We start from the raw sequence: 57,102 nt of genomic DNA on the forward strand, positions 1-57,102 counted from the left end.
GATGGCCGACGCGGATGATCCGGCCTAGACGGCAGCGGTCTGCCGGAGAAGAGTCTCCGGTGTCGCTTCACTCAACCACAGCGGATGGCGCCAAGAGCTGCGTCTACCGGAATGGGACCAACGCGGGTATCGCGGTGCGGCCACCACTCCAGCGCCCGCAAGCGGGCTCCTACGCGATCGAGCCCGCCACCCAGCCAGCGAACACCCCGGTCCTGTAGGAGCCCGCTTGCGGGCGAATCTGATGGCCGACGCGGATGATCCGGCCTAGACGGCAGCGGTCTGCCGGAGAAGAGTCTCCGGTGTCGCTTCACTCAACCACAGCGGATGGCGCCAAGAGCTGCGTCTACCGGAATGGGACCAACGCGGGTATCGCGGTGCGGCCACCACTCCAGCGCCCGCAAGCGGGCTCCTACGCGATCGAGCCCGCCACCCAGCCAGCGAACACCCCGGTTCTGTAGGAGCCCGCTTGCGGGCGAATCGGATGGTCGACGCGGATGATCCGGCCCGGAGGAGTCGCAGATAAAAAAACGCCCCGAACCAGTCGGGGCGTTTTCGTTTGTTGCGCTAGCTCAGTGGATCACGCGGGCAATACCGGCAGCTGGCTTTGCGCCAGATCGCTCAGTTCACGATTGGCCACGGCGTACATGGCGTAATCGCTCCCGGAGGCAGAGCGCAGCTCGGCCAGCATGGCCTTCCAGCGGTCGACCAGGCGACGGTTCTGCTCCAGCCAGGCTTCGACGCGCTCCTCGATGGACTCCGGGCCGCCCGGCAGTTGCAGCACGGACACCGTGATGGCCCGTTGCTGGGCATCCAGGTCATCGCGGAATGCCTCGCGGGCCAGGGCCTGCCAGTTGCTTTCCACGCTCAGGCCGCTGATCTGCTGCAGGTACCACGACAGATCCAGCGCGTCGGCAACGGCGAAGTACGCCGAGGCCACTTCGGTGGGCTCGCGGCCGGTGAGGTCTGCCGATTCGATGATCGGCAGCAGCGTGTACAGGTGCCCCGTGCCCGCCACCACGCGGGACAGCAGCTCCGGCACACCGGCTTCGACGTAGGTCTGGTAGCGCGCCATCCACTGGTCGCGAGCAGGCCCTTCGAGCAGTTCGTCCAGACGCATGGCCAGGGCCTTGACCCGTGGGCCGAGGTGGGCGACGTCGCGGGCAGCGTCCAGGTCGTTGCGACGGCTGCGTAGGTACCAGCGAGTGGCACGACGGCCGAGGCGCATCAGCTCATCCATCATGGTCAGCTGCAGATCGGCCGGCACCTGGTTGTCCAGGGCCTCGATCTGCCGCCACCAGAACGGCAGGTGGAACACGTCACGCACCACGACGTAGGCAGCGGCTACCTGCGCCGAACCCACCCCGGTGGACTCCTTCAGGCGCTGCACGAAGGTGATGCCCATGTGGTTGACCAGGTCGTTGGCGATCTGCGTGCTGACGATCTCGCGCTTGAGGCGGTGACGGCGCATGGCCTCGCCATACTGCTGGGCCAGGCGCGGCGGGAAGGCGGTCTCCATTTCGCGGGCCAGGTAATCGTCGTCGGCGATGTCGGACTTGATCAGCGACTCCTGCAGCTCGATCTTGCTGTAGGAAATCAGCACCGAGAGCTCAGGACGGGTCAGGCCCTGGCCCTTGGTGGCGCGCTCGTTGAGCTCCTCTTCGGTAGGCAGGAACTCCAGGGCACGGTCGAGCTTGCCGGTCGCTTCCATGGCCGCCATGAGGCGCTTGTATTCACCCTGACGCTCACGGGCACGACGCTCGGCAAGCGACAGGGCCTGGGTCTGCTTGTAGTTGTTGCCCAACACCAGATTGCCGACGTCTTCGGTCATCTCGGCGAGCAGCGTGTTGCGCTGCTTGCCGGTCATGTCGCCGGCGGTGACGATCTCGTTGAGCAGGATCTTGATGTTCACCTCGTGGTCGGAGCAGTCCACACCACCGGCGTTGTCGATGAAATCGGTGTTGCTGGCGCCGCCATTGAGGCCGAACTCGACACGGCCGAGCTGGGTCATGCCCAGGTTGCCGCCCTCGCCCACCACCTTGGCGCGCAGTTCACGACCGTCGACGCGCAGCAGGTCGTTGGCCTTGTCGCCGACGTCCGCATGGCTTTCCCGGCTGGATTTGACGTAGGTACCGATACCACCGTTCCAGATCAGATCCACCGGCGCCTTGAGCAGTGCATTGAGCAGCTCGGTAGGCGCCAGTTTGTCGGCCTGGATGTCGAAACGGGCCTTCATTTCCGGGCTGATGGCGATGCTCTTGGCGCTGCGCAGGAAGATGCCACCGCCCTGGGAAATCAGCGAAGTGTCGTAGTCGGCCCAGCTCGAACGTGGCAGATCGAACAGACGCTTGCGCTCGATGAAGCTGCGCGCCGCATCGGGATTCGGGTCGATGAAAATGTGCAGGTGGTTGAACGCTGCGACCATCTGCAGCGATTCGGACAGCAGCAGGCCGTTGCCGAATACGTCACCGGCCATGTCGCCGATACCGATCACGGTGGTCAGGTCCTTCTGCACGTCGATACCGCGCTCGCGGAAATGACGCTGCACGGAAACCCAGCCGCCCTTGGCGGTGATGCCCATGCCCTTGTGGTCGTAACCGGCAGAACCGCCCGAGGCGAAGGCATCGCCCAGCCAGAAGCCGTATTCGCCAGCAATGCCGTTGGCGATGTCGGAGAAGGTCGCGGTGCCCTTGTCGGCGGCGACGACCAGATAGGGGTCATCGACGTCGTGGCGTACCACGTTGGCCGGTGGCGCGACGTCGCCGTCCTTGAGGTTGTCGGTGATGTCGAGCAGCCCGCTGATGAAGATGCGGTAGCAGGCGATGGCCTCGGCCTGGATCTCGTCACGACCGCCGCCCAGAGGCAGGCGACGCGGCACGAAACCACCCTTGGCACCGACCGGCACGATTACCGCGTTCTTGACCTGTTGCGCCTTGACCAGGCCGAGCACTTCGGTACGGAAGTCCTCTTCACGGTCGGACCAGCGCAGACCGCCCCGCGCGACGTTGCCGAAGCGCAGGTGCACGCCTTCGACGCGCGGCGAGTAGACGAAAATCTCGAACTTCGGCACGGGTCGCGGCAGTTCGGGGATCGCGCTCGGGTTGAACTTGAAGCTGAAGTAATGCTTCGCCTCACCCTGGGCATCGGGCTGATAGAAGTTGGTACGCAGGGTCGCCTTGATCAGGTCCAGGTAGCGACGCAGGATGCGGTCTTCGTTGAGCACCGCGACGTTGTCCAGGGCACCGAGAATCGCCTGTTCCAGCTTGTTCTGCTTGTCCTGCAGGTCATCGGCGCCGAGCTTGCGGGCGAGGTAGAAGCGGGTCTTGAACAGACGCACCAGCTCGCGAGCGATATCGGCATGATTGAGCAGGGTGTTGGCGATGTAGCCAAGGTCGAAGCCCAGACGGATCTGCTTCAGGTAACGGGCGTAGGCACGCAGCAGCGCCACGTCGCGCCATGGCAGGCCGGCGGTCAGTACCAGGCGGTTGAAGGCATCGTTCTCGGCGTCGCCGCGCACGATGTGCACGAAGGCGTCCTGCAGGGTGTCGTTGAGCTGCTGGATGTCGAGCTTGATGCCCTCGGCATAGGTGAAGGCGAAATCGTGAATCCAGAACTCGCGACCGTTCTGGTGCTGCAGGCGATAGGGGAACTCACCGAGCACGCGCAGGCCGAGGTTCTCCAGGATCGGCAGCACGTCGGACAGCGCCAGCGGCGTATCGGCGTGATACAGCTTGCAGTGCAACTGGCGCTCACCCGGCACCAGCGGCTGGTAGAAACTCATGACCAGCGGGCGCTCCTCGGAAAGGCTGCGCAGGTGCTGCATGTCGACCACCGCCGAATGCGCCGGGAAGCGCTCGCGGTAACCGGCCGGGAAGCTTTTCGGGAAGTCGGTAAGTACGCGAGTGCCCTTGGCTTCACCGAAGTTCTCCACGACCAGGGAGGCGTAGTCATCGGTCCAGGAACGGCAGGCCTGAATGACCTCGCGCTCGAGCTGCTGCGGGTCGATGTCCAGCTTGGTCTTCGGGTCCACACGCAGGATGAACTGCACACGGGCCAATACCGACTCGGAGAAGTAGGTCCAGAACTCGCAATCGCTGGCCTGCAGGCGATCGACCAGCACCTGCTGAATGCGCAGGCGGGTCTCGGTGGAATAGATGTCGCGCGGCACGTAGGCCAGGGCATAGACGAAACGACCGTAGGGGTCGAAGCGCAGGAACAGGCGCACCTTGTTGCGCTCCTGAATCTGCACGATCGACAGCGCGGTGCTGGCCAGCTCGTCTACCGGCGTCTGGAACAGATCATCGCGCGGCAGCACTTCGAGGACCTTGACCAGCTCCTTGCTCAGGTGGCCCTGGGAGATGAAACCGGAGCGTTTCTCCACATCGGCGACCTTGCGGCGAATGTAGGGAATCTCGCGCACGCTCTCGCTGTATGCGGTGGAGGTGTAGATGCCGAGGAAACGGTACTCCTTGACCACCTTGCCTTCGCCGTCGATTTCACGGATGGAAACGAAATCCGGGTAGGCCGGACGGTGCACGCGGCTCGGCTGCGCGGCCTTGGCGAAGGACAGCAGGCTGGGTTCGCGCAAGTACGCCAGGGCGTAGGGCTCGATGCGCAGGTCGTCCTGGCTCAGACCGCTGCGCAGGCGCTTGGAAAGGCCCAGCAGCGAGCTTTCGTCGTACTGCAGGTAGCCACCGACGGCGTCGTCGTGAACGGTGAACTCCTCGTAACCGAGGAAGGTGAAGTGGTCGTCCTGCAGCCAGTCGAGAAACACCTTGATCTCGTCCAGCTCGGCGACTTCGCTCTGGCCGCGGCCAAGGGTGCCGTCGCCCAGCTTGGTCAGCAGTTCCTGAGCCTTGGCCTTCATCGGCTGGAAATCGGCAACGGAGAGGCGCACTTCTTCGAGCACTTCGAGCAGAGTCTTCTGCAGCGATTTGATCTCGGCGTTGCTGGCGCAACGGTTGATCTCCAGGAACATCAGCGATTCGCGCGTGACATCCGGGCCGGCACTGCCCTTGGGCAGCAGATCGATGAGCGCGCCCTGAGCGTCGCGACGCACGCTGAGCACGCTGTTCTGCAGGGTATGGATGCTGTAACCGCGGCGCTTGAGTTCGATACGCACGGAGTCGACGAGGAACGGGATGTCCGGGTGCAACACTTCGATGCCGGTGTGCGTGCTTTGCCAGCCATGCTTTTCATAGTCGGGGTTGAACACGCGTACCTGGGGCTGGGCAGGATCGAAACTGGCCAGCAGGCGCCAGGCAGAAAGGGTGCAACCAACCAGGTCGGAAAGACGCCGTTGCGTCAGTTCCTCGAGGGCGATGATGCCGAAGAACTGTTCAGCGAACAGGGCCACTCGTGGCAGATCCTGCTCACTGACATGCTGCGCCAGGGCCGCTTGCAGTTGATGCTGAAAGTCGGCTTTGCTGGCCGCGGTGAAGAACGCCATGTTTTTGCTCCGTCTATGGGCTATGAGGGGCTGTTGTCGTTTCAGTACGAACCGCGTTGTAGCGAGAAATCTCGCCAGGCTAGGCGGAGGACGCCGGGAATGGTGTTCCCTTGCCAAGTCCTCCAACAACGCATGGCGAAATTTCTCGCACAACCCGCAGGGCCGGGCCTGTTTTGCCGCGAGGCAGCGTTTCTCGCCACTCATTTGGAATACCAAACTTCGCGTCTCGTGCCTTGCCTCGCGGCAAAACAGGCTCCGGCGCGGTCGTGCTGAAACGACAACAGCCCCTCCTTTGCGATTCGTGTTCCATGTCCGAGTTCAACCTTAGCGCAGCGACCCGAAATTGCCCGCTCAGCCGCTTTGCCAGAGTGTTCGAACGATGACTTCTCGGTCACAGAGGCCACCTGAGCTTAACGACAGTGCAGGCGCTGACGCTTGCCGTGCGGCGACATTTTCGTTCACACGGTCCCCAGCAAAGCAGACGTCGTACAACTTCTTGCACTGTAGTGGCACAGCGCCTAAAGTCTGGCGTCAATAAAAATAATGCCAAATGGACACTACCCCATGCCGTTCTTCCTCTCCTGGAAGCAGAAGTTTCGTCTGCTGATTGTCATCACCCTCTCCAGCCTCGCGCTGATGACCGCGTCCTCGTTCTGGGCCAGCCAGAAACTCGACAACGCCCTGCAGGCCCGGGAGAACGCCACGGCCTATGCCGGCGCCTCGGCTACCCTGATGAATCAATGGCTCAAACTGGGCGCCGAACGACGCCGCCTGACGCCAGAGGGCGAAGCCGATTTCCAGGCCAGCCTCGCCTCGCTTGGCGATCTGGCGCGCCAATACGTCGAGCACGCCGGAGGTTTGAATGACGCCTCGCTGATCGATAGCGCCCGGTACATCGACGAACTGCTGCAGGACGACATACGCCTGCAGCAGAACTGGCTGGAACAGTCCCACGAACTCGGCCTCACCCCCTTCACCGGGCAACGTGCCAGGCTCGCCGAAAGCGGCAAAGGCCTCGAGCGCGTGAGCATCAGCCTGATTCAGGCCTCGATTGCCGAGGCCCTGAGCAACCAGCGCGATTACCTGGCCACCTTCGATGCGGCCTACGCCGGACGCGTGCAGGCGGCCCTGAGCGATCTGCAGGCACGCATCATCGAGTTGGAATGGCAGGACAGTCAGGTCGGCAAGGCGGTAAGCACCTATACCGCGGACTTCACAACGGCGGACACACTGATCCGGCGCATCGCCGCCACCGAGAAGCATCTGTTCGAGCAGGGTCGCCAGGTCGAAGAAAGCATCGACGCCCAGAACCTGTACCTGCAGCAGAACGTACTGAGCGCTACCACGCGCCAGGCCGAGCAGGCACGCAGCGCGGCCAACTGGACGATGGCGCTGACCTTCGTGCTGGTTTCGCTGTTCATGCTGGTCACCCTGAGCCAGGCCTCGCGCCTGCTGATGGCGCAGCTGGACAAGGTCAATCGGCTGCTGTCCCAGGTGGCCGCCGGCAACCTCACCGCGCGTATCGACGTGGGCGTCAACCCGCGTGACGAGTTCAACCAGCTGGGCAGCGCCTCCAACCAGATGACTCAGGGCATCGCCGGGGTGATTCGCCAGGTGGTCGATGGCAACCGGGAGCTCAACCACCTGCACAGTTACCTCAACGAGGCGATGCGCCGCCTGGAGGAAAACAGCACGCAGGTGGAAATGCAGACCGAACAGGCGGCCTCGGCTTCCCAGCAGATTTCCGCCACGGTCAACGAAATGGCCCAGCGCACCACCGATGTCGGCAACGCCACCCAGGCCGCCTACCAGTCGGCGCGCAACGGCGCCACGGTGATCGTCGCCAGCGCCGACAACATGCGTCACCTCTCGCAGCTGATTCAGGACACCCACACCCAGGTCACCGCCCTCACCCAGTCCAGCGGTAAGGTCACCAGCATCATCGACGTGATCAACGGCCTGGCCGACCAGACCAACCTGCTCGCCCTCAACGCTGCCATCGAGGCAGCCCGGGCCGGGGAAGCGGGCCGTGGCTTCTCGGTGGTGGCAGACGAAGTACGCTCCCTGGCCCAGAAGACCGTGGCCGCCACCACCGACATCGCGCTGATCGTCAACGAGCTGCGCCAGCAGACCCAGCGGATGGATCAATTGATGGTCAGCGGCCTGAACCTCGCCGAACAGGGCGAGCGCAGCTCCGGCGAAGTGGCCCTGGCCATCGACGGCATCACCGGCTCCATGCAACACCTGAGCACGGAGATGAATCAGGTGGTGGTCGCCATCGAGCAGATATCCAGCACCACCGAGGAGATCGCCGCCAAGGTCGAGGACATCAACCTGCACACCGGCAGGACCAAGACCCTGCGCCTGAGCCTCGACGAACATACCCAGGGCCTGTCGCGTCAGGTCGAAGCCCTCAATCACAGCGCCAATCGGTTCCGCATCGCCTGAATGGATCGCCAGCCGCATGCGCCAATGGCGCAGCGGCTGGCCGGATACGTGACCAGGCACACGATCGAAGCACCGCAGGGTGGCGATATGCGCAACAGAGCATGCCCCGCATGGCTTAACCCCCCTGCCTTCGATTATCATGGTCGGCCCTGACGAGCGGGGTCGTCGCTCGCGATTTCCATCCTGGAAAACCTATGGAACACAGAGACGCGCTGCTCGCCCTTCGCCACTTCCTGGCCAGCCAGATCCTCGGTCAGGAAAAGCTCATCGATCGCCTGTTGATCGCCCTGCTCGCTGACGGCCACATGCTGGTCGAAGGCGCCCCGGGCCTGGCCAAGACCAAAGCGATCAAGGAGCTGGCCGAAGGTATCGAAGCCGAGTTCCACCGTATCCAGTTCACCCCGGACCTGCTGCCTGCCGACATCACCGGCACCGAGATCTATCGACCGGAAACCGGCAGTTTCGTGTTCCAGCAGGGGCCGATCTTCCATAACCTGGTGCTCGCCGACGAGATCAACCGGGCGCCAGCCAAGGTACAGTCGGCACTGCTCGAGGCCATGGCCGAGCGTCAGGTGTCGGTGGGCCGTAGCACCTACGATCTGTCGCCACTGTTTCTGGTCATGGCCACCCAGAACCCGATCGAGCAGGAAGGCACCTACCCGCTTCCCGAGGCGCAGCTCGACCGCTTCCTGATGCACGTGAAGATCGGCTTCCCCGATGCCAACGTGGAACGCAAGATCCTCGCCCAGGCCCGTGGCGAGGCGCTGCACGGTGAAACCAAGCCCGATCATCGCCTCAGCCAGCAGGCGATCTTCGCGGCGCGCAAGGAAATTCTCGGCCTGTACATGGCCGATGCGGTAGAGGAATACCTGGTGCAGCTGGTCATGGCCTCACGCACCCCGGGCAAGTTCGACACCGAGCTGGCCGAGTGGATCGCCCACGGCTCCAGCCCGCGTGGCTCCATCGCCCTGGACCGCTGCGCGCGCGCCCATGCCTGGCTGGCCGGTCGCGACTTCGTCAGCCCCGAAGATATCCAGGCGGTGCTGTTCGACGTGCTGCGCCACCGCATCATCCTGTCGTTCGAGGCGGAAGCCTCGGGCATCGATCAGGATCGCGTGATCCAGCGCATCCTCGACGTGGTCGCGGTAGCCTGATGCAATCGCCCGCGGATAACCCTGAGCTGCAGGCGGGCATCCGTACCGATCTCAACCAACTCATCGACATGCGCCACCGCGTGCGTGAAGTGCAGCTGTTTTCCTCGCCTGGCAGGCGCAGCCCGCTGATCGGCCTGCACCATTCGAAGCTGCGCGGGCGCGGTGTGGACTTCGATCAGGTGCGGGTCTACCAACCCGGTGACGACGTGCGCACCATCGACTGGCGCGTTACCGCACGCACTCAGGAGCCGCATACCAAGCTGTTCCACGAAGAACGCGAGCGGCCGATCTACATTCTCGTGGAGCAGAGCCGCCAGTTGTTCTTCGGCTCCGGCCTGATGTTCAAATCGGTGCTGGCCGCCCGTGCCGCCGGGCTGATCGGCTGGGCCGCACTGGGCCATAACGATCGCATTGGTGGCCTGGTATTCGGCGGCCAGGACCATCACGAAATCAAACCGCGGCGCAGCAAACAGAGCCTGCTGCAACTGCTCAGCCGCCTGGCCCGTGCCAATCAGGCGCTGGACGGCGAGGCACCGGTCTACCGGGACAGCTTCGGTCAGGCCCTGCGCCGGGCCCGGGAAGTGCTGCGCCCCGGCAGCCTGGTGGTGATTCTTTGCGACGAACGCACCTTGAGCGACAGCAGCGAACAACAGCTGATCCTGCTCGCCAGGCATACCGACCTGTTGCTGCTGCCGGTCTCCGACCCACTCGACCACGCCCTGCCGGCATCCGGCCTGCTGCGTTTCGCCGATGGTGACGCCCAGCTGGAAGTGGACACCGAAGATGCCAACCTGCAGCACAGCTACGCAGCCCAGGCGCAGGCCCGTCAGGCACGCTGGCAGCGCCTGGCGCAGAAGCTCGGGGTGCCGCTGCTGTCGTTGTCCACTCGCCATGAGCTGGTCGAGCAGTTGCGTGAACACCTGAACAACCTGCGCCCCGGTAAATCGGCATGAACCCGCTCGATCAACTGCAGCCGCTGATCGCCCCGGCCGCCGTTGGCTGGTGGCCGCCCGCACCTGGCTGGTGGCTGCTCGCCCTGCTGTTGCCGCTGTTGGCATGGGGCGCCTGGCGCCTGCTCAAGCGGCTGCCCAAACCCACCCGCAGGCAAGCCGCCGAACAGCCCCTTGATCCGCTGCGCGAGGCGGCCCTGCAGGAACTGCAACGCCTCAGCAAACCTTACGACGGCGCCCCTGCCGGGCCCTGGCTGCAACAGATCAACGGTTTGCTCAAGCGCCTGTGCCGCGAACGTTACCCGGACAGCCACAGCCATACCCTGAGCAGCCGGGCCTGGCTGGCGTTTCTCGACAACCGCTGCCCGGCCGCCGGCCTGACCCGCTGGATGATCCTGGTCGAAGGCGCCTACAAGCCACAGTGCACGCTGGACGACAAGGCCATCGAGGGCCTCAACGGGGCCGTCGCCATCTGGATTCGCAAGCATGTTTGAGTTCGCCTGGCCGTGGATCTTTCTGCTCGCGCCGCTGCCCTGGCTGCTGCGCATGTGGCTGCCACCAGCCGACAGCGGCGAGGCCGCGTTGCAGGTGAGTTTCCTCGGCGAACTGGAAAACCTGTCCGGTCGACGTGCTCGCCTGCAACTGCCGCCCTGGAGGAAACAGGTGTATTTCGCCCTGCTCTGGCTCCTGCTGCTGAGCGCAACAGCACGCCCGGAATGGGTCGGCGAGCCGCTGCCGTTGCCGGCCAGCGGGCGTGATCTGCTGATCGCCGTGGACGTATCCGGCTCGATGGATTACGCCGACATGCGCTGGGAAGACGAGGAAGTCAGCCGCCTGGTGTTGGTCAAACACCTGATGGGCGATTTCATCGAAGGTCGCACCGGCGACCGGCTCGGGCTGATCCTGTTCGGCAGCCAGGCCTACCTGCAGGCGCCGCTGACCTTCGACCGGCAGACCGTGCGCACCTGGCTCGACGAAGCGGTGATCGGCATCGCCGGCAAGAACACCGCCATCGGCGACGCCATCGGCCTGGCGGTCAAACGGCTGCGTCAGCGGCCGGCGCACAGCCGCGTGCTGGTGCTGATCACCGATGGCGCCAACAACGGCGGCGAAATCGAGCCGATGATCGCCGCCCGCCTGGCCGCGGAAGAAGGTGTGACCATCTACCCCATCGGGATTGGCGCCGACCCGCAGCAGGGCGGCAACTTCGCGGCGTTCGGTTTCAATCCCAGCCTGGATCTGGACGAGCCGACCCTGCGCGCGATTGCCGAACTCACCGGCGGCGAGTACTTCCGCGCCCGCGATCAGAACGAATTGCAGGCCATCGAAGCGACCCTCGACCGCCTCGAGCCGGTGGCCCAGCAACCGACCCTGGCGCGCCCTGCCATGGCGCTCTACTCATGGCCCCTGGCTGCGGCCGTGGTGCTCAGCCTGGCATTGGTGATGCGTAGCCTCTGGCCACAGCTGCGTCAGCAGCGGCTAACCCTCACCCAGCGGCTGAGGCGCAAGGCACCATGAGCGAATTCGCCGGCCTGTGGCCCCACCTGCTGCGCCCCTGGTGGTTGTTGCTGCTGCCCTTGATGGCCTGGCTGCTGTGGCTGCTCACCCATCGGGAAAAACGCAGCGGCCGCTGGCAGACGTTGTTGCCGCCTGCCTTCCATGCCGTGCTGCTACGCGGCGGCCGCGGTCGCAGCAGTCGCCTGCCGTGGATCGCTCTCGGTCTGGCCTGGCTGCTGGCCATCCTGGCGCTGCTCGGCCCCAGTTGGCAGCGGGTGGAACAGAACGACATGAAGCCGGCCGATCCGCTGGTGGTGATGCTCGAACTGACCCCGCAGATGCTGGCCAGCGACGCCTCGCCCAACCGCCTGGCCCAGGCCCGCCGCAAACTGCTCGACCTGCTGCAGGCCCGCGGTGACGCACAGACCGCCATCGTGGTGTACGCCGGTAGCGCCCACACCGTGGTACCGCTGTCGGACGACCTGGGCACCAGCCGCAACCTCCTCGAAGCGCTCAAGCCATCGATCATGCCGGAACCGGGCAAGCGCGCCGACCTGGCTGTGGCCAAGGCTCTGCAATTGCTCGAGGGCGGCGCTCAGGGCCAGGGGCGTCTGCTGCTGATCACCAGCAGTCTCGATGACAGCGAACGCAGCGCCATCGGCAAGCTGCTCGGCAGCCGTGGCGAGCGCCTGCGCATTCTCGGTGTCGGCAGCAGCGAGGGCGCACCGATCGTCCAGGAAGACGGCACCTTCATGAAAGACGATCAGGGCGCCATCCTCATCCCGCGCCTGGACACCGCCGGGTTGAGCCGGTTCGCTCGCGAGCTCGGCGGCCAATACCGCGCCATCAGCCTCGACGAGCGCGACCTGCGTACCCTCGGCCTGCTCGATGGCCCGCAGCAGTTGCGCGACAATGGCCACAAGACGCAACTGCGCAGCTGGGCCGATCAGGGCTACTGGCTGTTGCTGCCCCTGCTGTTGCTGGCGGCCTGTGCCGGGCGCCGCGGCTGGCTGCTGTGTCTGCCGCTGCTGTTGCTGGGCACCCCGCAGACGGGCATGGCGTTCAGCTTCGACGACCTCTGGCTGCGTGCCGATCAGCAGGGCCAGCGGCTGCTCGAAGCGCAGCGCCCCAAGGAGGCCGCAGAACGTTTCGACGATCCGCAGTGGCGCGGCCTGGCGCTTTACCAAGCCGGAGACTACGCCGCCGCTGCCGAGCAGTTCGCCCAGAGCGACAGCGCGGTGTCGCTGTACAACCGCGGCAACGCCCTGGCCCGCAGCAACGAGTTGGAAGCTGCCGTGGACGCCTACGAACGCGCGCTGGAAATCGACCCGCAGTTGCTGCAGGCGCAAAAGAACAAGGCACTGGTGGAAGAACTGCTGCGCCAGCGTGAACAGCAGCAAAGCCAGCAGAAAGACCAGCCGGACGAGCAGCAGCGCGAGGAACACGACGAACAGCAGCAGCCCGGTCAATCTGCGGCGCCTACACCGGACGAGCGCGAGAGCAGTCAGGGCCAGCCTGGCACGCCGCAGGAGCAACAGCCACCGAGCGATCCGAAAACCTCGCCGGGCCAGCCCTCCGAGACAGGGGAGAACGCAGAAACGCCGGCATCACCACCGGCCGATACGGGCACGGCGGAAGTCGATGGACCGCTCGATGGCGAGCGCCGCCAGGCTCTTGAACAATGGCTGCGGCAAATCCCCGATGACCCGGGCGAATTGCTGCGCCGCAAATTCTGGTACGAACAGCAACAGCGTCAGGAACAGCCACGATGACCCGCCTGCTCTGCACCCTGCTCCTCTGTCTGCTGGCGTTTCAGGCCAGCGCGCAGGACTTTATCGCCAGCGTCGACCGCAGCCGGCTGAACCTCGGCGAAAGCGTCGACCTGACACTGGAGTCCACGGACTCCACCCAGTTCGGCAAACCCGACCTGGCGCCGCTCAACGAACTCTTCGAAGTGCTCGGCACCCGCCAGGTCAATCGTCTCACCACGCTGGATGGCGAAGCCCGCGCCACCACACGCTGGATCGTCACCCTGCGACCGCGCCACAGCGGCTATGTGGTGGTGCCTCCGCTGCGCCTGGGCAACTCGCAGAGTCAGCCGATCAGCCTGCACGTGCTGGAGTCGACCACCAAGAGTGCGGACGAGCAGATGGCACCGGTGTTCATCGATGCCAGCCTGGATCACGAGAGCGTCTACGTGCAGGCGCAGAGCGTGCTGACCCTGCGCATCTACCACTCAGTGTCGCTGTACGACGACAGCAGCCTGACGCCGCTGGAAATCGCCGATGCCCGCGTCGAATCCCTGGGCGAACCACGCACCTATGAACAGGACATTGGCGGCGTCCGCCATGGAGTGATCGAGCTGCGTTATGCGATCTTCCCGCAGAAGAGCGGCCAGCTGACGATTCCCGGCCAGGTGTTCAGCGCCACCCTGGTCGATCGCTCCAACAAGAACGACTACCTGCCATTCGGGCCGCGCCCCGGCAAGGTCACGCGGGTCAAATCCCCGGAAATACCGCTGACGGTCAAGGCAAAGCCTGCCGATTACCCCGCTGACGTGCCCTGGCTGCCGGCCCGCGCCCTGAGCCTGGCCGAGGCCTGGAGCCCGGAGCCCGGCCAGGTCAAGGTCGGTGACTCGCTGACCCGCAGCCTGATGCTCAAGGCCGACGGACTCTCAAGTGCTCAGTTGCCGCCGCTGCCAGCGACCACCGTGGACGGTCTGCGCCGCTATCCGGACCAGCCGCAGTTGAACAATGAAAGCAGCGAGCGCGGCCTGATCGGCAGCCGAGAGGAGCGTGAGGCCCTGGTGGCCAGCAAGGCCGGCACGCTGGAGCTGCCGGCAGTCGAGGTGGTGTGGTGGAACACCCACGAAGACCGCCTGGAGCGCAGCAGCCTCCCGGGACGCAGCCTGGAAGTGGCAGCGGACCCGGCCATGAGCGTGGAGCAACCGGTGGAGCCGCGCCCGCGCAGCGCCCCTGTCGAGGACGTCCTGCTGTGGCCATGGCAGCTGAGCAGCGTGCTGTTCGCCCTGACCACTGTGCTCGGCTTCGGCCTGTGGTGGCACGCACGGCGCCAGCCAGCCATCCAGCGCGCCGCACAGAGCGGCCCGAGCCCACGCACCCTGCTCGACGATCTCAAGCGCGCCTGCCTGGCCAACGACAGCCAGGCCACCCGCCAGGCCCTCGACGCCTGGGCACGCCAGCAACCGGAAACCCTGGCCGATATGGCAGCCCGGTTCGCACCGCTGTCCGAAGCCCTCGATGGCCTCAACGGCGCGCTGTACAGCGAAAGTGGCCAGCACTGGCAGGGCGCTCAGCTGTGGCAGGCCATCGGCGAGCTGCCGGCAGCCGAAAGCGCTCAGGAAAACGGCCCGGAAACCACCCAGTTGCCACCTCTTTATCCTCGCTGAACAGGAAAGGCCAATGATCGAGCAGCCGGTGTCCGCGCTTCCCAGCTTCTGGCGTGACGCCGAGCTGCCCTTCGTCGAACTGCGCTCGATCGAGGATGGCCGCCAGGTCTGCTATGGCCGGCACAGCCACGAGATCTTCTCCATCGGAGCAATCACCCGTGGGCAGAGCACCTACAGCAATCGCGATGTGGACCGTCACGTCAGCCAGGGCACGGTAGTGCTGATGAATCCCGGCGACGTGCACGCCTGCAACCCCATCGACGGGCAACCCTGGTCGTACCTGATGCTGTATGTCGACCCGCAGTGGCTGGGCCACCTGCAGCAAGCGCAGGGGCTGACCGATACGCCGGTCTTCCAGCGCTTCGCCTGCATCGCCAGTGACGATGCCGAACTGTATGAGGGCCTGCTGCAACTGCGTGAAACCTTGCTCGACCCCAGCCTTGGCGCGAACGGCAAGGCCGCTCAGGCCACGGCCTTCTTCAACCTCGCGCTGCAACGCCTGGCGCTGGAGGGCGACAGCGATGAGCGCATGAACCCACGCCTGGAACACGCCGCCCGCCTGATCCACCAGCACTGCGGGGAAACGCTCAGGCTCGACACCCTGTGCGAAGCCGCGCAGCTGTCACCGTCGCAACTGATTCGTGGTTTCAAGCAACGTTACGGCATGACGCCCCACGCCTACCTGCTCAACCGCCGCATCCAGTTCGCCCACTCCCGCCTGAAGAACGGCGCCCCACTGGCCGACGTGGCTCTGGAAGCCGGCTTCGCCGACCAGGCCCATTTCCAGCGCACCTTCAAGCAATTCCTCGCCGCCACCCCCGGCCAGTACCGCGGCTAGGGACAACCACGCAATAACCCGGCCCAATGCCGAGCTCCGGTTCTGTGGCGCTCTAAGAACCTGTTCATAATCTTTCAGCCCAGGTTCATCGATTTCGGCAGCTAAGTGGCGGGAGCGGCCTTTTGTAGGGTGGACGACGCTTCACCCGTCCACCGCTCTGCGATCGTAATGGTGGACAAAAAGAGCGTTGTCCACCCTACGCAGGAATGCCTTGTAGTTGCCGCTTCATGCGCATAAAGACCGTGAATAGGCTTTAACGGGCTTACGCCAACACCAGATAACCCGCACTGGCCACCAACAACCCCGCCAGCACCCGATTGAAAACCCGCACCCGCTGCGGCGCCTGCAGGTACGGCTGCAAGCAGGTACCGGCATAGGCCCAGCAGGCCAGCGAGAGGTAGCAGACCACGCAGTAGATCGCGGCGAACTGCCAGACCAGCAAGGCCTCACCATCGGCAACGAAGGCGCCCATGCCAGCGATTGCCGCCAGCCAGGCTTTGGGATTCAGCCATTGCATGAGCGCGCCGTGCATGAACGAAGCGACCGGTGCGCCCTCGCCCGCCTGCAGCGCCCCATCGTCGGCTGCCAATCGCCACGCCAGGTACAACAAGAAAGCCACGCCCGCCCACTGAATCGCCACGGTCAGCCCGGGTAATAGTGACAACAGTTCGTGCAGCCCCATGCCGATCAGCACCAGCAGCAACGTGAAGCCCAGCGTCGCGCCAGCGACATGTCGCAACGCAACCCGCAATCCGTGCCGCGCACCGGTGCTCAGCGAAAGCAGATTGACCGGTCCGGGAGAAATGGATGCGGCCAGTGCAAAGGCCGCCATGGACAGAAACAGACTCATCACGCATGCCCCCACCACTGATTTGGAGTGAGGCAAATTAACCGGTGGCCACCGAGGCGTATTGAAGAAAACACGCATGGCCCGCAGAGTGGCTGCAGGGAAAGGCGGGCAAAAAAAACCGCGGCCAGGCCGCGGTTTCTTCATGTCGCCATCGGTTTCAATGGGCCAGCAACGAACCGCCCTTCTTGCCTGCGAGCTTCTCCGGCTTGATCAGGAAGTGCGCCAGCGCAGGCAGCAGCCACAAGGCGCCGAACATGTTGACGATGAACATGAAGGTCAGCATCAGGCCCATGTCGGCCTGGAACTTGATCGCCGAGAACATCCAGGTCGCCACGCCGATGGCCAGGCACAGCCCGGTGAACAGCACCGCCTTGCCGGTGGAGCGCAGGGTCTGGTAGTAGGCTTCCTGCAACGGCAAGCCAGCCCGCAGGAAGGTTTCCAGGCGACTGTAGATGTAGATGCCGTAGTCCACGCCGATCCCCACGCCCAGTGCGATCACCGGCAAGGTCGCGACCTTCACGCCGATACCCAGGAACGCCATCAGGGCGTTGCCGAGGATCGAGGTGAGGATCAGCGGCAGCACGATGCACACGGTGGCGGCGAACGAGCGGAAGGTGATCATGCACATGATGCCGACGCACAGGTACACCAAGACCAGGATAAGCAGCTCCGAGGTGCTGATCACTTCGTTGGTCGCGGCCTCGATACCGGCGTTACCGGCAGCCAGCAGGAACTCCACGTTTTCGGACTTATGCTCCTCGACGAAACCTTCTACCGCCGCCACTGCGCGCTTCAGCGTCTCGGCCTTGTGGTCCTGAAGGAACACCAGCACCGGTGCCACCGAGCAGTCGGCGTTGTACAGGCCGTCAGCGCGGGCGATGGAGTTGTTGAGCACGTCCTGATTGCGCGACAGGGTTTCCCATTTCAGGTTGCCCTCGTTCATGCCCTTGATCAGTTGCCGCGACACGCTGACCATGGAGATCGCCGACTGCACACCGGGCGTGTTGTCCATCGTCCACATCAGCTCGTCCATGGCCGCCAGGGCTTCGTAGGTCGAACAGCCTTCCGGCGCGGTCTTGACCATCACCACCAGCACATCGGAGCTGGTGGAGTAGTTGCGGATCACGAAATCGTTGTCGAGGTTGTAGCGCGAATCCGGACGCAGCTCGGGCGCGCCCTGATCGAGGTCGCCGACCTGCAGGTTCTGCTGCTGGTACCAGAAGCCGCCGATACCGGCGAACAGGGCCAACGCCACGGAAACCGGCGCGACCCTGGAACTGGCGAAGTTCGACAGCAGACGCCAGAACGGATGCTCACTCACCGCGTCACGCTTGCTGCGCTCCACGGCCTTCTTGCTGATGCCGATATAGGAAATCGCCACTGGCAGCAGGATCAGGTTGGTGAAGACGATGACCGCGACACCGATGGACGCGCCGATGGCCAGTTCACGGATCACGCCGATATCGATCAGCAACAGGGTGATGAAGCCGACGGCGTCGGCGAGGATGGCGATCATTCCCGGCAGGAACAGCTGCCGGAACGTCAGCCGCGCTGCGGTCAGCGCATCTTCGCAGCCGCCGGATTGCAGGGCGATGCCGTTGATCTTCTGCACGCCGTGGGAAATACCGATGGCGAAGATCAGGAACGGCACCAGCATGGAATACGGATCGAGGCCGAAGCCGACCGAGTGCATCATGCCCAGTTGCCAGACCACCGCCACCAGGGTGGTGATCAGCACCGCGATGGTGCTGCGGATGCACCAGGTGAACCAGTACAGCAGCACGAAGGTGATCAGCAGCGCCACGCCGAAGAACAGTGCCACCATGACCAGGCCATCGATCAGGTCACCGACCTTCTTGGCGAAGCCGATGATGTGCACCTGCACGTCGGGATTCTGCGCCTGGTACTTGCTGCGGATCTTCTCTTCCAGCTGGTGCGAGAACTCCTGGTAGTCGAGCTTGATCAAGCGGCCCTGGTCCTGGGGGTCCGGGTAGGACTCGAGCAGCGGCACATCGATGATGCTGGACTTGAAGTTGTTCGCCACCAGGCGACCGATCTGCCCGGACTTGAGCACGTTGCTGCGCAGTTCCTCGAGGCTCTGCGGGCTGCCGTCGTAGGTCTGCGGGATCACCTCGCCACCGGCGAAGCCCTCTTCGGTGACTTCGGTCCAGCGCACGCTGGGGCTCCACAGCGACTTCAGCCCGGAGCGGTCGACACCTGGAATGTAGAACACTTCGTCGTTGATCAGACGCAGCGTCTCCATGTACTCCTTGCTGAAGATGTCGCCATTCTTGGCCTCCACGGAAATACGCACGGTATTGCCCAGGTTGGCCAGGTCGTTGCGGTGTTCCATCATGTTCTGAATGAACGGATGGCTCAGCGGGATCATCTTCTCGAAGCTGGTCGACGGCCTGACCTGAGTGGCCTGGAAGAACAGAAACACGCTGACCAGCAGGCAGATCAGGATCACCGCCGGCCGGTTGTTGAAGATCAGGCGCTCAAGCAGGCTAGCCTTGTCTTGGTGATGGTTACTCATCGAACACTACCCCAGCTTGTTATTGTTGGCCTGGATTGGCACCGGTCGACGAGGTCAGGCGTACGCCGCCCTGCCCGACCAGAATCAGCTTGCCATCGGCACCTGCGGTCACGCCCGCCAGCGACACCCGATCCGGGCGATTGAACACGCTGAAGCTGTGGCCGCGATCGCTGCTGGTTAGCACGCTGCCGCCATGCCCGACCACCACGATACTGCCGTTATCGAGCAAGGCCGCGCTGGCCAGGCCAAACTCCAGGGTGCCGCCGCTGGCGGTAGCCAACGGGATCTGCTGCCAACTGTCACCGCCGTCGGTGGACTGGAACAGGTGCCCGCGCAGGCCATAGACCAGCAGGCCGCGGGGCTCGCCGGTGGCCAGCACGCCGAACAGCGACCCCTGGTACGGGCCCTCCAGAGTCTCCCAGGTTTCGCCGCCATCGACGGAGCGAAACAGACTGCCCATCTCGCCGACGATGAACAGACCGGTGTCCTTCACCTCGGCGATGCCGTTGAGGTGATAGGCGTCCTCGTTGTCGAGACGGTCGCTGACATCTTCCCAGGTGGCGCCACCATCGCTGGTTTGCAGCAGCGCCCCGTAGGCGCCGATGGCGAAGCCGTGTTGCAGATCCTTGAACCAGACGTCGAGCAACGGCGCCTCGCGCTGCAGGTCCTCGAACTGCTTGACCCAGGTGGCACCGCCATCGGTGGTCGCCAATACCAGGGCGTCGTGACCGACCGCCCAGCCGTGCTTGTCATCGACGAAGAACACCGCAGTGAGCATCTGCCGGGTCGGTACCTTGGCCTGCTCCCAGCTCGTGCCATCGTTATCGGAATAGAGGATGTGGCCGCGCTCACCGACCGCCACCAGGCGTTTGCCAGCGTGAGCGATATCGAGCAACAGGCTGGACACGGCCTTTGCCGAAGGTACCGAATAGCTGACGGCCTCGTCAGGGGCTTGCGCCTGCACGAGCGGCGCGGCGGCCACCAGCAGCGCGCACAGCGATAGTGCCTGCAGCACCGGCTGCACGCTTTTCCCGCCCCTGATGCGCCGCAAAATGGGCTCACTCATACAAAACTCCCCCTTCTTCTTGTTATTGCCAGCGCCTGTGAAGCGACGCTCATGCTAGCGGCCTTTGCGGATCCAAAATCCACTGTTTTGTAAGAAAAAGCCCGCGTTATCGATCGCGCGAATGACAGCCGCGCAGTCGATCGCGCCATCAACTCAGCGAGTCCCGCGGCGGCGCAGCGCTGCCGGCGTGAAGTAGCCATCATCGACGGCAGGCTGACTGAAGTCGATGGTATTGGCTTCTTCGTTATCCAGATTCTGTACGTGGTAGCGACGCGCCTGCAGATCGTGGAAGACATCCAGCGCAGACCAGGTAGTCGGCAGCTCATAGTAGTTCTTCAGATATGCCAGAGACACGCGCCACAATTCCCCCCGACCATCGTACTGATCGACCACCGCAGCCTGCCAGCTGTCTTCGTCGAGATACAGGGTTCGCTTGGAATAGATGTGCCGGGCGCCGGGCTTGAGCGTGCCCTCCACGACCCACACCCGGTGCAGTTCATTGCGGGTGAAAGCCGGATTGAGGTGACCGACCTGCAGCAGATCCTCGTATTTGACCTGCGGGCTGGTGACCTTGTAGTTGTTGTAGGGGATGTAGATTTCCTTCTTGCCGACCAGCTTCCAGTCGTAACGATCCGGAGCGCCGTTGAACATGTCGGTGTCATCGGCGGTACGCAGGCCATCGGCTGCGGAGATCGGCGTGTCATAGGCGAGATTAGGTGCTCGCCGCACACGGCGCTGACCGGCGTTGTACCCCCAGGCCTGACGCGGCTCCTTGACCTGATCGAGGGTCTCGTGGACCAACACCGCGCCACCGGCCAGACGCGCCGGGCTGCGGGTGAACGACAGGTAGTAGAAGAGGATGTTGTTCAGGTTGGCGTAACTGCCCTTGGGGTCGTAGAACTTGAACATCGCTTCCTGCTGCGAGGTGACCAGCGAGTAGGAGCCATTGCGCTGCACCGCCACTTCCGAGGCACGCCGTACGATGTAGGTACCGCGATAACGGGCGATGTGGTTCCACAGCGCCTCGACACCGCTCTGCGGGATCGGGAACGGGATGCCACCGTAGGCATCGGCGAAGCCGTTGCCGCCGTCGAGCAGCTTGGCGCTGAGCGCGTTCTTCGCCGTGTTGTCGTAGACCCACTGCGGCGCCGAACCGGAACGGCGACTGGTGTACACCGGCATCTGGTAGGTATCCGGGTAAGCTTCGAACAGTGCGATCTGCCCAGGTGTGAGGTTGTCCCGGTACTGCTGCAGGTTGGCCTTGGTGATGGTGAACAGCGGCTTGTCGTTCGCGAAAGGATCGACATGGTGCTTGCCCGAGCCTTGATAACCAGCCGGTGCCTGGGTGATCCCGCCTGTCCAGGCCGGAATGGTGCCCGCTGCGTTGCCGGCCTTCTCGCCGCCAAGTGGCATCAGGCTGGTGCCCAGCCTGGCCGCATCCTGAGGCGAAACAGCCGCCTGGGCGTTACCGGCCAGCAGCACCAGCGCGACTGCGACGCCTTTGAGGTTCAGCATCCTGTATCTCCGTGATCAGAAGGAGTATTTGACGTTGACGCCGACATTGTCGCGGTCGCGCACGGCGTTGTTGTTACCGCCACCGGAAAACTCGGTGTACTGCAGCTCGGCTTCCAGGCTGTTCATGTAGTTGGCCTTCATGCCGAGGGTGTAAGCCTTGCGGCCTTCGACGAAATTACCGGTCTGGTAGGAGTTGCCCTCGAAGTCATCCTTGTAGACGACGAAGGGCGACAGATTGACCCCGGCCACGACGTCGTTCCAGGTGCCGGACAGCACCAGGGTGTAACCATAGGCGTTCTTGTTGACCTGATAACTGCGGCCATAACCGAACGCGTAGGAGGAATCACCACGCCCGGCGTAGTAGCGGGTCGAGCCATCGTAGGCGGTGTACTTCAGGTCGCTGCCGCGCAGGTGCTCGGAGGCCAGTTCGGCCACGCCGGTCAGCGCATCGAACCCCAGCGACGGGCCGAAGTTGTAGATGCTGCCCAGCGAGGCGTTGTAGGCCTCGACACGCTCGTAGTTGTGGATCTGCTCGCCAAGCTGCAGAGCGTTGCCACCGATATTCACCTGCTGGCCTTGCACCACTTGCGGCGCCTGACGCAGCAGATCGCCGAGCAGGTCGTTGGTGGCGGCGACACCGATCGGCAGGTTCGGCCGATAGGACAGCTCACCGAACAGCGAGGCATTGCCCAGGGTGGTATTGAAGCTGAAGCCGTACATGCGGATATCTTCGACGTACTCGCGGCGGGCGTTGATGCTGTTGGCGACGTCGATGGTGGCAATCCCGCCCACGGCACTGGAGAGTGCATTGCGGTAGGCATTGGCCAGGCCACCGGTAGGATCGGCCGCGATGGCGCCCTGCAGCTGGGGCACCGTCAGCCCGACCGCGCTGGCTACCGACTGCTGGATGGCCGGCGTTGCAGCCGCCTGAATGGCCGCGAGATTCAGCCCGGGATAGCTGCCCAGATCGGCCGCAGCGGTCGGCTCCTTGGCGTGGTAATTGACGAAGTAGAAACCGAACTCGGTCGAGTTCAACTGCTCGGCGATATAGCGAAAGGCCACGCCGAACTGCCCATCGTTCCTGGCATTGATGTCCTTGCCGATGGACGCCACCTTGATGTAACCGTTGCCGTCGATGTTGCGACCACCCTGCAGACCACCCGTGGCGCCCAGGCCACCATACAACCCGGCCAGCGGAAGCAGCGCCGGCAGGCGGGAATAGGCGGTATTGCCGCCCTCGGCGAACAGGTCGGTCTCGGAGAAGTAGCTGCCCACGGGGTCGATGGCGGTTTCCTTCCAGTTGAACTGGTAGAAGGTCTCCATCGACAGGTTGTCGGTCAGGCCGATATTGAAACTGACCGCCTCGACGGGGATCAGCACTTCCTTGATCTCCGAACCTGGTAGACGGAAGCGCGCTCCGTCCACCGGGTTGCTGGTGTTCACGCCACCGCGATAGAACACGCCCTCGCCCCAGTTGAACACCTGCCGGCCCAGACGCGCACTGACCGGACGCTCAGCGACATCCCAGTTGCCATACACGTAGGCATCGAGAATCTGCGCATCGCGTCCGGCCTTGTGCCGAGTATCGCGAGTGAAGCTGTCATCGTTGGGGAAGTTCTGGCTCGGCTGAGTGGGCCTGTTACCGCTGTTGAAGTCGTTGCGCTTGTCCATGATCCGGGTGTCATAGAACGCCGTGCCACGCACGAAGAGGCCGTAGTTCTGGTAATTCATTTCCAGGTCGGAGGTGATCTTGAACACCTCGGAAACCAGCCCGGTATCGAAATTGCGATTGCCGTCGTTGACGTTGACGTCGTCGTTGCTTCTGCTCTGCCCCTGCACACGCCACAGCTGCCCGTAGGACAGCGTGGTGTCGAGCGAGCCGCTGATTTCGTTGTCGACGAAGCTGAACTCCGCCGCCTGTACGGGCACCGTGACCAGCAGCGGTAACACGCTGGCCAGGGCATAACCCGCCTTCGCCGGCACCAGGCGCAAGGCCGGCTCAAAGGACTTGATACGCATTGAATCTCTACTCCGCTGACAGACAGTCGTTGTTCTATCCGGCCCGTTTTCGGTGGGCCTGGCGGACACCTTGCTGGGGCGTCCTGTCATTGCGCTGAACTGGCTGACGTCACTGCCCCATGCAGTGCAACCTTGGTGCCAATTCAAACGATCGTATTAGCCGAAAGTGCTTTTCCAGAGCAGCTCCGTAGCGTCTTTTTATGACTGGTCGTCCACTGACCAATAGCCCTCGATTAGCGCCTTTTCGAACGCCCTCCTCCCCAGAAAGCGCTGCGAAGCGCACACAGCTCCACGCATTCGTCAATCGACGGCGCCGGATATTAAGTGTGTCGACTTATAAGAAGGTAACTTTCGATACCGACAGGTAACGAAAAAACGTTACTGCGGGAACGAACGGTAACATTCGGCCCGATGATGCGCGTTAAATCAAGTCAAACCGCTCTAGAACGAACTTTTCAGACCTTCGGAGGGTTTCTGCTGGCTGCTGAACTGCACCCAAGCAGGATGGAGGGCCGGCACGCTGATGAATGCCGGCACAATGGCGAGGGGCACGAGAGCGGTCAGGCCACCATCGCATCACCCGCAAGCGGGCTCCTACACACGGAGCCCGTAGGAGCCCGCTTGCGGGCGAATTACGTGAACAACGCAGATATCGCATCAAAGCCACCCTCTTCGCGCCGAGGGCCACCGTGACCAACCCGCCCCTGTAGGAGCCCGCTTGCGGGCGAATCGCGGGGACAACGCAGATACCGCAGCAAGGCCACTCTCTTCGCGCCGAGGGCGACGCTCCCACACCACCGTGACCAACCCGCCCCTGTAGGAGCCCGCTTGCGGGCGAATTGCGGAGACAACGCAGATATCGCATCAAGGCCGCTATCGCATCGCGCCGAGGGCGACGCTCCTACACCACCGTGACCAGCCCTCCCCTGTGGGAGCCCGCTTACGGGCGAGTCGCGGGGACAACGCAGATACCGCATCAAGGCCACCCTCTTCGCGCCGAGGGCGACGCTCCTACACCACCGTGACCAACCCGCCCCTGTAGGAGCCCGCTTGCGGGCGAATCGCGTGAACAACGCATATATCGCATCAAGGCCGCTATCGCATCGCACCGGGGGCGACGCTCCTACGGGGATACTCCTCAGGCCAGGCTCTTGCTCACCACCTCGTAAACATCCGCCGACAGCTCACCGGAGGCGAGAATGCGCTCCAGCTCCGCTTTCATCAGCGCCTGGCGCTCGCTGCCATACTTGCGCCAGCGGGTCAGCGGTGCCAGCAGGCGCGACGCGATCTGCGGGTTGAGGGCGTTGAGCACGATCACCTGATCGGCGAGGAAGCGATAACCGCTGCCATCGGCGGCATGGAAGTTGACCAGGTTCTGGCCGGCGAATGCGCCGATCAGCGCACGTACCTTGTTGGGGTTCTTCAGGGTGAACGCCGGGTGCTCCATCAACGCCTGCACGCGCGCCAAGCCACCTGGCAAGGTGCTGGCCGCCTGGACGCTGAACCACTGATCCATGACCAGGGCGTTATCCTTGAAGTGCTCGGCGAAGGCCGCCAGGGCCTTGCTGCGCTCAGCCTCGAACGGTGAATTGACCAGCACGGCCAGGGCGGTGAGGCGCTCGGTCATGTTGTCGCACGCCTCGTACTGCTCCAGCGTCGCCGCCAGCACCTCGGGCTTGCCGGTCAGCATCAGGTACGACAGCGCGATGTTCTGCAGGGCGCGACGAGCGAAATGCTCGGCCTCGGCCACGTAAGGCGTCGTGCGCGATACCTCGCGGTTGGCTTGATAACGCTGCCACAGCGGCTCGAACAAGGCTTCGGCCAGTTGCTGGCGAGCGAATTCACGCGCGCCGTGGATGGCGTCGACATCGGCCACGTCGCTGATCTCGGTGAGGTAGGCCTCGCCTGGCAGCGAGAGCATCTCGGCGACCATGGCCTGATCCAGCGAGCCATCCTGCAACAGGGTGCGCAGTGCGCTGACCAGCCGCTGATCGAGCTCCAGCGTCTCGCCGCGCTGGTGCTGGCCGATCAGCTCCTGCAGCACCTGCACGCTGAGCTGCTGACCCGCCTCCCAGCGATTGAAACCATCGCTGTCGTGCTGCATCAGGAACATCAGTTGATCGCGGTCGTACGGGAAACTCAGCTTGACCGGTGCACTGAAGCCACGCAGCAGCGAAGGCAAGGGTTTTTCGGCGATATCGACGAAAGTGAACGATTGCTGCGCTTCGGTCACCGACAGCACGCGGCTACCAGCAGCGGCAGCGGCCTCGCCCTGCAGGCGCAGTGGCAGGTCGTCGCCCTGGGCATCGAGCAGCCCCAACTCGACCGGAATCACGAAGGGCAACTTGTCGCTCTCGCGCTGCCCTGGAGTGGCCGGGCAGCTCTGGGTGAAGGTCAGGGTATAGGTTTTCGCGGCAGCGTCGTAACGCTCGGCGACGGCCAGGCGCGGGGTGCCCGATTGGGTGTACCAGCGCTTGAACTGGGTCAGGTCGATGCCGCTGGCATCTTCCATGGCCTTGACGAAGTCGTCGCAGGTCACGGCCTGGCCATCGTGGCGCTCGAAGTACAGATCCGATCCCTTGCGGAAGGCTTCTTCGCCCAGCAGGGTGTGGATCATGCGCAGGACTTCGGAACCCTTCTCGTAGATGGTCAGGGTGTAGAAGTTGGAGATCTCCATGTACGCATCCGGGCGCACCGGGTGGGCCATGGGGCCTGCATCCTCGGCGAACTGATGGGTACGCAGGTAGGCCACGTCCTGGATGCGCTTGACCGTCGCCGAGTTCATGTCGGCGGAGAACGCTGCGTCACGGAACACCGTGAAGCCTTCCTTGAGCGACAGCTGGAACCAGTCACGGCAGGTTACCCGGTTGCCCGACCAGTTATGGAAATACTCGTGGGCGACGATCGCCTCGACCCGCTGGTGCGCGGCATCGGTGGCGGTTTCCGCGCGGGCCAGCACGGCGCTGGAGTTGAAGATGTTGAGGCCCTTGTTCTCCATGGCGCCCATGTTGAAGTCGTTGACCGCGACGATCATGAAGATGTCCAGGTCGTACTCGCGACCGTAGACCTCTTCATCCCACTTCATGGACTTCTTCAGGCTGTCCATGGCGTGCTGCACCTTGTCGATGTTTTCCGGCTCGACATAAATGCGCAGCGTCACTTCGCGGCTGCTCACGGTGGTGAACTTGTCTTCCACGCACCAGAGATCACCGGCGACCAGAGCGAACAGATAGGCCGGCTTCTTGAACGGGTCTTCCCAGGTCGCCCAGTGCCGACCGTCGTCTTCCTGGCCGCTGGCCACCGGGTTGCCGTTGGACAGCAGGATCGGATACTTCTGCTTGTCGCCGCTCACCGTGGTGGTGAAGCTGCTCATCACGTCCGGGCGGTCGAGGTAGTAGGTAATCTTGCGGAAGCCTTCGGCCTCGCACTGGGTGCAGAACATGCCGCTGGACTTGTACAGCCCTTCCAGCGCGGTGTTGCTTTCCGGGTGGATACGCACGCTGCTGTCGACGACGAAGCTGGCCTGGGTCGGCTGCAGGGTCAGGTGACTGTCGGTGAGCGTGTAGTCGGTGGCGCTCAGCGCGCGATCATCGAGCTTGAGTTCAAGCAGCTCCAGCTGCTGACCATCGAGGGTCAGCACGGGCAGATCGGCCGACAGCGCCGGGTTGCGACGCATCACCAACTGGGCGTGGACCAGGGTGTGATCCTCGAACAGCTCGAAGGTCAGGTGAGTTTCGTCGATCAGGTAATCCGGCGCCTGATAGTCCTTCAGGTAGATGGTCTTCGATTGCTCGGTGCGCATGGGAACCTCTTCGATGCCACGCCCATTGGCGTGACAGACAGGTGAATGGCGTCAGCAGCGCCTGCCGGTCAGGCGGCGCAGCTGGCTGCGATCTGGTAAGCGGTGTACTTGCGGATATTGATCACGCCGGTATCGAACATCAGGTACTGGCCCTTGATGCCGAGCAGTGTGCCTTCGGCGACGGGATTCTTGTCCAGGTTGAAGCTGGTGATCTTGGCCGGATAGCCCTCGATCGGGTAACGGATATCGACCACCGACTGCTCGTTCAACGGCAGCACGGCCTGCAGGCCGAAACGCTGCTGCAGCGCATCGATGCCTTCGGCGCAGGCATGGAAGATCTGTTCGCGCACGGCGAGCAGGTCGACCGGCGTCGCATCGCCCTTGAGCAACGCGCGCCAATTGGTCTTGTCGGCCACCTGGCTGCGCAGCAGGTCTTCGACGAAACCGGACTGCTGGCGAGTGGCCACGCGCATGATCGGCAGCGCCTGGGTGGCCCCCTGATCGATCCAGCGCGTGGGGATCTGCGTGGCGCGGGTGATGCCCACCTTGATGCCCGACGAGTTGGCCAGGTAGACCACATGATCGGTCATGCAGAACTGCTCGCCCCACCCCGGATCCCGGCAGGTACCGGCGTCGTAGTGGCAGCGTTCCGGGCTCATGATGCACAGGTCGCACTGGGCGAGTTTCTGCATGCAGGGGTAGCAATAACCCTGACTGAAACTGGTCTTGGTTCTGCGCCCGCAATGGCTGCAATGAATCGCGCCAAGAAACTCCAGGCGCACGGTCTTGCCGATCATCGGATTGACGGCGATCCGCTCGTCACCCAGACGAAAGGCGTACTGCACTGGCGCATCGAGCTGGGTGGCCATCTTGCTCAGGGCGCCACGGGCTACTTCAACCATCAGTGCAGGGTTTCCGAGGACTTGTAGAGCAGGTTCGGGATCGGCTCGGACTTCGAGGAACACTCGGAGGTGCCCATGTAGCCAGTGCGCTGATCCTCGGGCAGGTTCTCGATCTCCCAAGCGATCATCGCCTGCAGGCTCAGTTCCTTCTGCTCCTGAGTCAGCTTGCGGCCGTCCGGCCACTTGCCGATCTCCACGGCCAGCTTGAGGCTTTCATACACGTCCGGGGTGATGTTGCGGATCAATTCGACGAAGGAGGACATGGCTGGCTCCAGGCTCAAAAAGTCACATATTACCGGGCCACATGCTTCGGCGCACGGGCATTGATCGAAACAGCGCATATCGCGCGGCGGATGCGATTGCCAGTGGTGAAGTCAAATGACAAAATGATAATAGTTTTCACTATCAAGTGACCTTCCCAGCATGCTTCCTGCCAACTCCAGCAATCGGACGGCGATGCTTCACAATCTGTTCGGCGAGCACCATGGCTGGTTGTTCGAGCGCCTGCGCGCTCGTCTTGGCTGCCGCCACGACGCTGCGGACATGGCCGCCGAAACCTTCGCTCAGGTTGTCGCCATGCGCGATCAGCGAAAGATCCACGAACCACGTGCACTGCTGACAACCATTGCCAAACGCCTGGTATTCGCCAGTTGGCGGCGCCGCGACCTCGAACGTGCCTACCTGGCGGCATTGACCGCCGAGCCGGAGCGCCTGGCCCCTTCTGCTGAGGATCACTACCTGCTGCTGGAAACGCTTGTCGAGATCGATCGGCTTCTCGACGGGCTTTCCAGCAAGGCTCGCGCCGCCTTTTTATGCAGCCAGCTGGATGGCCTGACCTACGCACAGATTGCAGTGGAGCTTGGCGTGTCCGTCACGCGGGTGCATCAGTACATCGTTCAGGGGCTCAGGGCCTGCTACGGTGCCGAGACGTGAGCCCACTGATAGAGCAAGCCATCGAGTGGCACGCACGGCAGAGTTCGGGCAACTTCGGCGATGACGAGCACACACGTTTCCAGCAGTGGCTGAGTGCCAATCCTGCTCACACCGACGCCTGGAATGCCCTACAACAGCGACTTGGTAAAACGCTGCTACCACTGAAGGCTGCGCCAGCCAGACAAGCGCTGAACACGCCGAACCTGAGCCGCCGCAACCTGCTACGCGGCACGCTGGCAATCAGCACGATGGCTGTCGGCGCCCACCTGCTCGGCAAACCTGGCATGCCGCTGAACAACTGGAACGCCGACCTTCGTACGCAAACCGCCGAGCGCCAGCGGATCGAATTGCCAAGTGCCTGGCTGACACTCAATGCACAGAGCGCCGTCGACCTCGACCTTTCCGGTGAGCGACACCTTGTTCGCCTGCATCAAGGCAGCCTGGTCATCGACACGCAAGGTGGAGAACTGAGCCCCATGACTCTAGCGAGTCGCTTTGGGGAGATCCAGCTGGCGGACGGGCGCTGCGTGCTGGAGCTGCACGATGATTTCGCTCGTGCCTGCCTACTGCGTGGCAGCGCAAGCATTGCCGGGCGCCCCCTGCTGCCAGGGCAACAAGTGCACATGCTCGCCAATGGCGTGACAGGGATGCGACCTTTCGTGGGAGCCCCAGATGCCTGGGTCAACGGTTTCTTGCAAGCGCACGACTGGACGCTGGGCCAGTTGATCGACCAACTGCGCCCCTATCACCGAGGCATGCTGCAGCTTTCCCAAAATGCAGCACATCTACGTATCTCCGGCGTATTCAATCTGGATAACAGCGCCCAGGCGCTGGCTGCCTTGGCGGACATCCTGCCGGTACGCGTCCATAGCTACCTCGGCGTATGGACGCGTATCGAGCATGTCTAGGGTCTGTTGACGTGTCAGCACGGCCGCGCCAGGCCCTACGGGCTGCGCGGAAACGTCAACAGACTCTAGGTGCAGCGAATTAATTTTCACCCACGCCTGAAAAAAACTCCGACTCATCGCACATACCCGTAAAGAACTCTGGCGAAAGCGATCGCCAGGGGTGTTTCCTGCGACTCGGAGCTCTGGATCACCATGCCTCATCAGTCTTGCTTGCCGTTCTTCATCACCGCTTTCGTGGTCGCCATGCATGGCAATGCCAGTGCATCGCAGCAGCGCCATGATTTCGCACTGTCGGCGGCACCGCTGGCCGCTACGCTGATCGAAATCGGCCAACGCAGTGGCCAGCAGATACTGTTCATCCCTGCGGACGTCGATGGCCATCAGGCCGCTCCCGTACATGGCTCGTTCAGCGCCAGCGAAGCAGTACAGCAGGCCCTGCGTGGCAGCGGTCTTGAAGTACGTGCCACCAGTGGCGGAACGCTCAGCGTGCAGCCGGCCCCACAAAACGGATCGATGACCCTCGATGCCACCCGCGTCGACTCCACGATTGCCAGTGAACGCACGGGCGCACCCTTTTCCGGCTATGTCGCCCAGCGAGGCGGCTCGGCCACCAAGACCGATGCATCGCTGCTCGAGACGCCACAGTCGATTTCGGTAGTAACCCGCGACGAAATGAACGACCGCAAGGGCGATAACCTTTCCGATGCACTGAAATACACCGCTGGCTTCAGCAGCCAGCCAAGTGGTTTCAGCCGTACCGCGGACGACTTCACCTTGCGCGGCTTCAACGTGGGCGCGGGCACCGGCGGTATTCTGCGCGACGGCATGAAACTGCAGGCCAACCCCTACGACGGCAGCATCGAAGCCTACGGCGTGGAGCGGGTAGAAGTGCTCAAAGGGGCCTCATCCGTGCTTTATGGGCAACTGTCGCCGGGTGGACTGATCAACACCATCAGCAAGCGCCCGACCAGCGAACCGCTGCATGAAGTGGGTATCGAAATCGGCAACTACGACCGTCGCCAGTACACCTTCGACCTAGGCGGCCCGCTGGACGATCAGGGCCAGTTCAGCTACCGCCTCACCGGTCTGTGGCGCGACAGCAATACGCAGGTCGATCATATCGACGACGACCGCCGCTACATCGCGCCCGCCTTGACCTGGCGTCCCAACGAGGACAGCTCGCTCACCATTCTGGCCAGTCATCAGGAAACCTTCACCGGCTTCGCCCCGCCGACGGCCTACACCATGACCACCTACAGCGATACGCCGGGCTACAAGATAGGTCGCGACGACTTCGTTGGCGAACCCGGCTACGACCATTTCAACAACCGTATGGACACGCTCGGGTACCTGTTCGAGCACCATTTCAACGACCACCTGCAAGTGAACCACAGCCTGCGCTATTTCCAGGCCAACACCGACTGGGACTACCTGATTCCACAAGCCATCGTCGGCAGTCAGTTACTGCGCCGCTACAGCGAACGTGACGAGCGCTCCACCGGCTGGACCACCGACAACAACCTGCAATACACGCTGGACAGTGGCCGCTGGCAACACAGCTTATTGGTGGGGGTGGACTACTACCACAAGACATACGACTCCCACCGCCATATCAGCGCCTCCCTGGCGCAACTGGCACCGCCGCTGGATCTCGCCAACCCGATCCATACCGGCTACGGCGAAAACACCGCCGCCGAAAGCGGCTCCGATCTGCACAGCGCGCAGAAGGGCCTCTACCTGCAGGATCAGATCAGGTTCGACGACAAGTGGCTGCTCCTGCTGGGCGCCCGTCAGGACTGGGCGGAAAGCCGCACCACTACCTTCGCGACCGAGGCACGTGCTACCCGCAACGACAAGAAAGCCACCGGCCGTATTGGTTTGGTCTACATGGCGGACAACGGCGTGGCGCCTTACGCCAGTTACAGCCAGTCGTTTCAGCCGGCCAATGTCAGCAATCCAGCCGCTGGCAATGCCTTCGCGCCGCTGGAAGGCGAGCAGTATGAGGTCGGTGTGCGCTATCAACCTCCCGGCAGCCAGACGTTGATCAGTGCTGCGGTGTACCAACTGACTCAGGAAAATTCACTGAGCTTCGACGCCGCCAGCGCCACATTCGTGCAATACGGGAAAACCCGCTCCAAAGGCCTGGAACTGGAGGCCAAGACAGAGGCCAGCGACAACCTCAGCCTCACCGCCTCCTACGCCTATACCGACTCCCACGTGATCCAGGACAGCAGCGCCAGCAATGTCGGCAAACGCATCGAAGGCGTGCCTTACCACAGTGCCAGTCTGTGGGCGAGCTATCGCCTGAGCGCCCTCGGTCTGCCGCAGCTACGACTCGCAGCTGGCGCACGCTATACCGGCACCACACGCACCACACCAACGGTCTATGAAGGCAAGATCCCCGCTTACACGCTGTTCGATGCGCTGATCAGCTATGAAATCGACGACCACTGGGAAGTGGCCGCCAAGGCCCAGAACCTGGGCAACGAGAAGTACCTGTTCTGCAACACGACCTGTCGTTATGGCGATGAACGCAGCCTGATCGGCTCGCTAAGCTATCGCTGGTAAGCGCACATCAGCGGCGTCGCCGGGCCAGCAGACCGCCAATCAGCCCGGTGACGCACCCCGCGACCAGCCCACCGACATGGGCGGCATTGGCGATTGCGCCGAACTGCAGCAGCTCGAATACACCGGTCATGCAGATCAGCAGCCAGATCAGCATGCTCACCAGCACGCCCCGTGGCAGCTTGTAAGCCGCATTCGGGGCCAGCCACTGGAACAGCCAGCAGTGCCCGAGCAGACCATAAAGCACGCCTGACAACCCGCCGAACAGCGCCGGACCGCCATACAGGTATTGCGCGACGTTGGCTGCCAGGCCGAACCACAGGGTCAGGAGCAGCAGCATGAGCGCGCCCTGGCGTGCCTCGATACGTCGGCCCAGCTCCCAGTACCACAAACTGTTCATGGCCAGGTGCAGCACGCCGAAATGCAGCAGCATCGGCGTGAACACACGCCACCACTGGCCGCTGTCGACGACCTGGGCGAAGGAAGCGAAGTAGATGTACTGACCTTCGATCTGGAAGTCGACGAAGCTCAGCCAGCGCACGACATCGTAATCTTCACCGCCCCAGGTCAGCAGCGCGACCAGCACGGTCAGGGCCAGCACGACCAACGTCAGCGGGCTGCGCCGGGCCTGATCGAGAAAGCCAGGTAGCTTGCGCGCTGGCTGAACCTGCACGGGTTGCACACTGGGATCGCCCTGGGGCGCTCGGGCGTATAGCTCGCGCACCTGACCGGCGATATGTTCATCGGGCACCCAGAGCACCTGCTCATTGGACTGCTCGGCGACCCGGTGGGCGACACCCAGGTTGCGCAACAGGGTGATGAAAGGCGTCAGGTCCTCATCGAGCGGTGCACGCAAGGCGATCACCGGGCTCATCGCGGCGCCTCCGGTTTCTCGACATCGACCCAGACGAACTTGCGCGGGTCCAGACGGGTTTCCTGATCAAGGCGGTAGGCCACCAGCTTGCCGTACATCACGGCGCTGTAATCCAGACAGGCCAGGTTCGGGCGGATCGGTTCAGGGGTGCCACTGCGCCAGTAATGGCCGACGAACAGCAAGGGTTGATCGGGCCCGTACTTGAGCAACTCGGTCTTCTGCAGCTCGCTGAGCGGCATCTGCGCGACCAGATCCGGCAAGGCATCGGGCTGGAACTGCACATCGCCGTATGTCTGCGGGTTGTCTTCCCAGAACTTGGTGCGGAAGAACGAGCGGGTGAAGCCGTCACCACTGGTCATGGTCAAGCCGTCGGGCAGGCGCATGTCGGTGCCGCGCAGCAGCCGATCGAGCACGGTGCAGGCATAGCTGCCAGGCACGGCAGAGGCCTGCAGAAAATGCTCATCGATACAGCCATCCGGAAACTGCCGGCGCAGCGGTGCGATCATGCCCTCGTCCCAGCAGGCGTGCACCACGCGAAAATGACCGGCATCGAGAAACAGCGGCAGCTCGTAGAACCACGCCAGCACATCGCGCCACTCGTCAGGGTATGGCTCGAACTGCTTGAGGGTTTCGCCGATCAGCCGCCCGTGCCGCGGGGTACGCTCACGCACGTAGTCGCGGCCGCTGCCCGGCAGTGCCGGCGTCATCCAGCCGAGGGCGTTGAACTCGTGATTGCCCATGATGCACAGCGCCTCACCGGCCCGCACCATGTCGTGCACCAGGTGCACGGCCTCGCGAATGCGCGGGCCTCGATCGATCAGGTCGCCGAGGAACACCGCCATACGTTGCGGATGGCGCCAGACCCCGTTCTGACGGCGATAACCCAGGCGCTCGAGCAGGTGCACCAGAGTATTGGCGCAGCCATGGATATCACCGATCAGGTCGTAGCCGCGAGACGGGTCGAGCTGCATCAGTCGCCTCCGCCGCCGAGTCGGCTACCCCATCCCAGCTTGGTTCGGCAGATCTCGTAGTAGTTGTGATCCAGCGGGTGGATCAAGCACAGCTTCTGGGACTTCTTGCGTACCGTGATGGTGTCGCCGGGCGCGCAGGTGAAGTGGTTCTGGCCGTCACAGGACACCTGCGGGTAGAGCTGCAGATCCTTGGAGACGACGATCTTCAGCTCACTGTTGCCATCCACCACGATCGGCCGGCTGGACAGCGTGTGCGGGTACATCGGCACGATGACGATGGCGTCCAGCTTGGGGTGCATGATCGGCCCACCAGCCGACAGGGCGTAGGCAGTGGAGCCGGTCGGCGTGGCGACGATCAGACCATCGGCCTTCTGGCTGCAGACGAACTGGCCGTCGATGTACAGCTCGAACTCGATCATCCGGTTGGACTTGCCCGGGTGCAGCACCACGTCGTTGAGCGCGTCGCCCTGGCCGATCGCCTCGGAATGACGGCGCACTTCGGTTTCGAGCAGAAAGCGGTTCTCGGTGAGGTAGTTGCCTTCCAGCACCTCGGCGACCTTGGACTCCAGTTCATCCGGGCGGATATCGGTGAGAAACCCCAGATTGCCGCGGTTGATGCCGAGCACCGGCACCTTGTGCCGGGCCAGGGCGCGGCCTGCGCCGAGCATGCTGCCGTCGCCACCGACCACGATCACCAGGTCGCAGAACTCGCCCAGGTGCTTGCGGGCGGATGTCTGCAGACCATGGCCAGGCAGAACCTCGGCGATGGTGTCCTCGAGAATCACGTGCAGCTGGCGCTCGAGCAAGAACTTCTTCAGGCGGCGAATGGTGTCGAGCACCTGGGTACTGCCCAGGCGACCGATGATGCCGATATTACGAAACTGCTCCATGGGGCTCCTGCGACGCTCTGGTTCTGATGGCCCGATTATGGGTGAAACACTGCCTCAGGGCACCTCAAAAAACCACCTGCGCTGCCATCGCCCTGTCAAGAACTGGCTCAAACTGCTCACTCACCGCTCCTAAGCTGCGCTTTTTCGCCTGTTTTTGCCTTGCGCTGACCGCCTCGTCCAATTTTTCGAGATGCCCTGCAACAGCCCCCCGCACCGATCGGGGAAAAGTCCCTATGCTGCACAGATGAACGCCTTCGACACCCTCGCCGATCTCCCCCAGCGCCTGAATCAGCCAGCGGTGCGCGACCTGGCCTGGACGCTGCTTTCTGCGCCCCTGCTGGCCCACCCACACCCGACGCAGCGTCATCCGCTGACGGATGGCAAATGGGCTGCCGAGCCGGGCCTGCTGGCGGACTGGCTGCTGCGCCAGGATGAAGAGCCTGCTGCGCTGCAGACCTGGTTGTCGCGTAGCTCGGTACGCCGCCTGGGCCTCTATTACGAGCGCCTGTGGCAGTTCGCCCTGGAGGCCGCCCCAGGCATCGAGGTACTGGCCGCCAACCTGCCGATTCGCCAGCAAGGCCACACCCTGGGCGAGCTGGATCTGCTGCTGCGCGATGCCAGCGGCGTGCATCATCTGGAACTGGCCATCAAGCTGTATCTGGGCAAGGCGTCGCAACAAAGAGCGCAATGGATCGGCCCCGGCAGCCATGATCGTCTGGATATCAAGCTCGAGCATCTCGCCAGCCATCAACTGCCACTCTCGGCTCAGCCCGTGGCACGCCCTGCTCTGGATGCGCTGACCAGCGAGCCCATCGAGGCGGCCATGTGGATCGGCGGGTACCTGTTCTACCCCCATGGCCACCCCTGCCCTGCACCACCAGACGCTCACCCGCAGCACCTGCGCGGCAAGTGGCTGCACCGGCGCGACTGGCAGGCCTTCCAGGTGGAGGATGCAGCGGCCTGTTGGCAGCCGCTGCCGCGCCACGCCTGGCTGGCCCCGGCCAGGCTGCCGGTGCAGGAAGGCTGGTCGTTCGCTCGCCTGCAAAACTGGCTTGGCGAGCTGCCCACGGATGCCGAAGCGCAGTTGCTGGTGGATCTGCGCCCCGGCGTCGACGGCCACCTGCACGAGCACCAACGCCTGTTTCTGGTCGCCGATGATTGGCCACGGCTGGCTTAGCTGATCATGGCGCCGGGATCAGGGCGGCGCGGCGCCCCTGCAACCCACCGGTATGCACAAAGATCAGCCGCGTGCCGGCCTCGATCTCGCCACCTTCGATGGCCTCACGCAGGCTCATCAGCGCCTTGGCGGTATACAGGGGTTCGAGAGGCAGACCGCTCTGCGCCTCGCACTGCGCCATGAAATCCAGCAAGTCGGCATCCTGCCGCGCGAAACCGCCTCGGCAGGCAGCGAACAGCCGATAGCCCGCATCGGCCATCCCGGCCTGCGCCAGCAGGGCCTGCACCTGCGCCGGTACGCCATGATCGCGGGGCACTGCCAGTGCACCATGCACGACCCGCTGCGCGCCCTCTCCAATCACCAGCCCGGCCAGGGTGGTGCCAGTGCCCGCAGCCAGCCACCAGCCGTGATAATCGGGCCAACCCAGCGCTGGCAACTGCGCAGCCACCAGCGCGGGCAACTGCGCACAGCCCATGGCACCCGGCAAACCGCCGCCGCCCTCGGGCACCGCGCAAAAGCCGGGATAACGCGCATGCCAGTCCAGCCAGAAATCCGCACGGTGTCGATCACGGTAACCGCCGTAGCCCAACCAGTGCAGCTGCATGCCGAAGCGCTGCAGATCCACGACGGTTGGCGTGCTCTGTGGCTGCCCCCGCAGCAGGCCGACGGTGGCGAAGGAGAAACGCTGGCCAGCGGCGGCCAGTGCATGCAGATGATTGGAGTGCGCACCACCCAGGCTGATGATGCCGCGTGCGCCCTGCCTGGCAGCGGCGTGCAGATGTGGCCGGAGCTTGAACCACTTGTTGCCGCTGATCAGCGGGTCGATCAGATCCAGCCGCAATACCGCCAGCTCGACCCCTGCCAACCAGTCGAACGACAGGCGCTGCAGCGGCGCATGGGGGCGCCAGGCGCTGACGGCCGTTAGGGAAAGTGACGCCATGAACGCACGCGAGAGGCCTGGTGAAAGGGCCTGCGATTGTATCCCAGATCGGCCTCAGCCCACTGTGCGCAGGCGGGCCGCCTTGTGCGCCATGCAGCAGTTGGAGTCGCCAACCACGAAACGCCCCGGCGTCTCGATGCGCTCCACGGCAACGTCGCAACGCTGGCCATCGGCATGCAGGCCTTCGCAACGCGGGCGCTGATAGTGCTCCAGCCACTGGCGGTACAAGGCTTCGGAAACGAAGCATTTGCTCGCGGCATAGGCCAGCGGGCTGGCCAGATAACGTTCGACATCCTGCAACGGTACGGTGACGTGACCGGCGCCCGGGTGAAACACCACGAACACCACACCCTGCCCGGCCAGACGTTCCAGCACCTGATGGGCGCCACGCTGCGAGGCCTCGGCTTCACGGCGCCGGGCCTGCTCCTCCGCGCTGGCCTGGGTCGCGAGTATCCGCGCACGCAGCTCGTCGTCGAACTGTTCGCGGAGAATGTCACGCTCGGTACGTGCATGACGCTCGGCGCCACGCAGGCGGACCGCCATTTCGTCGCGCTCGCTCTGCTGAATGGCCAACTGTTCGGTGAGCTGCGACTTGAGACTGTGATTCAGCGTTTCCTGCTGCCGCACGGCCTGGCGCAGCGCCTGAATCTGCCCCTGCAGATCGGTAACCCGGGCCTCGGCCTGAGCCGCGACACGCGCCATCTCCGCCTGATGCTCCTGGCCGAGACTGGCGAGCCGCTCACGCTGCTGCTTGACCAGTTGCGCGGCCTTCTGCCGATAGTCATGGGACAGCCGCTCGGCCAGCTTTTCGGCCAGATCCCGGGATGGATCCACGGCGTACCATTGATCTTCGGAAGCCACCTGCAAGCGCTCGGGCGCTACGCTATTGGCTTCTTCTTCCTGAAGTACGATGCCCAGGCTGTTGAGCTTGACGGTGTCACGCAGCAAGGCCAGATCATTCTTGCCGGTGACCAGACTGGGATCCCACAGGTGCATCTGGTGCCAGGAAACCGGGCACTGGCTGCGGCAGGCCAGGCGAATGGGCCCGGCACCCAGGTCAGGGCCACGGCCAGCGCGCTCGGCCAGCTGCTGCAAGGGAATGTTCCAGCCGCTGTCGGGCGCGCCGCTTTCGTCGAAATCCAGATAGAAGAACACTGCGGAGCGAATCTGCAGGCGCGCATTGATCACCACGTAGGTGACGCGAACCTGCTGATCGGCGAACACCGGCATCTTCACCAGGCCATCGAGCAACGTCTCGAACTCGGTGTAGAACATCTGCTTACCGATGCTGCCGTCTTCAGCGAAGAACATCACGGCCTCGACCAGTTGCGGCTTGCTCATCGATGCTCTCCAGACGAATGACGGTTCTCGGTTCCATGTCGGCTGCAACGCCAGAGCGGCAGCCAGACAAGTCTAGGCGAGAACACCGGAACCACTGTGTGAACCGGTTGGCAGTCATTCAGCTGCGGGACGAATGGCAACCCAGAACCGTGAAGTGTTCGGTAGAACCTGCCGAAACGTGGCGTCTCACAGCGCCGCGGCCAGACGCGAGCCCTGATCGATGGCGCGCTTGGCATCCAGCTCGGCCGCCACATCCGCACCGCCGACCAGGTGCACCGCCTGCCCGGCAGCCACGAGCTCATCCTGCAGTTCGCGCAACGGATCCTGACCGGCGCAGAGAATCACCGTATCCACCGGCAACAACTGCGGTTCGCCATCGGCGATGCGGATGTGCAGCCCCTCATCGTCGATCTTCAGGTACTCGACGGCATTGAGCATCTGCACCCGCTTGTTCTTCAACCCGGCACGGTGGATCCAGCCGGTGGTCTTGCCGAGGCCGTCACCGACCTTGCTCTTCTTGCGCTGCAGCAGAAATACCTGACGCGCCGCGGGTTCGATCTCGGCCTGAACACCGGCGACGCCACCACGGGCATGCAGGGCCGGGTCGATGCCCCATTCCTTCCAGAACGCCTCACGATCCAGGCTGGTGGCGACGCCCGCGTGGGTGATGAACTCGCTGACGTCGAAGCCGATGCCGCCGGCGCCGATCACCGCGACCGTCTGGCCGACCGGCTGACGTTGCAGGATGGCGTCCAGATAGCTGATCACCTTGGCGTGCCCGATGCCGTCGATCGCCGGAGTACGCGGCACGATACCGGTGGCAAGGATGACCTCGTCGAAGCCGGCAGCCAGCAGGTCCCCCGCGCTGACCCGGGTATTGAGGCGCAGATCGACGCCTGTGGTTTCCAGCTTGCGTTTGAAGTAGCGCAGGGTTTCAAAGAACTCCTCCTTGCCGGGCACTCGCTTGGCGACGTTGAACTGGCCACCGATTTCCCCCGCCGCATCGAACAGGGTGACGCGATGGCCACGCTCGGCAGCCACCGTGGCGGCAGCCAGGCCGGCAGGGCCGGCACCGACCACGGCAATGGTTTTCACCGCTGCGCTCGGCAGGTAGTTCAGCTCGGTTTCGTGACAGGCGCGAGGGTTGACCAGGCAACTGGTCAGCTTGCCACCGAAGGTGTGGTCGAGGCACGCCTGGTTGCAGCCGATGCAGGTATTGATTTCGTCGCCCCGGCCAGCGGCCGCCTTGTTGACGAACTCCGGGTCGGCGAGAAACGGCCGGGCCATGGACACCATGTCCGCATCGCCCTCGGCCAGCACCCGCTCCGCCACTTCCGGGGTGTTGATGCGGTTGGTGGTGATCAGCGGAATGCTCACCTCGCCACGCAGCTTGGCAGTGACCTTGGTGAACGCCGCCCGCGGCACCTTGGTGGCGATGGTGGGAATGCGCGCTTCGTGCCAGCCGATGCCGGTGTTTATCAGGGTCGCCCCTGCCGCCTCGATGGCCTTGGCGAGCACGACCACTTCCTGCCAGTCGCTGCCGCCCTCCACCAGGTCGAGCATCGACAGTCGATAGATGATGATGAAGTCGCTGCCGACCGCTTCGCGCACCCGGCGCACGATCTCCACGGGCAGGCGCATGCGATTCTCGAAACGACCGCCCCAGCGGTCGGTACGCTGGTTGGTGTGGGAGGCGAGGAACTGATTGATGAAGTACCCCTCTGAGCCCATGATCTCGACCCCGTCGTAACCGGCCTGGCGCGCCAGCAGCGCACAGCTGACGAAATCGGCGATCTGCTTCTCGATGCCCTCTTCATCCAGCTCGCGGGGCTTGAATGGGTTGATCGGCGCCTGAATGGCGCTCGGCGCAACCTGCTTGGGGCTGTAGGCGTAACGACCGGCGTGGAGAATCTGCATGCAGATCAGGCCGTCGGCGGCATGCACCGCTGCGGTGACGATACGATGCTTCTCGGCTTCTTCCGGGGTGCTCAGCTTGGCCGCGCCCGCGTAGACCCCGCCCTCCTCGTTCGGCGCGATGCCGCCGGTGACCATCAGCCCGACGCCACCGCGAGCCCGCTCGGCGAAATAGGCCGCCATGCGCTCGAAGCCGCCTGGCTTCTCCTCCAGCCCGGTGTGCATGGAGCCCATCAGGGTGCGATTCTTCAGGGTGACGAAACCCAGATCCAGCGGAGCGAGCAAATGCGGGTAAGCGGTCATGGTCATGGATCCATCGGCGGTGATCACGGGATGCCGCAGCCTTCGTGGGCAGCGGTCTGTATGGGACAGACGATAGTGAAGCCATGACCCCGCCTCAATGATCATAAATGACAACTTACTGATCCTGAATGACAGTGAGGCTGGCGAGGTATCGCCGGCCGGGATACCCTACCTGCCCGTCCATCAGTATCGACAGAGCCCATGAACCCCGCACGTATTCGCCTGGGCGATCTCTCCGTCGGCTTTCTCTACAGCCTGGCCGACGCCGTGCGCCACCTCGGGCATGAGCCACACCCCTTGCTGGAACACTATGGTTTCGATGCCCCGCGCCTGGCCGAGCCACAGGCCAGGCTGTCGATTCCGCGCTACATGCACCTGGGGCACAGCGCCATCGAACTGACCGGCGAGCCGGCGCTGGGCCTGCTGATGGGCCGTTTCGCCCGTCTGCAGCAATTGGGCCTCGCCGGTATCACCGCCGCCCAGGCACCCACGGTGCGTGAGGCGGCGCGCACGCTGACCCGCTTCGAACTGCTGTATGCCTCCAACTACCGTGGTCGCTCGAGCCTCCAGGAAGACAGCCAGGGCGCCTGGCTGCGCTTTCACTCGATAGGCCCTTACAACGCCTACAACCGTTTCGTGGTCGATTCGGTACTGGCTGGCTGGCTGCAGCAGTTGGGCACGCTCGTGGGAACCGAATTGCAGGCCGAGGCGCTGCATCTGGAATGCTCGCCGCCTGCCTACGCCGAACGCTACGAATGCGAAGTTCGCTGCCTGCCCACCTTCGATGCTGCCTTCAATGGCCTGCGCCTCGACCAGCCGACCCTGAACCTGCGCAACCCCCAGCACTGCCCCGGCACCTGGCAGGAACTGCTGCAACTCTGTGAGCAGCAACTGCAGCGCCTGACCCGCACCCACAGCCTGCGTGAGCGGGTCAGCCAACTGCTCGGCCCGCGTCTGCATGGCCGCGAACCGGACATGGACGACATCGCCCGGCAGTTGCAGCTGCCGAGCTGGACCCTGCGCCGGCGCCTGGCCGAAGAAGGCACGCGGTTCAGCAGCATCGTCAATGAAACCCGCCGGGATCTGGCCACCGCCTACGTACGCGATACCGAACTGACGTTCGGAGAGATCGCCTACCTGCTCGGATTCGCCTCGGCGGAAGCCTTTCAGCGCGCCTTCAAACGCTGGCTGCAGCAGACGCCCGGCGAGCTGCGTCGCACCCATCGGCTGGGCATGGCCAAACTGTCTGAATCTTTGAAATAATTATTTTCATTTGCGCCTGCGGGTTTTACGCTTCTCATCCGTCTTAATAGGTAACCGACCCACAAAGCGCGCGATAATCACGCCCGCCACGGATTTCCACCCTCGCAGGCCGCAAGGCAGGCGGGGTTTCGTTCGTTAATAAAGAGCCCGCTCGCCGAGCCGCCCGGCGTTCGAGGCCTCCCAACAAGACTGATATTCAATGTCCAAGAAGTCGCGCTCCAAAATCTGGTTCCTGGTCCACAGCTGGCTCGCTCTGCCCATCTGGTTCTTCGTGCTGATCGTCTGCGTCACCGGCACCCTGGCAGTGGTCAGTCAGGAGATCGTCTGGCTGGCCAACCCTGACGTGCGCGCCACCAAACCGTCGGACGACGCCGAGCTGCTGACCTTCGGAGAGGTACTGGCGGCCATCAACAAGGCCGAGCCGCAGACCATCGTGCAGACCATCAGCCGGCCGGACGAATCCCATTTCGCCCTCACCGCCCGGGTGGCCTACCCGGATGGCAGCACGCCGACGCTGTACGTCAACCCGTACACCGGGGACATCCAGGGGGTCAGCCCGCAGTTCGATTTCCGCCAGTTCACCCGCGCCCTGCACGGCTGGTGGCTGGTGCCGTTCACCAATGGGTTCAGTTGGGGCTGGTACCTGGTGTCGATGATGGGCATCCCCATGCTGCTGTCACTGATCACCGGCCTGGTGGTCTACAAGAAATTCTGGAAAGGCTTCTTCAAGCCACGCCTGCGTTTCAACCAGGGCGCGCGGATCTTCTGGGGCGACTTCCACCGCCTGAGTGGTATCTGGTCGATCTGGTTCATCGCCGTGGTGTCGATCACCGGCATCTGGTTCCTGATCCAGGCGATCCTGTTCGATAACCAGATTTCCATCTCGACCGAAGGTGTGCCTGCCATCGTGGCGCGCGAAGACGTGCCGATCGTCCGGCCCGGCGAGCCGATTCCGATGATCGGCGTGGACGAAGCCGCGCGCATTGCCATCAGCAAGGTGCCGAGCCTGGACGTCAGTTTCACGCGGCTGCCGAGCAATGCCTATGATCATATTTCCGTCAGCGGGCGCGGCTGGTATCCGCTGATGTTCCAGAGCGCATCGATCAACCCCTATACCGGTGAAGTGGCGCAACAGCGCCTGCTGGAAGATCGCTCCAAACTGGAGTTCGTCACCGAATCCATGCGTCCGCTGCACACCGGTGACTTCGGCGGCATCTGGGTCAAGATGATCTGGTTCTTCTTCGGCCTGGTGCTCAGCATGATGGTGCTCAGCGGCCTGCTGATCTGGACCAAACGTACCGCACAGGCCACCGCCAAGGTGATCAAGCGGCCGGCCCGCAGCCGCGCCGCCGATACCGCCAGCGACAACACGGAGGTCAAGGCATGAGCAAGGCCGTCGCCGCACGCCCCGCCTCACCATTGAGCCGCCTCTGGTACAAGTGGCGCTTCCACATCAACATTCTGCTGGTGATCATTCCGCTGGCCTTCATGCCCAAATACTTCGCCGATGTCGCGCTGTTCACCGGCACCAGCGGCCTGGGCGAACGCATGATCGGTGACGTGGCGGTCGGCCCCTGGTCGATCCGCCTGGCCGAATTTCGTGCGGGCCCTCCGGAGCTCGATGGCCCGGCCGGTTACATGAAATCCTTCAATGGCGCGCTGTGTGCCGAATGCGCCAGCCAGGTCAAGGCCACCTACCTGCGCATCGGCAAGCCACGCAGCCTGCGTGCAGCCGGTGGCATCTTCTTCGGCACCGCCCACCGCATGGGTGCCACCGTGCCGCTGCCGGCTCGCACCAAGCCCGATGCCGAACTGTGGATCACCATGGAGGGCTGGGACGGTTCCGTACACCAGGCCGCCGTGCCCCTCGAGCAGGCATCCCCGTCCACCGTCGCCTGGCTGAAGAAACAACAAGGAGGCAAGTAATGATCAATTCCAAATCCCTGCGTCTGGCCGCAGGCATCGCCCTGCTGTCGCTCAGCGGTGCTGCCCTGGCGCACAATCCGATGTGCCAGTGCGAAGACATCGACGCCGAACACATCCGCTGCACCGGTGGTTTTTCCGACGGCAGCGGTGCAGCCGGCGTGACCCTCGACGTGATTGGCTATGACGAAAGCATTCTGGTGCCCGGCAAGCTGGCCGAAGACTCGACCATCACCTTCAAGCGCCCCGAAGGCGAGTTCTACGTGCTGTTCGATGCGGGCCCCGGCCATATCGTGGAAATCGACCACACGGAAATCGAGGCCCCATGACGGTTCAGGTCGTACGCCCCGCCGGTGCCGGTCACGAAACCCTCTACGTACTGCTGCTGTGCCTGGCCATCCTGCTGGCGGCCGGCTCGGTCGTGGCCTGGCATGGCGAGACGGAAAGCGAAACCAGCATCGAGAGCCATCAGATCGATGCGCGTCGTGACCTCACCGCCGCTGAACAGGGCATCTACGCTGACCTGCGCGTGGCCTCCGACGAGATCCGCATCCGCCGTGACGAAGAGCAGACGCTGCTCAGCCCCGCTGAGCTGGCAGACGAAGGCTTTCCGCCGTTCGCAGCCGATGCCAGCGCGACCAGCCGTGGCAGCCACCAGTGGCAATTGCTGCCCGCTGACCAGGCTGCCTATTTCGGTGCCAGCCAGGCACTGGACGTGGCCGGCTCGATGCTCATGCTGATCGACGCCGAGCATGAACAGGCCGACGTCTGGCTCAACCGCAACAGCGCCAGCGCGCCTTCCAGTCTGGACGCGCAAAGCCTGATCACTGCCGGCTGGCAGCAGATCGCCTCCCAGTACGACGCAGGTGTGACCCGGCAACATCGCCACTGATCACCTCCGATCCACCCGACAGAAGACCGCCCGCCAATGCCCATTTTCCGTCTGTTTCGCGCACGTCCCCTGCTGTCACGCCTGGCCATCGGCCTGTTCGCCCTGCTGTTCATCGGCGCCGCCAGTGCCGCCGACGCCAAGCGCCTGCGTATCGGCATTACCCTGCACCCCTATTACAGCTACGTGAGCAACATCGTCGGCGACAAGGCCGAGGTGGTGCCGCTGATTCCGGCCGGCTTCAACCCCCATGCCTACGAGCCGCGCTCGGAAGACATCAAGCGCATCGGCTCGCTGGACGTGGTAGTGCTCAACGGCGTCGGCCATGACGACTTCGCCGACCGCATGATCGCCGCCAGCGAGAAGCCGGATATCGAAGTCATCGAAGCCAACGCCAACGTACCGCTGCTGGCCGCGACCGGCATCGCCGCACGGGGCGCCGGCAAGGTGGTCAACCCGCACACCTTCCTGTCGATCAGCGCCTCCATCGCGCAGATCAACAATATCGCCCGGGAACTGGGCAAGCTCGATCCGGCCAACGCCAAGACCTACACGCAAAACGCCCGCGCCTACGGCAAACGCCTGCGCAAGCTGCGTGCCGACGCCCTCGCCCAACTGACCGAGGCGCCGAACGCCGATCTGCGCGTAGCCACCGTGCACGCGGCCTACGACTATCTGCTGCGTGAATTCGGCCTGGAAGTCACTGCGGTGGTAGAACCGGCCCACGGCATCGAGCCGAGCCCCAGCCAGTTGAAGAAGACCATCGACCAGTTGCGTGAACTGGACGTCAAAGTGATCTTCTCCGAGCTGGACTTCCCGTCCACCTATGTCGACACCATTCAGCGCGAGTCGGGCGTCAAGCTCTATCCGCTGTCGCACATTTCCTACGGCGAATACAGCGCCGAGAAGTACGAAAAGGAAATGACCAGCAACATGAACACCGTGGTACGTGCCATTCAGGAAGCCGGCAAATGAGCGTGGCGGAAAACCTGAGCGTGACGGCCATTGGCCCGACCATCGATTTTCAGCAGGTCAGCCTGGTGCTGGGCCGCACGCAGATCCTCGAGAATGTCAGTTTCCAGGTCAAACCGGGCAGCGTGCATGCCCTGGTTGGCCCCAACGGCGGCGGCAAGAGCTCGCTGATCAAGACCCTGCTCGGCCAGATGCCCCACCAGGGCACGCTCAGCCTGCAGTGGCCCGACGCCGTCGGCACCATCGGCTACGTGCCCCAGGCGCTGGAGTTCGACCGTGGCCTGCCGATGACCGTGGACGATTTCATGGCTGCCATGTGCCAGCGTCGCCCGGCCTTCCTCGGCCTGTCGAAGCACTACACCGGAGCCATCGATGACGCCCTGGCCCGCGTCGGCATGCTGGAAAAGCGCAAGCGGCGCATGGGCGCGCTGTCCGGTGGTGAACGTCAGCGCGTGCTGCTCGCCCAGGGGCTGATCCCCACACCGCAGTTGCTGGTCCTCGACGAGCCGATGTCGGCACTGGACGAAGCCGGCATCCAGGTTTTCGAACGCCTGCTCGGTGACTGGCGTCGCGCCGGCATCAGCGTGCTGTGGATCGAGCACGATCTGGAAGCGGTCAAGCGCCTGGCCGACCGCGTCACCGGCCTCAGCCGCCGCGTGCTGTTCGATGCACCACCTGCCGAAGCCCTGACCCCGGAGCGCCTGCTCAGCCTGTTCTCCACCCATGCACGTGCCGCGGGGACCTCGCAACCATGATCGACTACGAACAGTTCCGCCTGATGATTCAGGGCTGGGCGTCCTCCGGTTATCTGCCCGAAGCGCTGGCTTACGGTTTCGTCATCAATGCGCTGCTCGCCGGTTTGCTGATCGGCCCGGTATTGGGCGGCCTCGGCACCCTGGTGGTGGTCAAGCGTTTCGCCTTCTTTTCCGAAGCGGTCGGCCACGCGGCACTCACCGGCGTGGCCATCGGCATCCTGCTCGGCGAACCCTACACCGGCCCTTACGGTGCCCTGTTCGGCTACGCCCTGCTGTTCGGCATCCTGCTCAACTACCTGCGCAATCGCACCGGCCTGGCCCCGGATACGCTGATCGGCGTGTTCCTCTCCGTCTCCCTGGCCATGGGCGCCAGCCTGCTGCTGATTCTCGCCGGGCGCATCAACGTGCACATTCTCGAGAACGTGCTGTTCGGTTCGGTGCTGACGGTAAACGGTACCGACCTGCTGGTCCTGCTGGTGGTCGGCGCGCTGGTGATGGGCCTGGCCCTGCCGCTGTACAACCGCATCATGCTCGCCAGCTTCAACCCGCAGCTGGCGGCCGTGCGCGGCGTGGCCGTGAAGAGCCTGGATTATCTGTTCGTGATCCTGGTGACGCTGATCACCGTGGCCGCGGTCAAGGTCATCGGCGCGATTCTGGTCGGTGCCCTGCTGGTGATTCCAGCCGCAGCGGCGCGTCTGCTCAGCCAGTCGCTGAAAGGCTTCTTCTGGCTGTCGGTGCTGATCGCCACCATCAGCACCCTGGTCGGCATTCTCATGCCCATCGTGCTGGATCTGCCGATCCCCTCCGGTGCCGCGATCATTCTGGTCGCCGGTTTCACCTTCGCCCTCGCCGCCATCGCGCGCGGCGTCGTACCAAGCCTGAAAGGGAACCTGGGATGACCCATAGACTTCACCAACTCGGCCTCGCCCTGCTCCTCAGCCTGCCCGGCCTCGCCCTGGCCAAGGACGTCAGCGTTCTGGTCTCGCAACCCGTCACCTTCGGCCTCGCCACCGATCTGCTGGAAGGCACCGCGGTGCGCATCGAACGCGCCGCACCGGCCAACCTGCCGGCCAGTCGTCAGGTGTCGTACTTCGCCGGCCGTGGCGCCACCAACCTGCAAAAGGTCGCGGCCGACGCCGATGCGGCCATCGCCCTGCGCTCGTTGTGGTCGGAAGACCCGCTCTACCCCATGGCCCGCCGCAGCAATATCCGCATCGTCGAAATCGATGCAGCACGGCCAGTGGACGGCGCCCTGCCGGGCATCGCCACCCAGGCCGAGAGCGCTGGCGAAAACGACCTGGCCAGCTACCCATGGCTGGCGATCAACAACATGGGCCGCATGGCCGACGTGATGGCCGCCGATCTGGTGCGCCTGGCACCGGATGCCAAGGGCAAGGTCGAGCAGAACCTGGCGACGCTCAAGCAGCGTCTGCTCAAACTCAATGCCCACAGCGAAGCCGAACTGGCCAAGGCCGACAACCTGTCGGTCTACAGCCTGAGCAGTCGTCTGGATTATCTGGTCAGCGGCCTCAACCTGGATCTGGTCAGCAGCGACAGCCGTGATGACCGTGACTGGGATGCAGAATCACTGAAAGCGCTGACCAGCGCCCTGAAGGAAGACGATGTGGCGCTGGTACTGCACCATCGCAAGCCGTCGCAGCCGGTGGCGGACGCGGTCAAGGCCGCCGGCATTCCCCTGCTGGTGCTGGAGACCGAAAGCGATGATCCGCTGGCCGAGCTGGAAGGCAATGTCGGTAGCCTGGTGAAGGCCCTGACGCAGTAAGCATGGCGATGCGTACCGGCCGTTAACGAAAAGGCCCGATGCATAGGCATCGGGCCTTTTCTTTTGATTCTGGCTCGTGGGCTGAACGGATTGCCGTTCGAGTCTCCACGGCGCCCGGACCGGGCGGTTACAGCTCGGTCGCGTCTTCGGCGAACTCGGGTACGTCCTGTTCCAGGGCACGGGACTCGAGCAGCTCTTCCTGATAATCGTCCATCTCTCTTCTCCTTTCCTTTCTCTTTGGTCTCGCACCGAGTCTACGAAGTTTCGGTGACTATCCTGTGACACGGATCAAGCCATCGCAGTTCAGCATTCACGTTGCTGAGCGCTGGCCTGAGATACATTACTCCCTGGCTCGACACTGCGGGTGAGCCAGACGTTACCGCCGATTACCGAGCCCTTGCCGATGGTGATACGGCCAAGAATGGTGGCACCGGCATAGATCACCACATCGTCTTCGACGATCGGGTGGCGCGGCTGCCCCTTGTGCAGCAAGCCGCTCTCGTCGCTGGTGAAACGCTTGGCGCCGAGGGTCACGGCCTGATAGATGCGCACGTTGTCGCCGATGATCGCCGTTTCGCCGATCACCACGCCGGTGCCGTGATCGATGAAGAAGCCGTGGCCGATCTGTGCGCCAGGGTGGATGTCGATACCGGTGGCACCGTGGGCGGTCTCGGCACCGATGCGCGCCAGCAGCGGCAGGCCGGCGCGGTAAAGATGGTGAGCCAGACGGTGATAGATCACGGCCAGCACGCCGGGGTAGCAGAGCAGCACCTCGTCGACGCTGCGCGCCGCCGGATCGCCGTTGTAGGCCGCGACCACATCGCGATCGAGCAGGCGGCGCAGCGCCGGCAGTGCCGCAGCGAACTCGCGGACGATATGCACGGCCCGAGCCTCCACGCTGCCGACCTCGTCGCCACGCTGGCGGGCGTCGTAACGCAGCTCGAGGCGTACCTGGGCCAACAGGCTGTTCAAGGCGTGATCCAGGGTATGCCCGACGTAGTAGTCCTCGCTCTCTTCGCGCAGATCCGCCGGCCCCAGACGCATGGGGAACAGCACGCCACACAGCCCGGTGAGAATCGCTGCCACGGCCTGCCGCGAAGGCAGCTCACGGCCACCCTGCTCCGGGTCGCGGCCTGCCCGGTTGCGCCAGTCGGCGCGGGCCGAACGCAGGCCCTCGACGATCTGCTCCAGCTCCCAGTTGGTCGAGCGACTCTGCTTCTCTGTATCGGCCCCACCGGCAACGGCGGTGGCGAACGTGCTGTTCATGGAATTCCTCGGGTAAAAAGAGCGGCGCAAGAGGCTCACTCGGTTATTCGTTCAAGCGGTATAGCGGCGCCCGACAGCACCTCGAAGGTTCGAAGGCACAGCCCCGGCATGCGTGCCCCGACGATAGGGCGGCAGTGCCATGGGCTCCAAATATCCATTGATTCTTTCGATATGCGAAAAACACATATACGGACTCGCCGACGCCAGCCATGGAAAAGTCAGGCCCGTGGCTATTGCGACAACGCGGGAGCATTGCTGTTTTGGGAAAAACGCGGCGCAGCGGGTTGCGAGCGAGCCTGACCGGCTGGCCGAGTCACCTCGGCCACTGGCGACGGGGCCGGCAGACATGGCTGCCGGCCCCACAGGCATTCACCGCATCAGGGCGGGAAAGCGAAGGGAAACACGCAGATCAACGACCCGCGCCGCCGACCTTGGAGGCGATACGCAGCACCTGATTGGCGGCGGTGATGTACAACCAGTGCTGATCGTCCGTGCTGCAGAACGTCAGGTTGCCCGTGTCGCTGGAGGCCACACGGATCATGCCAAGCCTTTCACCCTGAGGGGAAAACACCTGCAGCCCCTCCTTGCTGCTGCTCCAGACGTTGCCGTTCTCGTCCACCTTGATGCCATCGGGAATCCCCGGCGAGATTTCCGCGAAGACACGAGCACCGCTCAAGGCATTGTCCTTCACGTCGTAGACGACGATATGGTGAGCGAGGGATTCGTCGTTGAAGTCATGGGCCTGCTGGGAATCGGCTATATACAGACGATCGCCGTCGGGTGAGAACGCCAGGCCATTGGGTGCATGCACCTCAGGCGTGGCCATGCGCGTCAGGCTGTTGGTCAGCGGGTCATAACGGTAGACGTACTCGCCATCCTGCTCCTGAGTCCCGCCATAGCCTTCCTTCTCGTTGAACAGTCCGAAGGTGGGGTCACTGAACCAGATACCGCCATCGGCCGCGACCACCACATCGTTGGGGCTGTTCAGGCGTTTGCCCTGATACCTGTCGACCAGTACCCGCCAGCGGCCACCCGCCTCGCGGCGTACGATCGCGCGCTGGCCGTGGGATGCCGCGATGACCCGGCCGTCATGATCGAGTGCGTGGCCGTTCTGGAAGTCGGACTTGGCCAGCCATGTCTGTACGTCCTGCCCTTCTTTCCAGCTCATCACGCTGTTCCGTTTCACATCGCTCCAGATCAACCGACCATCGGCCAGGCAAACCGGCCCCTCCGCCCACACGGCATCGGTGGTGATCGACTCGACACGCGGATTCGCTGCAATCAGCTCATTGAAGCTCGGGCTGTCGGCGATGAGTTCGACACGTGGATCCTGCTCGGGGGCGGCCGTGCAGCCGATCAGTGGGCCGAGCAACAGAGCCAGGGTCGAGCAGCGTGTCAGTCTTGCCATGTCCTTCATGGTTTCTCCTTTGAATGTGCGGTAAAGGCGCGGATTGGGCGCAGGCATCATGCATACGACTGCGGCGGGGGGCGAGTGTCACCCCTCTGCTCTGCCAAGTTTCTGGTCACGGAGCAGACATCTCGCCAGAGGTGTCGGAAGGGATCGCTCGAGGGTTGCGAGGGGGAATGGCGCTTGCCAGACGAGTGATGCCGCCACTGACCGCTCATGGCCAGCGCCCGCTGCCTGACAGCCCTTGTCCCGGTGCGGGAGCCCTGCGCGAGGGCGAGTCTAGGCAAGGCGTGGCGATATGTAACATACTTATTTCATTAACTTGCGATACGAAATAGATATCACCCATGATCGATCTGCGTCAGTTCCGCCAGTACGTCGCCGTCGCCGAAACCCTCAACTTCCGCCGTGCCGCCGAGCGCTTGAACATGGCGCAGCCACCGTTGAGCACGGCGATCCGCCGCCTGGAAGAAGAGCTGGGGGTCACCCTGCTGGAGCGCGACAACCGGGTCTCGCGGCTGACCGCGGCGGGCGAGGTGTTTCTCCTCGAAGCGCGACGTACGCTGGAACAGGCCGATCGCGCCTGCGCAGCCGCGCGGCTGGCAGCTGCCGGGCTGAGTGGTTCGCTACGTCTGAGTTTCGTCGACAGCACCGTGAACGGCCTGTTGCCGCGGTTGCTGCGGGACTTCAAGGTACGCCACCCGCAGGTCGACCTGCATTTGCAGGAAGCCACACCGCCCGAGCAAATGGAGGCGCTCAGGCAGGATCGCACCGACATCGGCATCCTCGTGTTGCCGATCGCCGACGCCGGGGACATCCAACTGGAACCGCTGCTGAGCGATCGCATGGTGGCGGTCCTGCCCGCCGAGCACCGCCTGGCCAGGCGCAAACGCCTGGCCCTTGCGGAACTCGCCGACGAACCCTGGGTGCTGTTCGCTCACCATCACGGGCCGGGCATGCACGCGCGGATCCTGCTGGCCTGCGCCCAGGCCGGCTTCGTGCCCCGGGTGGTGCAACAGCCGCGGCAGATGCAGACCACGGCCGGGCTGGTCGCAGGCCAGGTGGGGGTCGCCCTGATGCCTCGGCTTTACGCCAACAGGCACCACGGTGGCCTGGTGCAGTGCGAGATCAGCGGCCCGGGCAGCCCGATCCCCTACGAACTGGCCATCGCCTATCGGCAGCTGTCGCCCAGCGCTCGGGCTCTGCGCGATCTGGCCTTGCAGATCGTACGAAGCGATAGCGACGACTGATCGGCACCAGCAGCAACGACTGTTCGCTGGGACTCATTTGCCTGACAAAGTGTTGCCTGACCAACATTCGCGGCCATCCAAGACACGCTGAAGCCGCTATCGCGCGGGGTTCTGCGCCCCGGCACAAAGTCTGCAAACACCTCTGGGACCCGCCATCCGGCACTCAATCAGGGGAGTCAGACGACTATGCCATCTCGCATCATTCTCAATGCATTCGACATGACCTGCGTCAGTCACCAGGCCGCTGGCACATGGCGACATCCACAGAGCCAGGCATGGCGCTACAACGACCTGGACTACTGGGTCGACCTGGCCAAACTGCTCGAACGCGGGTACTTCGATTCACTGTTCATCGCCGATGTGGTGGGCGTCTACGACATCTACCGGGGCTCGGTGGAAACCTCGCTGATCGATGCCGATCAGGTGCCGGTCAACGACCCGTTCTTTCAGGTACCAGCCATGGCAGCCGCGACCAGGCATCTCGGTTTCGGCGTGACCTCGGCACTCACCTACGAGCTGCCCTACGCCCTGGCGCGCAAATTCTCGACCCTCGATCACCTGACCAAGGGCCGGGTGGCCTGGAACGTGGTGACCTCCTACCTGAACAGCGCGGCGGTCAACCTGGGCCTCAAGCAGCAGATCTCCCATGACGAGCGCTACGACATCGCCGATGAGTTCCTCGATGTCACCTACAAGCTCTGGGAGGGCTCCTGGGACGAGGGCGCGGTGCTGCGCGATCGCGAGCGAGGGATCTTCACCGACCCGAGCAAGGTGCATCCCATCGGCCACAAGGGCAAATACTTCGAGGTGCCGGGTATCCACCTCTCGGAACCCTCGCCACAGCGCACTCCGGTGATCTTCCAGGCCGGCGCCTCCAGCCGCGGCCGGGCCTTCGCCGCCAAGCATGCCGAGGGGGTCTTCATCAGCCCGGCCACGGTCGAGCAGGCTCGCGAGGTGGCCGACGACATCCGCGACCGCGCCGAACAGGCGGGCCGTTCGCGGGACGCCCTGAAGATCTTCGCCCTGCTCACGGTGATCACCGCAGAAAGCGATGCCGCCGCCGAAGCCAAGTACCAGGACTACCTGAGTTATGCCAATGGCGAGGGCATGCTGTCCTTCTATGGTGGCTGGACCGGGGTCGACTTCTCCGAATACGACCCGGATCAACCGCTGGAGGCCATCGACAACGACAGCATTCGCTCGGTGCTCGAATTGCTCGCCACCGCCGACCCGAACCGCAAATGGACACCGCGCGACATCGTCGAACACCGCAGCATCGGCGGCCTCGGCCCGGTGCTGATCGGCGGCCCTCAACGGGTAGCCGATGAGCTCGAACGCTGGGTCGATGTCGGTGGCATCGACGGTTTCAACCTCGCCTATGCCATCACGCCCGGCACCTTCGAAGACTTCATCGAGTTCATTGTCCCCGAACTGCAACGCCGCGGCCGGGTGCGCAGCGCCTACGGCGCCAGCACCCTGCGTGAAAACCTGCTCGACAGCGATTCGCCCCATGCCGCAGCGGACCATCCGGCGGCCCGCTATCGCGGCGCATTCAGCGAGGGTGCCAACACCACCGACCACACCAAGCCCTCTCCTTTCGCCACGCTGACCTGACCCAGAGGAATCCCACCATGACCAGCCTCCAGCCCGTCAAACCGCTGCCCCAGGAAACCGACTACGAACAACTCGCGCAGCGCTTCCGGCCGATCTTCGCGCGTATCGCCGAAGGTGCCGTGGAACGTGAGCGCAATCGCAGCCTGCCCCATGAACAGATCCGCTGGCTCAAGGCTGCCGGTTTCGGCGCCGTTCGCGTGGCACAGGAACATGGCGGTGGCGGTGCCTCGCTGCCACAGCTGTTCCAGTTGCTGATCGAGCTGGCAGCGGCCGACTCGAACATTCCCCAGGCGCTGCGCGGTCATTTCGCCTTCGTCGAGGACCGTCTCAATGCCCACGCCAGCTCGCCACAGGACACCTGGTTTCAACGCTTCGTGGCTGGCGACCTGGTGGGATGCGCCTGGACGGAAATCGGTGCTGTGAAGATCGGCGAAGTGCTCACACGGGTCTCACGCCAGGGCGACAAATGGGTGGTCAACGGCACCAAGTACTACAGCACCGGCAGCATCTTTTCCGACTGGATCGACCTCTTCGCCCAGCGTGACGATAGCGGAGCGGATGTGATCGCAGCCATCCGCACTCAGCAGCCTGGGGTGACCCTGAGCGACGACTGGGATGGTTTCGGTCAGCGCACCACGGGCAGCGGCACGACGGTGTTCGACAACGCCGTGGTCGAGGAACAGAACATCATCGACTTCGCCACCCGTTTCAAGTACCAGACCGCCTTCTACCAGTTGGTACTCAATGCAGTGCTGGTCGGCTCGGGGCGCGCTGCGGTCAACGACTTCGCCAGGCAGGTCGGCCAGCGCACGCGCATCTACAGCCACGGCAACGGCCCCTCGGCCGATCAGGACCCGCAGATCCAGCAGGTGGTCGGCAAGGCTTCGGCCCAGGTGTACGGTGCCGAAGCCGCGACACTGCGGGCAGCGCATGCCGCGCAACGCGCTTACCTGGCACGCCTGAATGGAGACCTGCAGCAGGAGCGCGACGCCAATATCGACGCCGAACTGGAGTCGGCCCAGGCCCAGGTGGCGGTCGCGGAGCTGGTGCTCGACGCCACCAGCAAGCTGTTCAACGCCCTGGGCGCCTCGGCGACCAGCCTCACCCGGCAACTCGACCGCCACTGGCGCAACGCCCGCACCGCGGCCTCGCACAACCCGCTGATCTACAAGGAGCGGATCATCGGCGACTGGGAAATCAACGGCACCGAGCCCCCTTACGTCTGGCAGATCGGTGGCGGCGCCAAGCAGGCCTGAGCCTGCCCACCTCAGATGCCGTGGGCCATGCTCACCACCCGCAGTGCCAGGCCTTCATAGGGCGCCAGCTCGATGTGCAGCTCGCCCTCGGCGTTCAGGTCACCGACCAGGCGTTCGTGGATGATGTCCACCACGGGCCCTGGCTCGACATCGGTCAGGGTCACCACCTCGGTCAGTGGCTCGGCACCGAAATTCAGTGCCGTGACCTGGGTACCACGCCCGGCCGGCAACTCGTGGACCATGATCAGCAGGGCCGGATGACTGGTGAGTGGCGCCGCGACCTGCTTGCTGGAAGCCACGCCGTAGGAGCGACGCGCTGCGAACATGCGCCGTGCCTGGGAAGCGAACGACTCGGGGTCCTTCAACTGCTCGCTCAGGCTGCCATAGAGGTTGCGCGCCTTGGGCAGGCCCTCGGCAGACAGCAGCGCTTGCGGGTCGAGATCGACCAAGTCGTAGCCGCCGCGGTTGATCCAGCGGGTGTCGCCGTCAGCGATCAGTTCGCTGACCTGATCCACTTCCAGCGGCAAGGCCCCCACCAGGTCCCAGCCCGACAGGGCGACCACGCCCGGCTGCATGGCGTTGTACATCAGCAACAACAGGTGCACCTGGCGAATCTTCGCCACATCCGCTTCGCTGATGGCGTTCAGGTCACTGATACCCAGGGCCGCGGTAATGATGCTGACCGTGGTGCAGGCCACGCCATTGGTGACGAACTTGAGGTTGTAGGGCGCGTTGGCGCCGGCCAGGTGCTCGTACATTTCGGCGCGGATCTGCTCGCGCAATATGTTGCCCGGCAGGCTCTGCCCGCGGAACACGTAGGTGTCGTTGGCATGCAGGGTCCAGAAATGCACCAGTTCCAGGGTCAGTTCGTCATGGTTCTGCAGGGCATGGATCAGTGAGGCGGGGTCGATGCCGAAGTCGTGCATCTGGTGCAGCATCAGCCGCAGGAACTCCACGTCACCGGTAAGCAGGGCATGCTGATAGGCCGGCCGGGTGATGAAATCATAGGACAGATCGGCACCGCCCTGGGACATCGCGGCGATGTCGTCCAGCGTCAGGTTCAGCTCCTGAAAACTGAAGGCACCGGCCTTGCGGATCATGCCGCCTAGCAACTGGTTACCGGTCTGCGACAGCGGATGGCTCTCCGACCACGCATTGCCCTGGCTGCGCCGCTCGACGCCGAGAAAGCCGTTGGCGTCCAGGCGCAACACCCGTGAACCGATCACGTCGATGGCATGCAGGGCTTCGCCAGTGACCAGTTGCTGGGCCGCGAAGGTAGGGTCCAGCCAGTTCAGCGACGGCTGACCTTCCTTGAAGTAATGCAGATACACCCAACGGCGCACCTTGCCATCCACCCCTTCCACCTCGGCGGTGGCGCTCCAGTCGGTCTCCTTGACGCCTGGTTCGAAGAAGATCACCCGCTGCAGTTGCCCGACGATGTAGTGCTTGTCGCGCAAGGCGTCGACCACCGTCGG

General features: G+C 63.8%; 42 protein-coding genes. 24 read left to right on the plus strand and 18 right to left on the minus strand.

The genetic code is table 11. The annotated features are described in order from the left end of the window. Positions 1 to 577 precede the first annotated feature (577 nt). Positions 578 to 5,446: an NAD-glutamate dehydrogenase gene (locus ACT9T4_RS21765; protein ID WP_499118881.1), complete on the minus strand. Its 4,869-nt coding sequence runs from the start codon at positions 5,444 to 5,446 to the stop codon at positions 578 to 580. Positions 5,447 to 6,010: 564 nt separating this feature from the next. Here ACT9T4_RS21765 and ACT9T4_RS21770 point away from each other — a divergent pair. The 8 genes from ACT9T4_RS21770 to ACT9T4_RS21805 all read left to right on the plus strand — a co-directional run bounded on the left by ACT9T4_RS21770 (position 6,011) and on the right by ACT9T4_RS21805 (position 15,742). Further along, complete coding sequence (locus ACT9T4_RS21770) at positions 6,011 to 7,894, plus strand: methyl-accepting chemotaxis protein (protein WP_499118883.1); 1,884 nt, start codon at positions 6,011 to 6,013, stop codon at positions 7,892 to 7,894. A gap of 194 nt (positions 7,895 to 8,088) precedes the next feature. Next, entirely contained in the window at positions 8,089 to 9,048 is a 960-nt protein-coding gene (locus ACT9T4_RS21775) for an AAA family ATPase (RefSeq protein WP_042552852.1), read from the plus strand. Beyond that, positions 9,048 to 10,001 carry a DUF58 domain-containing protein gene (locus ACT9T4_RS21780; RefSeq protein ID WP_042552851.1) on the plus strand — a complete coding sequence of 318 codons (954 nt, stop codon included), beginning with the start codon at positions 9,048 to 9,050 and terminating at the stop codon, positions 9,999 to 10,001. The genes ACT9T4_RS21775 and ACT9T4_RS21780 overlap by 1 nt, the downstream gene beginning before the upstream one ends. Next, entirely contained in the window at positions 9,998 to 10,492 is a 495-nt protein-coding gene (locus tag ACT9T4_RS21785; RefSeq protein ID WP_042552850.1) for a DUF4381 domain-containing protein, read from the plus strand. Before ACT9T4_RS21780 ends, ACT9T4_RS21785 begins: the two co-directional genes overlap by 4 nt. Next, the gene (locus ACT9T4_RS21790; protein WP_499118885.1) at positions 10,485 to 11,516 is read left to right on the plus strand and encodes a vWA domain-containing protein; all 1,032 of its coding nucleotides are present in this window, start codon (positions 10,485 to 10,487) and stop codon (positions 11,514 to 11,516) included. Before ACT9T4_RS21785 ends, ACT9T4_RS21790 begins: the two co-directional genes overlap by 8 nt. Then, entirely contained in the window at positions 11,513 to 13,267 is a 1,755-nt protein-coding gene (locus ACT9T4_RS21795; protein WP_499118887.1) for a VWA domain-containing protein, read from the plus strand. The genes ACT9T4_RS21790 and ACT9T4_RS21795 overlap by 4 nt, the downstream gene beginning before the upstream one ends. Next, entirely contained in the window at positions 13,264 to 14,904 is a 1,641-nt protein-coding gene (locus ACT9T4_RS21800; protein WP_042552847.1) for a BatD family protein, read from the plus strand. Before ACT9T4_RS21795 ends, ACT9T4_RS21800 begins: the two co-directional genes overlap by 4 nt. 13 nt (positions 14,905 to 14,917) lie before the next feature. Beyond that, on the plus strand, positions 14,918 to 15,742 hold the full coding sequence (locus tag ACT9T4_RS21805) for a helix-turn-helix domain-containing protein (RefSeq protein ID WP_499118889.1): 825 nt from the start codon (positions 14,918 to 14,920) through the stop codon (positions 15,740 to 15,742). A 262-nt stretch (positions 15,743 to 16,004) separates the two neighbouring features. Here the strand turns inward: ACT9T4_RS21805 and ACT9T4_RS21810 are convergent, their stop codons facing one another. The 8 genes from ACT9T4_RS21810 to ACT9T4_RS21845 all read right to left on the minus strand — a co-directional run bounded on the left by ACT9T4_RS21810 (position 16,005) and on the right by ACT9T4_RS21845 (position 28,695). Continuing rightward, positions 16,005 to 16,592: a LysE family translocator gene (locus ACT9T4_RS21810; protein ID WP_042552845.1), complete on the minus strand. Its 588-nt coding sequence runs from the start codon at positions 16,590 to 16,592 to the stop codon at positions 16,005 to 16,007. 157 nt (positions 16,593 to 16,749) lie between these two features. Further along, complete coding sequence (locus ACT9T4_RS21815; protein ID WP_042552844.1) at positions 16,750 to 19,128, minus strand: efflux RND transporter permease subunit; 2,379 nt, start codon at positions 19,126 to 19,128, stop codon at positions 16,750 to 16,752. A 19-nt stretch (positions 19,129 to 19,147) separates the two neighbouring features. After that, positions 19,148 to 20,194, minus strand: a complete 1,047-nt coding sequence (locus tag ACT9T4_RS21820; RefSeq protein WP_042552843.1) for a WD40/YVTN/BNR-like repeat-containing protein — start codon at positions 20,192 to 20,194, stop codon at positions 19,148 to 19,150. Between the two features lie 153 nt (positions 20,195 to 20,347). Further along, positions 20,348 to 21,709 (minus strand): DUF1329 domain-containing protein, encoded by a 1,362-nt coding sequence (locus ACT9T4_RS21825; RefSeq protein WP_042552842.1) that lies wholly within the window; start codon positions 21,707 to 21,709, stop codon positions 20,348 to 20,350. Positions 21,710 to 21,724: 15 nt separating this feature from the next. Beyond that, positions 21,725 to 23,728: a DUF1302 domain-containing protein gene (locus ACT9T4_RS21830; protein ID WP_179537826.1), complete on the minus strand. Its 2,004-nt coding sequence runs from the start codon at positions 23,726 to 23,728 to the stop codon at positions 21,725 to 21,727. 1,138 nt (positions 23,729 to 24,866) lie between these two features. Further along, positions 24,867 to 27,530, minus strand: coding sequence for an aminopeptidase N (gene pepN / locus ACT9T4_RS21835; protein WP_499118892.1), 2,664 nt, complete (start codon positions 27,528 to 27,530; stop codon positions 24,867 to 24,869). Positions 27,531 to 27,598: 68 nt separating this feature from the next. Then, the gene (locus tag ACT9T4_RS21840; RefSeq protein ID WP_042552839.1) at positions 27,599 to 28,432 is read right to left on the minus strand and encodes a DUF2797 domain-containing protein; all 834 of its coding nucleotides are present in this window, start codon (positions 28,430 to 28,432) and stop codon (positions 27,599 to 27,601) included. Beyond that, entirely contained in the window at positions 28,432 to 28,695 is a 264-nt protein-coding gene (locus ACT9T4_RS21845; RefSeq protein ID WP_042552838.1) for a YeaC family protein, read from the minus strand. Before ACT9T4_RS21845 ends, ACT9T4_RS21840 begins: the two co-directional genes overlap by 1 nt. 160 nt (positions 28,696 to 28,855) lie before the next feature. On the opposite strand from ACT9T4_RS21845, the gene ACT9T4_RS21850 reads away from it, so the two are divergent. The 3 genes from ACT9T4_RS21850 (at position 28,856) to ACT9T4_RS21860 (ending at position 32,841) form a co-directional block, all read left to right on the plus strand. Further along, a complete protein-coding gene (locus ACT9T4_RS21850; protein ID WP_499118893.1) occupies positions 28,856 to 29,365 on the plus strand; it encodes a sigma-70 family RNA polymerase sigma factor in 510 nt (169 codons plus the stop codon). Beyond that, positions 29,362 to 30,273, plus strand: coding sequence for a DUF4880 domain-containing protein (locus ACT9T4_RS21855; RefSeq protein ID WP_499118895.1), 912 nt, complete (start codon positions 29,362 to 29,364; stop codon positions 30,271 to 30,273). The genes ACT9T4_RS21850 and ACT9T4_RS21855 overlap by 4 nt, the downstream gene beginning before the upstream one ends. Before the next feature lie 192 nt (positions 30,274 to 30,465). Further along, a complete protein-coding gene (locus ACT9T4_RS21860) occupies positions 30,466 to 32,841 on the plus strand; it encodes a TonB-dependent siderophore receptor (RefSeq protein WP_499118896.1) in 2,376 nt (791 codons plus the stop codon). A 7-nt stretch (positions 32,842 to 32,848) separates the two neighbouring features. On the opposite strand, the gene ACT9T4_RS21865 is transcribed toward ACT9T4_RS21860, so the two are convergent. The 3 genes from ACT9T4_RS21865 to ACT9T4_RS21875 are packed head-to-tail and all read right to left on the minus strand — an operon-like array spanning position 32,849 to position 35,573. Further along, positions 32,849 to 33,712 (minus strand): rhomboid family intramembrane serine protease, encoded by an 864-nt coding sequence (locus tag ACT9T4_RS21865; RefSeq protein WP_499118898.1) that lies wholly within the window; start codon positions 33,710 to 33,712, stop codon positions 32,849 to 32,851. After that, positions 33,709 to 34,683, minus strand: coding sequence for a metallophosphoesterase (locus tag ACT9T4_RS21870; RefSeq protein WP_042552834.1), 975 nt, complete (start codon positions 34,681 to 34,683; stop codon positions 33,709 to 33,711). Before ACT9T4_RS21870 ends, ACT9T4_RS21865 begins: the two co-directional genes overlap by 4 nt. Further along, complete coding sequence (locus tag ACT9T4_RS21875; RefSeq protein ID WP_042552833.1) at positions 34,683 to 35,573, minus strand: NAD(+) kinase; 891 nt, start codon at positions 35,571 to 35,573, stop codon at positions 34,683 to 34,685. Before ACT9T4_RS21875 ends, ACT9T4_RS21870 begins: the two co-directional genes overlap by 1 nt. A gap of 244 nt (positions 35,574 to 35,817) precedes the next feature. On the opposite strand from ACT9T4_RS21875, the gene ACT9T4_RS21880 reads away from it, so the two are divergent. Next, positions 35,818 to 36,750, plus strand: a complete 933-nt coding sequence (locus ACT9T4_RS21880; protein ID WP_042552832.1) for a DUF1853 family protein — start codon at positions 35,818 to 35,820, stop codon at positions 36,748 to 36,750. Positions 36,751 to 36,754: 4 nt separating this feature from the next. On the opposite strand, the gene ACT9T4_RS21885 is transcribed toward ACT9T4_RS21880, so the two are convergent. From ACT9T4_RS21885 to ACT9T4_RS21895, 3 genes are all read right to left on the minus strand, one after another. Further along, on the minus strand, positions 36,755 to 37,690 hold the full coding sequence (locus ACT9T4_RS21885; protein ID WP_179537822.1) for a 1-aminocyclopropane-1-carboxylate deaminase/D-cysteine desulfhydrase: 936 nt from the start codon (positions 37,688 to 37,690) through the stop codon (positions 36,755 to 36,757). A gap of 54 nt (positions 37,691 to 37,744) precedes the next feature. Next, a complete protein-coding gene (locus ACT9T4_RS21890) occupies positions 37,745 to 39,031 on the minus strand; it encodes a chromosome partitioning protein ParA (protein WP_499118902.1) in 1,287 nt (428 codons plus the stop codon). A gap of 186 nt (positions 39,032 to 39,217) precedes the next feature. Continuing rightward, on the minus strand, positions 39,218 to 41,254 hold the full coding sequence (locus ACT9T4_RS21895; RefSeq protein WP_499118904.1) for an oxidoreductase: 2,037 nt from the start codon (positions 41,252 to 41,254) through the stop codon (positions 39,218 to 39,220). A gap of 195 nt (positions 41,255 to 41,449) precedes the next feature. On the opposite strand from ACT9T4_RS21895, the gene ACT9T4_RS21900 reads away from it, so the two are divergent. The 9 genes from ACT9T4_RS21900 (at position 41,450) to ACT9T4_RS21940 (ending at position 48,833) form a co-directional block, all read left to right on the plus strand. Next, the gene (locus ACT9T4_RS21900; protein ID WP_042552828.1) at positions 41,450 to 42,511 is read left to right on the plus strand and encodes an AraC family transcriptional regulator; all 1,062 of its coding nucleotides are present in this window, start codon (positions 41,450 to 41,452) and stop codon (positions 42,509 to 42,511) included. Between the two features lie 199 nt (positions 42,512 to 42,710). Then, positions 42,711 to 43,898, plus strand: a complete 1,188-nt coding sequence (locus ACT9T4_RS21905) for a PepSY-associated TM helix domain-containing protein (protein WP_042552827.1) — start codon at positions 42,711 to 42,713, stop codon at positions 43,896 to 43,898. Continuing rightward, positions 43,895 to 44,437, plus strand: a complete 543-nt coding sequence (locus tag ACT9T4_RS21910) for a PA2404 family protein (RefSeq protein WP_042552826.1) — start codon at positions 43,895 to 43,897, stop codon at positions 44,435 to 44,437. The genes ACT9T4_RS21905 and ACT9T4_RS21910 overlap by 4 nt, the downstream gene beginning before the upstream one ends. Then, on the plus strand, positions 44,437 to 44,763 hold the full coding sequence (locus tag ACT9T4_RS21915) for a hypothetical protein (protein ID WP_042552825.1): 327 nt from the start codon (positions 44,437 to 44,439) through the stop codon (positions 44,761 to 44,763). The genes ACT9T4_RS21910 and ACT9T4_RS21915 overlap by 1 nt, the downstream gene beginning before the upstream one ends. Continuing rightward, the gene (locus tag ACT9T4_RS21920) at positions 44,760 to 45,326 is read left to right on the plus strand and encodes a DUF6162 family protein (RefSeq protein WP_042552824.1); all 567 of its coding nucleotides are present in this window, start codon (positions 44,760 to 44,762) and stop codon (positions 45,324 to 45,326) included. The genes ACT9T4_RS21915 and ACT9T4_RS21920 overlap by 4 nt, the downstream gene beginning before the upstream one ends. A 36-nt stretch (positions 45,327 to 45,362) precedes the next feature. After that, entirely contained in the window at positions 45,363 to 46,298 is a 936-nt protein-coding gene (locus tag ACT9T4_RS21925; protein ID WP_042552823.1) for a metal ABC transporter substrate-binding protein, read from the plus strand. Further along, positions 46,295 to 47,050, plus strand: coding sequence for a metal ABC transporter ATP-binding protein (locus ACT9T4_RS21930; protein ID WP_179537818.1), 756 nt, complete (start codon positions 46,295 to 46,297; stop codon positions 47,048 to 47,050). Before ACT9T4_RS21925 ends, ACT9T4_RS21930 begins: the two co-directional genes overlap by 4 nt. Then, positions 47,047 to 47,949, plus strand: a complete 903-nt coding sequence (locus tag ACT9T4_RS21935) for a metal ABC transporter permease (RefSeq protein WP_179537817.1) — start codon at positions 47,047 to 47,049, stop codon at positions 47,947 to 47,949. The genes ACT9T4_RS21930 and ACT9T4_RS21935 overlap by 4 nt, the downstream gene beginning before the upstream one ends. Next, positions 47,946 to 48,833: a metal ABC transporter solute-binding protein, Zn/Mn family gene (locus ACT9T4_RS21940; RefSeq protein WP_179537816.1), complete on the plus strand. Its 888-nt coding sequence runs from the start codon at positions 47,946 to 47,948 to the stop codon at positions 48,831 to 48,833. The genes ACT9T4_RS21935 and ACT9T4_RS21940 overlap by 4 nt, the downstream gene beginning before the upstream one ends. A gap of 303 nt (positions 48,834 to 49,136) precedes the next feature. On the opposite strand, the gene epsC is transcribed toward ACT9T4_RS21940, so the two are convergent. Next, positions 49,137 to 50,099 carry a serine O-acetyltransferase EpsC gene (gene epsC / locus ACT9T4_RS21945; protein ID WP_499118909.1) on the minus strand — a complete coding sequence of 321 codons (963 nt, stop codon included), beginning with the start codon at positions 50,097 to 50,099 and terminating at the stop codon, positions 49,137 to 49,139. A 409-nt stretch (positions 50,100 to 50,508) separates the two neighbouring features. Then, positions 50,509 to 51,507, minus strand: coding sequence for an SMP-30/gluconolactonase/LRE family protein (locus ACT9T4_RS21950; protein WP_082045734.1), 999 nt, complete (start codon positions 51,505 to 51,507; stop codon positions 50,509 to 50,511). A gap of 347 nt (positions 51,508 to 51,854) precedes the next feature. Here ACT9T4_RS21950 and ACT9T4_RS21955 point away from each other — a divergent pair, with 347 nt between their 5' ends. From ACT9T4_RS21955 to ACT9T4_RS21965, 3 genes are all read left to right on the plus strand, one after another. Further along, the gene (locus tag ACT9T4_RS21955; protein WP_499118910.1) at positions 51,855 to 52,757 is read left to right on the plus strand and encodes a LysR family transcriptional regulator; all 903 of its coding nucleotides are present in this window, start codon (positions 51,855 to 51,857) and stop codon (positions 52,755 to 52,757) included. Between the two features lie 186 nt (positions 52,758 to 52,943). Further along, positions 52,944 to 54,371 carry an LLM class flavin-dependent oxidoreductase gene (locus tag ACT9T4_RS21960; RefSeq protein WP_042552818.1) on the plus strand — a complete coding sequence of 476 codons (1,428 nt, stop codon included), beginning with the start codon at positions 52,944 to 52,946 and terminating at the stop codon, positions 54,369 to 54,371. 17 nt (positions 54,372 to 54,388) lie between these two features. Beyond that, positions 54,389 to 55,627: an acyl-CoA dehydrogenase family protein gene (locus ACT9T4_RS21965; RefSeq protein WP_499118912.1), complete on the plus strand. Its 1,239-nt coding sequence runs from the start codon at positions 54,389 to 54,391 to the stop codon at positions 55,625 to 55,627. 11 nt (positions 55,628 to 55,638) lie between these two features. On the opposite strand, the gene treS is transcribed toward ACT9T4_RS21965, so the two are convergent. Then, on the minus strand, positions 55,639 to 57,102 hold a 1,464-nt coding region (treS, locus tag ACT9T4_RS21970), incomplete at its 5' end, for a maltose alpha-D-glucosyltransferase (RefSeq protein ID WP_499118914.1).

The organism is Pseudomonas sp. SZ40 (assembly GCF_052958135.1).

Bases quoted from the DNA above. Each gene is read 5' to 3' on its own strand.
- ACT9T4_RS21880 (WP_042552832.1), top strand. From the start codon at position 35,818: ATGAACGCCTTCGACACCCTCGCCGATCTCCCCCAGCGCCTGAATCAG.
- ACT9T4_RS21960 (WP_042552818.1), top strand. From the start codon at position 52,944: ATGCCATCTCGCATCATTCTCAATGCATTCGACATGACCTGCGTCAGT.
- ACT9T4_RS21820 (WP_042552843.1), bottom strand. From the start codon at position 20,194: ATGAGTGAGCCCATTTTGCGGCGCATCAGGGGCGGGAAAAGCGTGCAG.
- ACT9T4_RS21825 (WP_042552842.1), bottom strand. From the start codon at position 21,709: ATGCTGAACCTCAAAGGCGTCGCAGTCGCGCTGGTGCTGCTGGCCGGT.
- ACT9T4_RS21955 (WP_499118910.1), top strand. From the start codon at position 51,855: ATGATCGATCTGCGTCAGTTCCGCCAGTACGTCGCCGTCGCCGAAACC.
- ACT9T4_RS21840 (WP_042552839.1), bottom strand. From the start codon at position 28,432: ATGGTTGAAGTAGCCCGTGGCGCCCTGAGCAAGATGGCCACCCAGCTC.
- ACT9T4_RS21815 (WP_042552844.1), bottom strand. From the start codon at position 19,128: ATGAGTAACCATCACCAAGACAAGGCTAGCCTGCTTGAGCGCCTGATC.
- ACT9T4_RS21870 (WP_042552834.1), bottom strand. From the start codon at position 34,683: ATGCAGCTCGACCCGTCTCGCGGCTACGACCTGATCGGTGATATCCAT.
- ACT9T4_RS21910 (WP_042552826.1), top strand. From the start codon at position 43,895: ATGAGCAAGGCCGTCGCCGCACGCCCCGCCTCACCATTGAGCCGCCTC.
- ACT9T4_RS21845 (WP_042552838.1), bottom strand. From the start codon at position 28,695: ATGTCCTCCTTCGTCGAATTGATCCGCAACATCACCCCGGACGTGTAT.
- ACT9T4_RS21785 (WP_042552850.1), top strand. From the start codon at position 9,998: ATGAACCCGCTCGATCAACTGCAGCCGCTGATCGCCCCGGCCGCCGTT.
- ACT9T4_RS21875 (WP_042552833.1), bottom strand. From the start codon at position 35,573: ATGGAGCAGTTTCGTAATATCGGCATCATCGGTCGCCTGGGCAGTACC.
- ACT9T4_RS21830 (WP_179537826.1), bottom strand. From the start codon at position 23,728: ATGCGTATCAAGTCCTTTGAGCCGGCCTTGCGCCTGGTGCCGGCGAAG.
- ACT9T4_RS21890 (WP_499118902.1), bottom strand. From the start codon at position 39,031: ATGAGCAAGCCGCAACTGGTCGAGGCCGTGATGTTCTTCGCTGAAGAC.
- ACT9T4_RS21810 (WP_042552845.1), bottom strand. From the start codon at position 16,592: ATGAGTCTGTTTCTGTCCATGGCGGCCTTTGCACTGGCCGCATCCATT.
- ACT9T4_RS21865 (WP_499118898.1), bottom strand. From the start codon at position 33,712: ATGAGCCCGGTGATCGCCTTGCGTGCACCGCTCGATGAGGACCTGACG.
- ACT9T4_RS21935 (WP_179537817.1), top strand. From the start codon at position 47,047: ATGATCGACTACGAACAGTTCCGCCTGATGATTCAGGGCTGGGCGTCC.
- ACT9T4_RS21900 (WP_042552828.1), top strand. From the start codon at position 41,450: ATGAACCCCGCACGTATTCGCCTGGGCGATCTCTCCGTCGGCTTTCTC.
- ACT9T4_RS21765 (WP_499118881.1), bottom strand. From the start codon at position 5,446: ATGGCGTTCTTCACCGCGGCCAGCAAAGCCGACTTTCAGCATCAACTG.
- ACT9T4_RS21805 (WP_499118889.1), top strand. From the start codon at position 14,918: ATGATCGAGCAGCCGGTGTCCGCGCTTCCCAGCTTCTGGCGTGACGCC.
- ACT9T4_RS21950 (WP_082045734.1), bottom strand. From the start codon at position 51,507: ATGGCAAGACTGACACGCTGCTCGACCCTGGCTCTGTTGCTCGGCCCA.
- ACT9T4_RS21790 (WP_499118885.1), top strand. From the start codon at position 10,485: ATGTTTGAGTTCGCCTGGCCGTGGATCTTTCTGCTCGCGCCGCTGCCC.
- ACT9T4_RS21860 (WP_499118896.1), top strand. From the start codon at position 30,466: ATGCCTCATCAGTCTTGCTTGCCGTTCTTCATCACCGCTTTCGTGGTC.
- ACT9T4_RS21915 (WP_042552825.1), top strand. From the start codon at position 44,437: ATGATCAATTCCAAATCCCTGCGTCTGGCCGCAGGCATCGCCCTGCTG.
- ACT9T4_RS21885 (WP_179537822.1), bottom strand. From the start codon at position 37,690: ATGGCGTCACTTTCCCTAACGGCCGTCAGCGCCTGGCGCCCCCATGCG.
- ACT9T4_RS21920 (WP_042552824.1), top strand. From the start codon at position 44,760: ATGACGGTTCAGGTCGTACGCCCCGCCGGTGCCGGTCACGAAACCCTC.
- ACT9T4_RS21795 (WP_499118887.1), top strand. From the start codon at position 11,513: ATGAGCGAATTCGCCGGCCTGTGGCCCCACCTGCTGCGCCCCTGGTGG.
- ACT9T4_RS21770 (WP_499118883.1), top strand. From the start codon at position 6,011: ATGCCGTTCTTCCTCTCCTGGAAGCAGAAGTTTCGTCTGCTGATTGTC.
- ACT9T4_RS21775 (WP_042552852.1), top strand. From the start codon at position 8,089: ATGGAACACAGAGACGCGCTGCTCGCCCTTCGCCACTTCCTGGCCAGC.
- ACT9T4_RS21850 (WP_499118893.1), top strand. From the start codon at position 28,856: ATGCTTCCTGCCAACTCCAGCAATCGGACGGCGATGCTTCACAATCTG.
- ACT9T4_RS21925 (WP_042552823.1), top strand. From the start codon at position 45,363: ATGCCCATTTTCCGTCTGTTTCGCGCACGTCCCCTGCTGTCACGCCTG.
- ACT9T4_RS21895 (WP_499118904.1), bottom strand. From the start codon at position 41,254: ATGACCATGACCGCTTACCCGCATTTGCTCGCTCCGCTGGATCTGGGT.
- ACT9T4_RS21780 (WP_042552851.1), top strand. From the start codon at position 9,048: ATGCAATCGCCCGCGGATAACCCTGAGCTGCAGGCGGGCATCCGTACC.
- pepN (WP_499118892.1), bottom strand. From the start codon at position 27,530: ATGCGCACCGAGCAATCGAAGACCATCTACCTGAAGGACTATCAGGCG.
- ACT9T4_RS21800 (WP_042552847.1), top strand. From the start codon at position 13,264: ATGACCCGCCTGCTCTGCACCCTGCTCCTCTGTCTGCTGGCGTTTCAG.
- ACT9T4_RS21905 (WP_042552827.1), top strand. From the start codon at position 42,711: ATGTCCAAGAAGTCGCGCTCCAAAATCTGGTTCCTGGTCCACAGCTGG.
- epsC (WP_499118909.1), bottom strand. From the start codon at position 50,099: ATGAACAGCACGTTCGCCACCGCCGTTGCCGGTGGGGCCGATACAGAG.
- ACT9T4_RS21965 (WP_499118912.1), top strand. From the start codon at position 54,389: ATGACCAGCCTCCAGCCCGTCAAACCGCTGCCCCAGGAAACCGACTAC.
- ACT9T4_RS21930 (WP_179537818.1), top strand. From the start codon at position 46,295: ATGAGCGTGGCGGAAAACCTGAGCGTGACGGCCATTGGCCCGACCATC.
- ACT9T4_RS21940 (WP_179537816.1), top strand. From the start codon at position 47,946: ATGACCCATAGACTTCACCAACTCGGCCTCGCCCTGCTCCTCAGCCTG.